Genomic DNA, 57,671 nt, shown 5'->3' with positions numbered 1-57,671 from the left:
GTGGCCGCTCGCTGGGCCGGTGGGGCAACCGGGCATCGACACAGGCGGTGCTGACAGCCACCGACCGCATGTACGCCTCCAGCGACCGCGAGCTGCGAGCCCTGCTCGGCCTGTCCAAGCACGTGCGCAGCAGTTCTCTGCGTCTGGAGAACAGCGACTGGCCGATCCAGCACGCGTTCAGCCCGACGGTGCTGCGGCGCCCTGCGGACTGGCCGGCATCGGCACAGGTGGCCGGATACCTGTGGCCCGCGCGCCCAGTCGGCTGGCGCCCGGATGCGCACCTAGCCGACTTTCTCCAGGCAGGCCCTCCCCCGGTGTTCATCGGGTTCGGCAGCGTCGTAGCCGATCCCGAACCGCTGGCCGACATCGTCATGAGAGCACTGCGGTCTGTGGGCATGCGCGGCGTCGTCCAGGCCGGGTGGAGCAAACTACGTGTGCACGGGGACGACATGCTGACCATCGACGAGGTGCCGCACGACTGGCTGTTCCCGCACATGTCCGTGCTCGTCCACGCCGCAGGCGCGGGAACGACCGCAGCCGGGCTGCGGGCCGGGGTGCCGGCTGTCCCGGTGCCGGTCCAGCTCGACCAGCCGTTCTGGGCAAAGCGGCTGACCGCACTGGGCGTCAGCCCCGGCCCGATCCCCTTCCGCCGGCTGACGGCCGAGCGGCTCGCCGCCGCGATCCGCCGCACCACCGAGGACCCCGGCTACCGAGCTCGCGCCCGTCAGCTCGCCCAGCGCATTGCCGAGGAGGACGGAGCCGGCCAGGTAATCGCAGCCATCCAGCGCCTGCACGCCGCAGGCACCGGCAGGATCTCGTGACCGGCTGAACTGCCGGAGTGCGAACTGCTCACTGGGCCTACAACCACCGCCAGCACACGGTGTAGCCGAGTTTCGGGTATTCCGGGGGTTCCCATGCCGTCCAGCCGTCGTTACGGCAGAACGAAGGGCCTTCATAGGTGTTGCTACGCCCGGTGACAACGACGTTCGAAGCATCGCAGGAGCCGACATTGGTGAACGTGTTGCCAGACTTGCGAAGGCATTCCCGGACCTTGGCGTAGCCGCTGTCGTCGGGGTAGTTCATCGACATGCACAGCAGGACGTCCGAACCGGGGTCGCCGGGGCCCGAGACCTCCTTCCATTCGTTGTAGTGCGGCCAGGAGTCACACTTCGAGTGGTCGGTGGAACCCCGGTAGGCCGCCAGGACCTTGAAGTTCCCCGTCTTGCAGGACTGGGTGCTCCAGGGCCCAGTGCCGTTCGGACCGTAGACACAGTCCCCTTGGCGGGCGTGATAGGCGCTGCCCCCGAGGCTCAGATAGCTCAAACACAGCACGAGGTTGTGTTTCGACGACGACACGCTCTCGTCGCTGTCGGTGACGCTGTGGCAGCTGTCAAGGTCAGTGGTGTGTCTGGAGATGCTCACCACCTTGAATGCCCCGGGCGTGCAGTCGGCCGGAGTCAGGTGGGCGTGGCGGCTCCCTCCCGTATCGTGGAAGCAGGAGCCGATTTCGGCCTCCTCCATGACGTCAGGCGACGCCGATGCCGAAGCCGAAGCCGGCTCGTCTTCTTCAGTCGGTGACGGGCGTGCTCTGCTGGAGTGCGTAGCAGGATCCGGCATGCCGTCGTTGAGCGGCAACTGGTGGGAGGAATAGGCAGGTTGCGGACGGGGATCGGACGGGTGGTGGGAGAGAACGAGTATCACCCCGAGAAGTGCCGCACCGATGACGCCGGCGGTACCGGCGGCCAGGCCGGCGGACACCGTCCTGCCCGAGCGGGTTCCTCTCGCTGCAGGCCCGCTCCCAGGCGGGCGCCCTGGACCGGGCCCAGGAGACGTGGGCCGTCGGGTCCTTGGCGTGCTGGGTGCCACTGTGGCCCCGATCGCCGCGAGTTGCTCGGCCCATACGACAGGTCCTGGCCTCCGGACCGGATCCGGGTCGAGACTGATGCGGGCAAGATTGGCGAGTGACGGGTGGATCGCGGCCAGGGCCGTGGGATCGGTGGTGGTCTGATCGCGGGCGAAGAGCCGGACGGCAAGTAACCCGAGCTTGTACACGTCACTGGCCCAGGTCGCCTTTTCCTCACCTGCGGGCACCTGCCAGTCGGGCGTCTCGGCCTGTGGCAGCGCGGTGGCGCCCCGCAGCCGCATGGCATCGCAGTCGATGAGGAAGCACTCGGGCTGCGGTGCGGTGGCGAACAGCAGGTTCTTCGGAGAGAGATCTCCGACCGCGATCCCGATGCGGTGGAGCCGGGCAAGCGTGGCAGCCAGGTCGGTCAGGAGGGCGAGCCGGTCCCGGTCGTTGATGGTCAGACCGATCCCGGCGGTGTAGGCGTCGTCATTGAGCAGAAACTCCAGGTTCGCGAGTCGCAGTGCTCCCGCAGCTGTGCCGTTCAGGTTCTGGAAGGCGAACTGGAAACGGTCCGGCACGGCGCGCATGAGGAACCCGCAGGCCTGGCCATGGCGTTCGACCACAGCCGCGGGCCAGGCGGTCTTCTCGCACAGCCACCGGCCTTCAGCGGCGCTCAGCTCGCCGAGCAGGTCCACGCTCGACGCCAGTGCGGCGGCGTCGAGGTGGGGCAACACGGCGGCGCCGTACTCCTTGTAGACCACATCCCAGCCGCCGCCGTCCGTCTGGTTGATCTTCTTGTTGGTCACCTGGTGGACCGTGCCCTGGCCGCCTTGGCCGAGTTGGCTTCCCAGGGCGAGCGTGCTGTAGTCGACCGCGGGTAGGCGCTTGGGCTTCATTGCGACTCTGCCATGGTGCGTGGCCAGACCACCAGCAGGGACCGGTCGTCGTCGAAGGTCGCCCGGGAGAAGTCCAGCAGGTGCGCAAGCCACAATGGAGGCGGCGGCTTAGCAAGATGGCGGGCGAACAGCGAGCCCACTTGGCCGTCTCCGTCGCCGAGAGGGTCTCCGAAGCCATCGGTGCCGACCAACAGCGCTTGCCGGGAGGCCAGTCTCGCGCTGCTCCGTTCCAGCGGCTCGGGCACGCGAGGCAGCGGCGCAACCTCGTTGGACACCAGCAGGGCATCCGAAGCCGTCTTCGGGGCAAACAGCGGCCGATACGAGCCAGTTGGCAAGTCCAGCAACCAGGCGCCGGAGTCTCCGATACGACAGAGCTCGATGACGGGGCCATCGGAGACAGGGCGAACCACGCCTGCCACGAGCGTCGTCGCATACATACCCGCCACCTCCGACTGCTCGGGCGTCCTCCCGCTCAGACGCCACCGTGCGAGCTCTCGCAGCCGTTCGGCGGCGTGGTGGGCCACATCCCGGAAGTCCAGCGGATTCCGGTCCTGGGACAGCAGGTGAAGCATCCGTTCCAGGGCGGCCCGGCACGCCTCGACGGCGCCAAGCTCGGAGCTGGCGGCGCTGGAGACGCCATCCGCGACGGCGAACGCGATGCTGCCGCTGGACTCATGCACCGCAGCGCGTGAGGCATCCTGGCGCGGCTGCTGGTAGAAGCGGTGCCCGGCACCACGCACCGAGGCAAAGCGCAGCGTCAGGGCGGCAGTTGACCAGCCGTCGCATTCGGTGTCAGGGAAGTCGAAAGCATACTGGCCCGGGGCCCGCGCCTCGAACTCGTGACCAGGTTCATCCACCGTGATCCGGCGCCAGGGCGCAGGATCGACAGGTGGCGGCGTGACCGGCACCCCGGTGGAACCGTCCCCGCTCACCGGATTCACTAACTGACCTCGTCTATCGCCATAGTGAACTGGTTCGGCTTGTTCACCACCAGCTGTGGGCTGGCCGATTGCAGCGCCTGTCCCGAGGCAACCAGGCTCGCGGTGAGGGCACGGAAGAACTCGGAGACTGCCCGGCCGATGTCAGTACCGGCCTTGGCAACGAAGGCGAACTCCGGTTGTGTCGCCACCTCGAGCATCGTGCCGGCTTGGGCGTCACCGATTCCACAGGCGATGATGTTCGGAGCGGCCGACATCCGGGTCTTGTCGGTCAGCTCGGCGTGGGGCCGTCGCCAGCGGCTGGCGTCGGTGGGCTGTCCGTCGCTGAGAAAGAACACCACAGGCCGGTGGACCTTGTACCCCTCGCCGCGCAACCACTGCACATCGGACGGGATCCTGTTCAGGAGATCGTCGAACACCGCCCCGTAATTGGTGGTGCCCCGAATGACCACCTGAGGCAGGCTGGTCTCGGTGCGCATGTCGGCGATCGCGAGACGAACTTCCACATCGTCCGAGAAGCCCAGCACTGCCAGGCGCAGCTTGGCTGCGATCATCGGCTCCGCCCGCAGCCCTTCGCACAACGAGATCAGGCCGTCGGACAGGTCCTCTTGGTAGGGACCCATCGACTGCGACTCGTCGGCCAGCACGTAAGCCGGCAGCAGTACACCCCTTGCCTCCGCCATCCGGACTCATCTCCCCCATTTATCCCGGGTGTTGTACGGGTTGTGCGCGCCGGAGCTCAGTGCCTGGGAGCGCCCCCGCTGGTGCCGTATCTTCCCAAAGAGGGAGGACTCACGGAAGCGAACGGAAGCGACTGGGGGAGTCACTGTGGGGGACCATTACTGGCGGACCAGATCCGACAAGCAGAATCTGCCAACCTGGCAGCAGACGCCCCGAGCCGTGCCACCGCCGCTGGGACAGCCATCGCCGCCGGCGCAAGTGCCGCCCGGAACAACCACACCGACCGGCTCGACGTGGGCGCCCGCCTCTCCCCAATCCGCCGAACGACCGCGGCAGTCCGGCCGGACGGTGGACCCGTGGTTGATGCGAGTACTGTCGCCACGCTATGCACAACGAGCGGACAGGGGCCGCTCGTTGATCGCCACCGGATGGGCGCTTCGGGTGGCGGGGACCGTGATTGGCCTTGGGGGCGCTCTTCTTCTCAGATCCTGCTTCAGGGGCGAGCAGCTACTGGATGGCTTCACACAAGTCTTCTGGTGGGTGCGAATACTGGTAAGCCTGGCGGCCGTACCAATAGGCGTGTACGTCTTCGCACGTGGCCGCCGCCGTGTGGTGCACGGCAAGCAGCACACCGCCGACATCATCGGCTCGTTCGACGAACTCACCGGAACGCGCTATGTACTGTATCTACGGCCGTTCTCCAACGATCCGGACATGGCCTCCCTGCCCACCGAACTCCAAGGCGGCGGAACAACCGACGAGAACATCTTCTTCGTCTCCGGGCTGACACACGAAGAGGCCCTGGTCCGGCGCTTCGGGCAGTTCGGCCGGGTCGTCGCGATCGGCAGGCCTGGGGAACATCTTCCGCTGCCCGGAGCGGCGCGCGCGTATCTGCCGCTCGACAACTGGCAGGACACCGTGAGCGGGCTGATCGGAGGCGCGCACGTGGTGATGCTGGCAGCAGGCCCCGGCCCAGGGACGGTGTGGGAGTTCACCGAGGCGCTGCGCACCCTGCCACTCGAGCGCTTGGTGCTGCTCATCTACTGCGAACCCGCCGTCTATCACCGCTTCCGCGAGGCAGCTGCCGAGGAGCACAAACGACGGTCACGTACCGAGTGGGGAACTCCGGCCACAGGTCTGTGGCCACCGATGCCCGACTTACCGGACTTCCCTCCGCCGGCGCGCCCGCAACGACCACGCTGGGAGGTGCTGCTGAACGGCGGCCGAGAGCGGCTGCGTTGGGACTTCACCCTCAAGGGCATGGTCGCCTTCCGCCCGAACTCGCAGGCGACTTTCATCCGGTTCGATACCACGACGAAACGAGTGCCGAGCCCCATCACCATGCGCCGCCTGGTGAAGCGTGAACTTCAGCCCGTGCTGGACCAGTTGACCGCATTACCTTCACGAAATTAAACCGCCTGTGCGACTGCTGCCGATCCGGGACAGTCCCTCAGTTTCGCAACCTCCCGCCCCGGCATCGATCAATTTCTGTAGGTTCTCCGGACCACAAAGAGAATTACCCCCCTCGGGTGGCGACAGAATCCAATAACTACCTGGCGGTTCGGAGCGATACGGAGCAGGAACTCCCAGATAGCAATTGTCACCGAGGCACATGATCTCTCGTACGTTCCACACCCGAGCAGTGCCAGACGGCACAAGTACATAGAACCAAGAACCGATCGAATCGACGATCACGGAACTGTCGATACCGAAGTCAGCGAATACCCTCTCCAATGTCTCACGACTGCCGGTGCCAACAACCCGGCGAACAACACCGGCTGGTAGACGTACCGCCTCGAAGTGGGACCCCAACCGGAGCATCGCAGGCTCGCCACACCTCCACCTCTGCCGGATTGCCGAGCAGTCCGATTCCTGAGAAAGGAGCCATTGCACCGCACCGTACCAGGGAGTGAGCAAAGGGCTGAACTGGTTCACTTGAACTCCATTCATGAGATTCGAATCAGCAGTGAACATCAGCGCATGCGCCCAAAACAAGCGCCAAGCGCTGTCGCCTGCGTAAGCCTGCCGGTGCCGTCGGGCTCCTCAATCCAGCACCGCCCATCCAGCTCACATCCAGTAGGCGGGCAAAGCAATTGAGAACCGAATGGCTGGACGGTCAATGCGGGAGCGGCAGCCAATTACGCTGCGCAGTCGGGCGGAACGAGCCACCATGCCAACCGCTCGAACGGTGCCGCGAGAACTGGCCCTACCGGCCCAGCGCGCCGAAGCTCATGTATGACATCAATGGAGCGCAATAGATCAGACTCAACAACGGCCCAGCGTGTGCTGGCAACAGCTGCGAGCCGTCCGTTCTGCCAATCCTGACGAACAGACACCGACCGGTGCGAGTGGTGCGCGATCCATTCCGACCCTGCATCGAATGCACTGCTGCGCTGTGCGTACGTCACAAAGGTGCCCCCCTGTCCCGAGCGTCGGTAGCGACCACAGCAGGACTCCAACGGCCCCGTCTGCCATCACCCTCCCAGGCAGGGAAACGGGTGTCGCGGGCAGCGAAGACCAAGATGTACGGACGGGTTCCAAGGGGCGTGGCCTGCTACAACACCAGCACCGACAGCAGAGATTGGACAGGGCGACGGCCGTCTTCCGGGCACTGGGCCGCATCGGGCCTACCAGTCCTCTACCGTGGGAGACGGTCACCAGCAGGGAGCGCTCATGGCCTCACACCCCAAGCCCGGCTCGAAGAGCGAACGGGACCAGATCCGGCACCAGATGACAGCCTGCGGCTGCGGTCTTGCCGAGGTTGCCACAGAAATGCGCACCCGATTTCGGATAAGGCCACGTGAAGCATGGCGTCATGCGCACGGATTCACCTTGCAAGAGGCTGCCGACAAGGTCAACGACCTCAGTGGTCAGCGCCCCGAGGAGGCCGTCGCAGCCGACGCTTCGCTCCTGGGCAAGTGGGAAAAGTGGCCGAGCCCATCAGGCAGACGGCCGACTTTGGGGGTGCTGGCCCTGCTTGCCGGTGTATACGCATGCCGCGTTGAGGACCTGCTTGATTTCGAAGATCGTTGCGCAATGCCGCCTGCCGAACTGCGTTTGCTGCGAACCTTCACCCCCTCCGACGCCTCACCGGATCTGCTTCCTCGTTCCGAGCCCGCGCGACACGAGCCGACGCCAGCCGACAGCGAATTTGTCCGCACTGCGGCAGAGGAGTCTGCAACGTGGGCACAGTGGGCAGAGACATCGAACGTGGGTGACATCGCTCTCGAACAACTACTGGACGACACCAGGACACTTGCTGCTGACTACCTCACCCGTGAGCCCATCACCGTCTTCACCCGCACCTGCCGTCTCCGCGACCGCGTATTCAGCCTGCTCGAGGGCCATCAACTTCCACGGCAGTCCGGTGATCTCTACGTCGTAGCAGGCTTCCTGTGTGGACTACTGGCATGGATGTCCTCTGATCTGGGCCTCCTGCGAGAAGCAGATACCCAGGGCCGTACCGCATGGCTGTGTGCAGAAGTCACTGGGCACACCGAGCTGAAGGCATGGACCCTGTCGACACGATCCAAGGTTGCTTTCTGGGACGGTCGCCTGCGTGATGCCATCGCCCACGCCCATCATGGAACAAGTCAGTCTGCGGCAGGGACCGTCGGCGTACTGCTGGCCTGCCAGGAAGCCGATGCCTGGTCTCAGCTGGGGGCAACCCGCGAGGCGCAGGTGGCATTGGAGAGGTCTCTCCGTGCTCGCGACTCCCTAACCGGTCATGACGACATCGCCGGGCTGTTCTCGTGTCCAGAGTTCCGACGGCTCAACTACGCCATCGATATTCACCTGCGCGCCAACGCGCCTGCTCTGGCCAGGAGCGAAGCCGTCGAGGCACTGGCAGATCCCTCTCCTCATGCATATGGCACCACTGCGCAGGTACACATTTCGCTCGCCACGGCGCACCTGGAGCTGCGCGAACTCGAAGGCGCTGCCCAGGCATTGGCACCCGTTCTCGCCTTGCCACCCGCACGGCGGCTCGCGCCGGTGATCCGGCGCCTTCGCGAATTCGCCAACGCTGTCGCCAAGTCCCCGATGTCGACAAGCACCACGTCTGCCACGCTGCAAGGAGAAATCGAGGCGTGGTGTCTGGACCCCGCATCTCGACATGTCGCGCTCTCACCGGCAATCAGCGCAGGCTGATGGGACAGCCCTATGGCCACGAACCCAAAACACAACGACCGGATGGCAGACCATTGGTGGTGGCGCCCAGGCTGGCGAGAGGGACGCCGCTTCTACACCTTCCACTTCACGTTCGAACGGTCATCAGCACTCCACGAACTCGCAGCGGCCTACCGTAGCGGGCTGGCGCACGTACCCGGCTTGACCCTGGTCCCGGACCAATGGCTGCACTTGACCACTCAAGGCCTGGGATTCGTTGACGAGGTATCACCCGAAGATGCCCGAGCCATTGTCGACGCCGTTGCCTTCCGCCTCGCCCATACGCCCACCTTCGATCTGGAGCTGCACCGCCCCGAAGTGACCCCCGAAGCGATTCGCTGGGAAGCGTCGCCTGGCGAGCCGCCCAACGCCGTACGCCATGCTCTGCGTGCTGCCATTCACGACGTGCGGGGCCACGTCCCGGAAGCCGAGCACGGTTTCACACCGCACGTATCCATCGCCTACAGCAACGCCGCCGGTCCCGCAGCCCCAGCGTACGAAGCACTCTCTGCAGTGGACGCTGGGCCCGCCACCGCCCACGTCACGCACGTGGAGTTGATCAGGCTGCATCGAGACCGCCGGATGTACGAGTGGGAACCACACGCCCGCATTCCGCTCGGCTGAACAACCACAGATATACATCCCGGCCCGCGAGGTGCCCCGCCGCGGCCGCCTCACACCGACGACCGAGCCACGTCCTGCCGTGCGGGGGATTCCCGCACCACCGCGACGGGCCGGCGGTCCCGCAGGTACACCGCGAACCCGATGCCCGTCGCCACCGCAGTGACGGCTCCCGAGATCAGGAACGCCCCGCCCGAACCAAGGCCGGCAATCATCACGCCCGAGAGGGCGGCACCCGCACCTGCCCCGCTGTTGCACGCCACGCCGATGAGAATCGCCGCATGCGTCTTGGCGGCGGCGCCATCGGCCAGGGTGTCCGCCAGCAGGTACGTCGTCATGACGGCGGGGCCCATGGCGATGCCGAACAGGATCAGCACAGGTATCGCGGGCCCCAGCGTGCCCGGGAGGGCCATCAATGCCGTACTGGCCGCCAGCAGAAACCCCAGGGCGACCAACCGCACCGACGCGCTCGTCCGCCAGTCCCGGCGCCCGTAGAACAGCGCCGCGAACGCGCTGCCCAGCGCCAGAGTCGCGAACAGCCCTCCGGAGAGCGATGAATGACCGGTGTCGGACGCGAACGCGGGAATGATGACCTCGATCGCCCCCAGGGTGAAGCCCATACCGACGAACGCCACCATGACCCACCGGATACGCCGCGCGACAGCCAGGATGCCGACGTCGTCGGCCGTCCCTTCCTCGTCGCCCGAGACCAGCCGCCCCTTCTCCGCAGCCGCGGACATCAGCACGCCGCCCAGCAGACAGACCAAACCGCTCAGGACCACCGCGAGACCCGGTCCGGACAGCGCGACGGCCCCCGCCGCGAGCAGTGGGCCGACGACGAGCGTCGTCTCCTCGACCACCGAATCCAGACCGAATGCCCTCGACACCCACCCCTCGGGCAGCTTCCTCGACCAGCCCACCCGCATCAGCGCGCCGAACGGCGGCACGCTGCAGCCGATGACCGCCGTCAGCGCCACGAGCAGCCACGTAGCGCTCCCGCCGCGCCCCGCCGGCACGAGCAACAGCACCGCCGTGCCACTGATCAGCGACAGGAACAGCAGCGACGCGCTATGGCCCCAGCGCACCGAAATCCATGAACGCAGAGGCCCCGACAGGACATTCGCGACGGAGTACGCCCCCATCGTGAGTCCGGCGACCGAGAACGACGAAGTCGCCTGCTGGATGAAGAGCACCACCCCGACCGGCATCATGCCGAACGCAATGCGCCCGATGAGCGAGCCGGCGAACAGCTTCACCACACCGGGCGGCTCGAGCAGTTGCAGATAGGTGGGCCGGTCGCCGGTGGCTACTGCGGACGTCACCTGACCTCCCTTCCAGGGAAGGGCAGCCAGGCCAGTCGCTGTCTCACGCTTGAACGGATCATGGTGTTCACGCCCGGCGACGTTAGCCAGTGATCGCGAGGCACTGCGAGCGGTTTTCCCTGCGTACTGGGGGAAGCGACACCTCGGCGCCCGTCGTGGTCAGGGAAGGTGCGCCAGCAGCAGCTCCGTGAGGCGCTCGGGGGTGCGCAGCGGCAGGTAGTGGTCGGCATCCGGAACGACATGGCCGTAAGCACTGGGTATGTCGGCGATGAGCCGGTTGGCAATCACCTCGATCTCCGGGTGGTCGCGGCCGCCGTGGATGACCAGCGTGGGCGCGGTGATGTGCCCGAGCCGTGACTCGGCATCGCGGTCCGGGGTGTGGGCGAAGTGCCGTTCGCTGGTGATCCGTCGTGCCGCGTTCTGTTCCACCATCGCCTCGATGAGCGCTCCTCCGGGAGCCGAGCGCCCCATGGATGCCCAGATCGACAGTTCCAGCTGAGCCAATGCCGTCGCGTCTCCCAGGCGGCGGGCCTCGGCATAGGCCGTTGTCTCCGTGTCCTGCGGCCAGACGTGGCCGCTGACCGAGGTTCCCACCAGGGCCAGCGCCGCGACGCGCTCGGGGTAGGCGAGGGCGAAGTCCAGCGACGTCTCCCCGCCCATGCTCAGGCCGACCAACGCGGCGCGGTGCAGGCCGAAGTGGTCCAGGACGGCCCGCAGGTCCTCGGTGTCGCTGAACAACTGCTCCGGCTGACTGGACCGTCCCAGGCCGCGCGCGTCGAAGCGGATGACGTCGTGGTGGCCGCTCAGCGCCGGAACGATGGCGTCCCACAAACGCGAGTCCATACCGGCGCCATGCAGCAGAACGACTGGGCTGCCGGTGCCACAGCGCTCTGCCCACAACCGGCCGCCACCGGGAGCGGGGATACGGACTTCGTGTGCGCTGACGGGAGTTGGCTTGTCGACGTTCGGCTTCATGCCGCGATCCAACCATGAGAAATGGGACGGCAGTTCGCGAAGCCTCCGTGCCAGACTCCGGCTATGACGATCCGATTCCCGCAACCCCTGCGTCCCGGTGACCGCGTCGCCGTCACTTCACCCTCGAGCGGAGTCGGCAAGCAGATGCGCGAGCGTCTGAAGGCGGCGATCAGCACCGTGGTCCAGCGGAAGTGAAGACGGCAGCCTGCTCGGTTACGCTCGTGATCATGATGGTCGCGCCTATGCCCCGGACAGCCCGGCACTCAACTGCCCAGCGTGAACGCTCCATTTACCACGAGCTACAGCTGCCGCGACAGCGATCACTGCCACAGTAGCCGCGGCCCATTCCGCGGCCAACGCTTTCCACGACGGGGCATTTCAACAAATCACGAGGGGGGAGTTTCTTGATGAGTACCACACCGACGGAATTACCGTCCGCGGGCCAGGAAACGAGTAAATTATCGGACAGCGGTGCCGATTCGACTCGTCTTGGCACTGGCCTACGGCCGCGGCACATGACCATGCTTGCTCTCGGAGGGGTGATCGGAGGAGGCCTCTTCGTCGGTTCCGGCGCGGGCATCCGCGTCGCCGGGCCAGGCATTCTCCTTTCTTATCTGGCCGCTGCAGGACTAGCCCTTCTCGTCATGCGCATGCTCGGTGAGCTGGCCGCGGCAATGCCCTCCAGCGGCAGCTTTTCGGTATATGCAGAAAAGGCCCTGGGCAACTGGGCGGGATTCACGGTCGGATGGCTCTACTGGGGAACGCTATGCGTAGCGATCGCAGCCGAGGCGACGGCTGCATCGAAAACTTTGAACGCATGGCTGCCAATGGTCCCCCAGTGGGCATTCACCCTGGCCATCATGCTCCTCTTCACCGCCTTGAACCTATTGGCGGTAAGCTCCTTCGGTGAGTTCGAGTTCTGGTTCGCCGGGCTCAAGGTCGCGGCGATAGTCATGTTTCTTGGACTCGGCGTGGCGGCCATCACCGGTGCCATGCCGGGCAGTGCAGCGCCCGGATTCACCAATCTCACAGGACACGGAGGCTTCCTGCCGCACGGCGCTACCGGAGTGATCACCGGAGTTCTGGCAGTGCTGTTCTCCTTCGGTGGTCTGGAAGTGGTGACCATCGCGGCGGCCGAGTCCACCAATCCGTCCGGCTCAGTCGCGCGAGCCGTACGCAGCGCCGTGTTTCGGATCCTGGTTTTCTACGTCGGCAGCATTGGTGTCATCGTCACGTTGCTGCCGTGGGACTCCGCCGTGGTGGGGCGCAGCCCCTTTGTTGCGATGCTCGATCAAATCGGCGTGCCCGCAGCAGCCCACATCATGGATGCCGTCATTCTGGTGGCACTGCTGTCGTCACTGAACGCCAGCATGTACGGTGCGTCGCGCATGATCTTTTCTCTGGCCAGCCGGAGAATCGCTCCGCCCGCGTTGACGAAAACGTCAGCCAGCGGCACGCCGCGACTGGCAGTCGCCGCTTCGGCAGGATTCGGTTTCTTTGCCGTGCTGCTGAATTACTGGTGGCCGGACACCGTATTCCAGTATCTCCTCGAGTCGGCCGGCGGGGCGCTGCTCGTCGTATGGATCGCGGTTGCCGTGTCACAGGTGATATTGCGCAGGCGCCTGGAACGGGAAACACCGGAACTGCTGGTGGTTCGCATGTGGGGCTTCCCGTACCTGTCTTGGTTCGCGATAGCGGCAATGGGTGCGATCTTGTTGCTCATGTGCAGCGACGCCACTGCCCGAACGCAACTTCTGGCAACACTGAGCGCAACAATGACACTCGCGTTGATCGCGTTCGTCCGGACCCGGTTGTCGCGTCGGCGCATTTCTTAGCCGACTTATCACGCCTTGCTCACCGTGTTCCATCAGACCTTGAAGGATGACACATGACCAACTCACTGTCAGGCTCGGCTGCCCAGCAGATACCTGGGCGGTTCGGTCTCATCGGCGGTGTCGGTCCGGATGCCTCTTCCGACCTGTACTTGAGGGTCGTAGCCGAATATCAATCGCGTTTGCACGGCGCTTATCCGGACGTGGTGATGCATAGTGTTCCGCTCCCGGCCAAGCTTGAGCAAGCTTTCGTCAGGGGCCACTTCGACACCGCGGAAGAATCTGAAGTCGACCGCCTGCTGACCCAGTCACTGGACGTGTTGGAAGCTTCTGGTGCCACATGCGTGGGGCTGGCGTGCAACACGCTGCACACCTATCTCAGGCCACTGGTACGGGAGCGTGACATCGACCTTCTCGACATGGTCGAAGCAGCGCTGCGCCGCCTGCGCGATTCCGGGCACCGCCGTGTCCTCCTGCTCGCCACGGCGGCCACCGTCCGGTCCGGCCTGTACAGCGACTGCGCCGCTGAGTTCGGAGTGGAGATCGTCGCTCCCGACGAGGCCGGCCAGAATATTGTGCAGACGGCGATCATGGACCTTATTCGCTTCGCGGACCCCGATGAACCGGCCGCCGTCATGAAGGAGTTCGCAGCCACGCTCCCGGCGGATATAGACGCCGTACTGTATGGGTGCACAGATCTCACGGCGCTGAGAGACCATGACATCTTCTCGGTTCCCGTCGTGGACAGCTTGAGTTGCCTCACCGATGCCTGCGTGGACTTCCTGTCTCGCGTTGGTGTGGCAGCCGCGTCGTAGTCAGCCCTGGCTGTTCAGCAGTATGGGGCGATCTGCTGCCGTGACAGCAGAAAGGCACCCTGACCCGCGTGGATGTGAGCTCCAGTCCGCATCCGCCGCAGAAGTCGGGGTGCCTTTCCGATGGTTGGGTGTACGGGTACTGCAGCCGGAGACCTTGCAGGGAGGCTGTCGTCACCGGGAAGGAACGCCACCCGGGCGTCAGCCGAGTCGGCGACCCGCATCGCCGCCATCCGGGATCACGTGCTGCGTTTAAGGCAACTTGACAGCCGACTGCCGGCATTTCGAGAGTCGGATACACCGTTCACCGCGACCCAACCATGGGAAATGGGAAGGCAGTTCGCAAAGCCTTCGTGCCAGACTCCGGCCATGACGATCCGATTCCCGGAACCCCTGCGTCCCGGTGACCGCGTCGCCGTCACTTCACCCTCGAGCGGAGTCGGCGAGCAGATGCGCGAGCGTCTGAAGGTGGCGATCAGCACCGTGGAGGCACGGGGCTACGAAGTGACCGTCGGCCGCTGCATGGACGGTACGGGACACGTCAGCGCCCCCGCGGCGGAGCGCGCGGCCGAGCTGACGGCGATGCTGACGGAGCCTGGCATCAAGGCCGTTGTGCCGCCGTGGGGCGGGGAGACCGCCATCGACCTGCTCCCCCTTCTCGACTGGGACCGGATACGCGAGGCCGAACCCACCTGGCTGGTCGGGTTCTCCGACATGTCGACCGCCCTCACCCCGCTGACGCTGTCGCCGCCTTCGCCCGCGCTCACGCCCCCGAAGGGCTGCTGGTCTATGTGGAGGCGTCCGACAACGAGGCCTACACGATCTGCCGCAACCTCCACGGCATGCGCCTGGCAGGATTCTTCGACGCCGCGAACGCCGTGCTCGTCGGCCGGACTTCGGCACCCGACCGGGATTCGCTGACCCAGCACGAGGCCGTACTGGACGCGCTCGGGCCGCTCGGCGTTCCCATCATCGCCGATGTCGAGTGCGGCCACATCGCACCGCACGTGCCCCTCGTCAACGGAGCGCACGGCCGCGTCGTACACACCTCGGCCCGCCACGAACTCGTGCAGACACTGGACTGAGGCTGGCGGCGCAGGCGGTCCGTCTCTTCGATGCACCGCCAGTCGCCGTGGAGGACCTCTGAGTAGGCGGTGACCCCGCGTGGGGCCCAGCGGGGGCGCCGCCCCGCGTGTTACCTACGTCTCGCCGAGTCCCCACGAATACCCCCAGCCTCACCACACAGCTACGCTGTGCAGGCCAGTGTCAACGCCAATGTCGTCTACATCGTTCGTAGAACATGGTGTGATCTGCTTCACCAGCTGACACGATGGCTCGGAAACAGTGCAGTGGACCGACCCGGAGCCGCGTCAAGGCCCCGGGCGTCGCTCGGAAGGCAGGAAGAAGAGGCATGCTCTCCGGACGTCTGCACATGACACGGCCCGCCAGGGCCGACGGTCGCACCCCGACGGCATCCCCACGTGCCGGGTCGACAACAGTCCGGTCCGTCGCCCCCCGCGCATGCTGACCAGAACGCCCGGCCATTTACCCCCTGTCGTGGAAATGAGCCCCTTCATGCCGTCCCGGCGAGGACCCGCAGCCTCGATGACTGTCGCGCGCTCGCCTCTCTTTCAACGCTTGGAATTCCATTAGTGAGCCAGATAACACCTGTCGCTCCAAAGCTGTCCAGTGAGCCTTCCATATCCCAGGTGCGCCTGGACTCGCTCACAGGGCTGCGCTGGTTCGCGGCACTGCTTGTCCTCCTCTACCACTTCGGTTACGAGGAGACAGTCTCCGGAACTGCCAAGAATGTCCAGTTGCTGAAGAATGTCGTATATGCCGGACCTTCGGCAGTTTCCTTCTTCTTCATCCTGTCCGGGTTCGTATTGGCCTGGTCGGCACGGTCACGCGACACGGTCACCGGATTCTGGCGGCGGCGCTTCGCCCGCATCTACCCGAGCCACTTTGTGACCTTCTGCGTCGCTGTGGTCATGCTCATCTGGATGGGCAAGGCCCTCGATCCGAACATCGCGCTGGCGAACCTCACCCTGACCCAGTCCTGGATACCGAACCGGAACGACTGGTGGTTCGGGTACAACGGCGTGTCCTGGTCGTTGAGCTGCGAGGCTCTCTTCTACCTCTCGTTCCCCTTCCTGATCAAGGTGATCCGGAAGTTCTCGCCCCGGGGGCTGTGGGCGACCGTGATCGTGGGCAATCTGTGCGTCGTACTCCTTCCGTTCTTCACCAGGACCATCGGGGACACGCTCGGGTGGAACTCGAAGTACGCGCTCTACATCCTGCCTCCCGTGCGGATGATCGAGTTCGTCATCGGTATCGCCGTCGCGCTGCTGGTCAAGAACGGGCACTGGCGTGGGCCGGGGCTGGTTGCCAGCCTTGCGCTGTCCACCATGGTCGTGTTCGGGCCGATCCATCTCCTGCCGTACAACTTCCACTGGGGGGCCGTCACGGTCATCCCGTACACCCTCACCATCGCGGCCGCCGCCCGCTCCGATGTCCGGGGCGAGCCGTCGCCCTTCCGGAACCGGTACATCGTGTACCTGGGTGAAATATCCTTCGCCCTTTACCTCGTGCACGAGATGGTGATTTTCAGCGCCAACTATTTCCTGCGCCAGCACCACTTCACGATTCCCCTGACCCTGCACCTGGGTCTGCTCCTCGCAATTTCCATTGCCGGCGCGATACTGCTCCATGAGTTCGTGGAGAAGCCCGGCGTGAAGCTGCTCACCAAACGGAAGCGAAAGCCGCAACACGCTCCGGTGTGAGCGACGGCAGAACTGCAGCAGGGGGCGCGGGAGTTTCCCGCGCCCCCTGCTGCATCGGCCCGAACTCCCTTGCGTACACTCGGTGGCCGCTTCCGGCCGCACTGGCCGGGCAAGCACCACTGGACAACGGGGGAAACCTTGCGCACCACCAAGAAGGCCGCCTTCGCCGCCGTGGCCGCGTTCGCCGCTCTGGCGCTGACGGCCTGCAACCCGTCGGACGACGGCAAGAAGTCCGGCGCGAAGTCGGACAACCTGAAGTCGGAGAACCTCAAGGCCGGGCAGCCCGCGTCCGAGAAGCAGGAGCGCCAGGCGGACAACAAGAAGGGCGAGTTCACCGTCACCGGGCAGCGCGTAGTGATGGGCAAGCCCGAGAACCTCAAGGGCGACGAGAAAGACGCGAAGAAGTACGCGGGCAAGACCGTCGCGTACGTCTACCTCAGCGCCAAGCTAAGCGGCGGCGACGCTCCCATGCAGCCTCCCATGTTGTCCACCGACATCGGTGCTCTCACCGAGGGCGACCAGCCCGCGACCCACCTCATCGTCATCGGCAGCCTTCCCGGCACCCCGGCCGACTGCAACGACACGGGCAACAAGACCCTCTGGAAGATGGGCGAGGAGCGCACCTTCTGCCAGCCCATCGTCATCCCGGAGGGCAAGAAGGTCACCTACATCACCTTCGGTCGCGGCTTCTACAAGGAGCCGATGAAGTGGGCCCTGGACAACAAGTGACCGACCCGCTGCCTCACTCCTGCTTCTCGCCGGACGCGAAGCGGGAGATGACCAGAGCGGCAATGATGATCGCCCCATTGAGGAACTGATTCCACAGCGGGGGGACACCGGCCAACGTCATGATGTTGACGACCAGTTGAAGGGTGAGCACTCCGGTGAGCGCCCCGAACAGCGTGCCCTTCCCGCCGTTGAGACTCACGCCGCCGATGACCGTGGCGGCGAACACCTGGAAGATCCAGCCGCTTCCCTGGCTCGCGGACACCGCGCCGTAGTGGCCGGTGTAGAGGATGCCGGCGAAGGCCGCGAGCACGCCGGCCAGGACCAGTACGACGCAGATGACGCGGTCGATGCGGATGCCGGCCGTGCGCGCGGCCTCGGGGTTGCCGCCGACGGCGTACAGGGCCCGGCCGTGTCCGAACCAGGCGAGCGCGCATCCGCCGGCCAGGAACAGCAGGCCGGTGATCCAGATCGCGGCGGGCACACCGAGCCAGTCGGCCTGTCCGAGGTAGGTGAACGACTCGGGCAGGCCGACGACGGACTGCCCCTCGGAGATGGCGATCTGCAGGCCGCGCCACATGGTCAGCCCGCCGAGGGTGACGATGAATCCGTTGAGCCGCAGCTTGAGGATCATGAAGGCGTTGAGGCCACCGATCAGCGCGCCGACCAGCAGGCACACCGGGACGGAGTACGACCCCGGCAGCAGGCCCACGGTGCTGAACCGTCCGTCGGCGGGCGGCAGGACCAGCCACATCGCCACGACGGGGGCGAGGCCGATCGTGGACTCCAGGGAGAGATCCATGCGCCCGGCGATGAGGACGAGCGCCTCCGCCAGCACCAGCAGGCCGAGTTCCGTGGAACTCTGCGCGACATTCACCAGGTTGTCGGCGGTCAGGAACGCGGGCGAGACGATGAAACCGGTCACTCCCAGGACCAGCAGCACAGGGACCAGGGAGAAGTCGCGGTAGCGCGCGAGGCCGGAACCTCTCCTCATCCTCCTCATCGTTGTCCCTCTTCGTGCGTGCCGAGCACGCCTTCCATTGCGGCGACCAGTTGTTCGTCACTCCAGCCGCGCCCGAACTCGGCCACGACCCGGCCGTGGAACATGGCCACGACCCGGTCGCACGCCCGCAGGTCGTCCAGTTCGTCGGAGACGATCAGCGCGGCCCTGCCCTCGTCCGCGACCTGCCTGATCCTGCCGAGCAGGAACTCCTTCGACTTGACGTCGACGCCGTTGGCCGGACGGATCGCGACGAGCACATGGGGGTCGGTGGCCAGCGCCCTGGCGACGACGACCTTCTGCTGATTGCCACCGGACAGTGCCGCGACGGGCGTCATGGGGCCCGGCGTCCTGATGTCCAGGTCCTTGATCATGCGCTCGGCGAACGCCCTGGCCCGGGACGGGAGGACCATGCCGAACGGTCCGAGCCGGCCCCTCACGGCGAGCGTGAGCGTGGCGTTCTCCGCCACGCTGCGGTCGACGACCAGGCCCTGCAGATGCCGGTCCTCCGGTACGAGCCCGACTCCCGCCTTCAGCGCCGCCGCCACATCGCCACCGCGCACCGTGCGGCCCGCCACCGCGATCCGCCCGGCCTCGGCGCGGTGCAGCCCCGCGACGGTCTCGCCCGCCCGGGCGTTGCCGCTCGCCGCGTTGCCCGCCAGGCCCACGACCTCCCCGGCCCGCACGGTGAGGGAAAGGCTGTGGAACGCGCCGGGAAGCGTCAGCCCGTCGACCGACAGCAGCTCCCGCCCCGCCGTACGGACAACAGGACCGGAGCCGGCACCAGCGGGGGATTCCGGCTCGCCGGTCATCGCCTCCACCAGTGCCGCGGGCCCGAGTCGGGACACCGGAGCGCTCACGACATGGCGCGCGTCGCGGTAGACCGTGACGCGGCCGCACAGGTCGTAGACCTCCCGCAGGTGATGCGAGATGAACAGGAACGCCACCCCCTGTCCTTGCAGCTCCCGCACCTTGGCGAAGAGAAGCCCGATGCCCCGGGCGTCGAGCTTGGCGGTCGGCTCGTCGAGGATGACGAACGCGGCTCCGCAGGACAGCGCGCGGGCGATCTCCACGAACTGTCGCTGCTCGACGGCGAGTTCACCGGCCCGGCGTCTCGGATCGATGTCCAGGCCGTATGCGCCCAGCAGTTCCCCGGCCCGGCGGTGCAGCTCCCGCCAGCGGATGGGCCGCAGCATCGACGTGCTCTGGCGGCCGAGGAAGAGGTTCTCGGTGACCGTGAGGCCGGGGAGGATGGTGGACCGCTGGTGGACACAGGCCACGCGGGATCGCCAGGCCTTGGTGTCGCCGAAGGCGGGGGCGGGCTCGCCGTTGAAGGTGAGAGTGCCGGTGTCCGGCTTTCGAAGGCCCGTGAGAAGGGCGACCAGCGTGGACTTGCCCGCGCCGTTACGGCCCACCAGAGCGTGTATCTCCCCCGGCATGACGGTGATGTGGGCATCGCGCAGCGCGACGGTGGCACCGAAACGTTTGGAGACACCGGTCGCCTCGGCCACCGGGACGTGGGCGGTCATGCGCCACCGTTGGCCCAGAGCGAGACGTCGTCGACGTTCTCGATGGTCACCAAGGGCGCGGGAAGCTGGTCCTCGAGACCATTGGGGAGTTTGACGATGGTCGAGTCGTGGCCGGTTTTGCCAGGGCTGAATTCCTTGCCCGCGGTTGCCTCCCGGGCGTAGTACAGCGCGTACTTGGCATAGAGGTCGGCAGGCTGGGAGACCGTGGCATCGATCTCCTTCTTGCGGATGGCGTCGAGTTCCTGCGGGATACCGTCGTTGGAGACAATGCTGATGTGTCCCGGCTCGCCCGTCGGCTTGAGCAGGTCCTTCTGCTTGAGGAGCGTGAGGGTGGGGTCGAGGAACACTCCGCCGGCCTGCAGGTAGATGCCGTTGATGTCGGGGTGCTGGGTCAGCAGAGTCTGCAGCTTGTTGGAGGCGACGTCGCCCTTCCAGTCGGTGGGCAGCGGGAAGACGGTGATGCCGGGGAACTCCTTCTTCATGCAATCGGCAAAGGCTTCCGAACGGTCCCTTCCGTTGATGGACTTCAGGTCGCCCTGGAGCTCTGCGACCTTGCCCTTGCCGCCCAGCCGCCTTCCCAGGAACTCGCACGCCTTGGTGCCGTAGGCACGGTTGTCGGCGCGTACGACCATGTAGACCGGTCCCGCTTTCGCGTCGGGCCTGGTATCGACGCTGATGACGGGAATCCTCCTGCCCTCGAGCTTCTTCAGGGTCCCGGAGATGGCGCCGGTGTCCTGCGGTGCCATGACGATGGCCTTTGCGCCGGTGCTCGCGAAGACCAGGGCGTTGGATGCCAACTGGTTTATGTCGTTCTGGGAGTTACTGGTCGGCAGCAGCCTCACCTCGGCGCCGGACTTCGACTTGTCGATGTACTTGGCGTACGAGTTCCAGAAGTCGGAGTCGGAGCGCGGCAGGTCGACGCCGATCGAGGGGCTGTTTTTCCCTTCACTGCCGTTGTCGCTTCCACGGTTGCACGCGGTGGCAAGTCCCACAGCCATGACCGCTGTTGCGGCTACGGCGACCGTACGAACATCGACGAGCTTCATGGCGCGCACGCCCCCTATGATGTTCCGCGAATGGTGGGGAGGTTACGAGAGCACCGACCCGATGACAAGAGTGAGTCTTTACGCACCCGGCCTGTCCGAAAACGGTCCGAGCCCGACCCGCCAGCGCCCCGGAGTCGTACCGAAGGTCCGCTTGAACGCGTGCGAGAACGCGAACGGCGAGCTGTAGCCCACCCGTTGGGCGACCGACTCCACCGATGCCCGCGGCTCGCGCAGCAGGTCGGCCGCGCGGGTCATCCGCCACCACGTCACGTACGCCATCGGCGCCCGCCCCACCAGGGCGGTGAACCGCCGGTTGAGCGTGGCCCGTGACACCCCGGCCTGTGCGGCCAAGGACTCGGCGGTCCACGGCCGGGCGGGGTCGTCGTGAACCGCCCGGAGAGCGGCGGCCACCACGGGGTCGCTCAGAGCGGCGGGCCAGCCGACGCACCCCTCGCTCGCGGCGCAGTCCGCCATCCAGGCCCGCACCGCATAGACGAGCAACAGGTCCAGCAACCCCGGGAGCACGACGCCCGCGCCGGGCCGGGAGCCGTCGACTTCGGTGGCCAGCAAGGCGACAGCCGACCACAACTCCGGGTGACGGCCGGATCCGGCAGGCAGGTGGATGACATCGGGCAGGTCGGTCATCAGCGGATGCGCATGCGTACGGTCGAGCCGGTACTTGCCGCAGAGAAACTCAACTCCGCTGTCCGCCGAGCCGTCGAGCTCAGCGCGCCATTCCTCGAACGGCACGGCGCGCTCGACCGTACGAGGATCCGCAGGCGCATCGGCCATGACGTGCTCGCTGCCATGCGGCAGCAGGACCACGTCCCCCGTCTCAAGGGTGATCGCGGGTCCATCGCCCGACAGCAGCCAGCAACTTCCCTCCAGCACCACATGGAACCCTGCCCCACTGTACGCGGAGAGACGGCTGCACCACGTCCCGCCGGCGCGCACCCGCTCCGACGACGGTTGTCCGACCCGCACGGCCGCTATCGCATCGCTCACCACGTCCACCGGGCGAGAGTACCCACTCTCACTCATGAGCCGTACGCATATGTACATGAGCCGAGCATGCATTGATCGGCTCACAGCGCCCCACCTACGCTCGCCCCATGCGCAGCATCACATTCGGCACCGTCGAGGTCACCCGGGTCCTCGAGGCCCAGGTCCCCTTCGCCCCCGCCCGCACGATCGTCCCGGACAGCAGTCCCGCCACCTGGCAGAGCAACGCGTCCTGGCTCGCGCCCGACCACTGGATACCCGAAGACGACATGTACGTCGGCGCGTTGCAGACGTGGGTGATCCGCAGCGGAGGCAGGACGATCCTCGTCGACACCGGCCTCGGCCGGAACGCGCCGAGCGTGCCCGCGTCCGACGCCCTCCGCACGAACCTGACGGACGGACTGGCCGCGGCCGGCATCGCGCCGGAGGACGTCGACATCGTCGTCAACACCCACCTCCACAACGACCACGTGGGCTGGAACACCACCGAGCAGGCCGACGGCAGCCTCGTGCCGACGTTCCCCAACGCCGAGTACCTTCTCCCGGCGGCCGATGACGCCTACTTCGGCCGAAGCAGCGGTGAAGCCGACCGCCAGGTCTACGACGGCTGCGTCCGTCCCCTCCACGACGCGGGCCGGGCCGTCCTGTGGGAGGGCACCCACCGCATCGACGCGCACCTCGTCCTCGAGGCGGCGCCCGGTCACACGCCCGGGTCGTCCGTGCTGCGGCTGGACTCCGGCGGGGACCGGGCCGTGTTCGTCGGGGACATCCTGCACAGCCCCGTACAGATCCTCGAGCCCGACGACAACAGCTGCTTCTGCGTCGACGCGGGGCAGGCCAGGGCGACCCGCAGGCGCATCCTCGAGCAGGCCGCCGATCGCCGCGAGCTCGTCGTACCCGCGCACTTCGGCGGACACGGCGCGGCGGAAGTGCGACGTGACGGAGCACGATTCGCGATCTCCCGGTGGGCGGCGTTCTCCTGAGAAGGTTGGCAGTGCCACTGATCCGCATATCGAGGAGCACCACATGGACCGGCTTCCCACCTACGACGACGTCCTCGCCGCCGCGGACCGTATCGAGGGCCACGCGCACCGCACTCCGCTCCTGCGCTCGAGAGTGGTCGACGAGCAGACGGGCGCGCAGGTGGTGTTCAAGTGCGAGAACTTCCAGCGTGTGGGGGCCTTCAAGTTCCGCGGGGCGTTCAACGCCCTGTCGCGGTTCTCTCCGGAGCAGCGGCGGGCCGGGGTGGTGGCGGGCTCCTCGGGCAACCATGCCCAGGCCGTCGCCCTCGCGGCCCGGCTGCTGGAGATCCCGGCCACGATCGTCATGCCGCACGACGCGCCGGCCGCGAAGCGGGCGGCAACCGAGGCCTACGGGGGACGGGTCATCGGCTACGACCGCTACACCGAGAGCCGGGAGGAGATCGTGCAGGCACTGGCCACCGAGCATGGACTCACGCTGATCCCGCCCTACGACCACCCCGATGTGATCGCCGGGCAGGGCACCGCGGCGAAGGAGCTCTTCGAGGAGGCCGGTGAACTCGACGCGCTCTTCGTGCCGTTGGGCGGCGGCGGACTGCTCTCCGGGACGCTGCTGTCGGCCCGGGCGCTGTCGCCGCAGTGCCGCGTCTTCGGCGTGGAACCGGAAGCGGGCAACGACGCCCAGCAGTCGCTGCGCGAGGGACGCATCGTCCACATCGACACCCCGAAGACGATTGCCGACGGGGCACAGACCGAGCACATCGGCGTCATCCCTTTCGGCATCCTCCTGCGCGAGGCGCCGACCGTGCTCACCGCGACCGATGACGAACTGGTCGAGGCGATGCGGATCTTCGCGTCGATCATGAAGATCGTGGTCGAGCCGACGGGGTGCCTGGGATTCGCCGCCCTGCGCGGCATGGCGGACCAGTTGCGCGGGCAGCGCGTCGGCGTGATCATCAGCGGCGGCAACATCGACCTCGCGCGCTACGCGTCCCTTCTGACTCCCCTGACTTCCTGAACTCCACCGTGCTGCGGCCCGCCAGGGACTACCGTTTCCCAACGGGCCCGCATGACGCGTTGGAGGTCTGATGGGGCAGCCGAGCGACAACGGGCTTCCGGAGGAGGTCGCCTGCCCCGAGTGCGAGGGGACGGGCGACCTGGAGTGGGAGACGCCGGGTGGGCACAGGACCCGGACCTCGTGCAGCCATTGCATGGGGACGGGCACGGTGATCGCGTGACCCTGCTCCCTGAGCGCTACCCGGCCCGTCTGATGCCGGAACAGGTGCCCCTGGGCACGGCGCTGTGCCCGAAGTGCCTGCACTGGCCGATCAAACTGGCGGGGCAGGAGATGTGGCTGTGCATCCCGTGCTACGCGCTGGAGCAGCAGCAGACGGCCCGGATGGCCGGGCAGTCGAAGAGCTTCGTGGGGGCGAACTTCGTCACCGCTGAGTGCCTGGCCTGCGGCAGCGGGGATGTCGACGCCGACGGGCGGCTGTGGTGGTGCCGGTCGTGCTGGATGTCCACGCGGGTGCGCAACGAAGGCCAGTGACGTCGAGGGCCAGTAGCACTCGGGCCACTCAGGCCATGGCCGCTCCCACGGCGACGAACGCACAGATCAGGGCGGCCAGGATCACCAACAGCGGCCAGATGAACCGCAGATAGCGGTCGTAGCCGACCTTCGCCAGGGACACCCCGCCCACCACCACCGCGGTGGTCGGCACCCACAGGTTCATCCAGCCGCTCGCCGCCTGCCACGCCGTGACCGTCACCGCGCGCGAGGCGCCCGCGAAGTCGGCGAGCGGGGCGAGGATCGGCATGGCGAGGGTGGCGTGGCCGGAGGAGGAGGGGATGAGGAACGCCAGCGGCAGGTTGATGAGGAAGACCATGATGCCGAAGAGGGCGGCCGACGTTCCCGACACGGCGCTCTCCACGGAGTGCAGCACGGTGTCCGTGATGCGGGCGTTGTTCATGATGACGGTCACGCCCCGGGCGAGGACGATCGTCAGCGCGGGTGCGATGAAGTCGCCCGCGCCCTGCACGACGAGGGCGCTCAGCCGTTGCTCCCCCAGCCGGGCCACGATCCCGATGAGCAGCGCGGCGACCAGGAACAGGGCCGCCAACTGCGCGAAGGACCAGTCGAGTTCCCAGCCGTACGGCGCGGCGTCGGCGTTGCCGGTGAGGGCTCCCGCCCAGGGGATCACCGAGAAGACCATGAAGACGAAGACGAGGCCGACCATGCCGAGCACGGTCACCTGCAGGCGCGTCAGTGAGGGCGGATGCTCCGCCGCCGCCTCGAGTTCATGGTCGCCGGGCAGGAAGCCGACCAGGGAACGGGCGGGATCCGCACGGACCTTGGCGGCGTACCACAGGACGTAGGCGACGGTGACGCCCGTGAGCACCAGCCACATCGTGAAGCGCAGCCCGATGCCGTCGCCGAGGGAGATCCCGGCGGCCGAGGAGGCGACGCCGGTGGCGAAGGGGTTGACGGTGGAGGCGAGCACGCCGACGCCCGCGCTGAGGATGATCGCGCCGGTGGCGACCATGCGGTCGTAGCCGAGCGCGAGCATCAGGGGGACGAGCAGGCCGTAGAAGCCGAGGGTTTCCTCGGCGAAGCCCTCGACCGTGCCGAGCAGTGAGAAGACGGTCATGATCCCGGCGATCAGGAGGGCGCCGCGGGCGCGCAGCCGGTGGGCGAGGCGTTCGACTCCGCGGTCGAGGGCTCCGGTGGCGAAGACGACGGTGATGAAGACGCCGATGGCGAGGACGAAGAGGAAGACGCCGGCACTGCCGTAGAGCGTGCCGGCGGCGTCGGGGGTGACCTGGCCGGTGGTGACGTCGCGTACGCCGTAGAGGCCGTTGACGGGGGCGAGGAAGAGTTCGCCGAGGCGGTGCGTGAAGTCGCCGGGGGCGGCGGCCCGGTGGTAGGTGCCGTGGATCGGCTTGCCCGCCGGGGTGCGGTCGTAGAGGCCGGAGGGGATGACGAAGGCCAGGGCCCAGACGACGATCGTCACCGCCGTCAGCACGGTCAGAGCGCTGGGAAAGACGAAGCGGTGCTTCTTTTCCGGGCTTTCCGGGCTTTCCGGGCTCTCTTCGCCCATGGTGGAGACCCTCTCGGCGCATTGGGTGTGTTTTGCGCCGATTGTTTCTCAACCGTGCGTTTCGCCCCAGTCGCCACGCGCGGTGGCCACCGGTGGCTCCCCGGCCGGGTCCGGTTCCGGTGCCCGGGTGCGGCGGCGGAGGTGGTTGAAGGCGAGGTTGAGGACGACCGCGGTCAGACACCCGGCACTGACTCCGGAGTTGAGGACGGTCTTCAGCGTCTCGGGGACACCCGCGCCGGCGTAGAAGGTCCGGGACACCACGGGGATCATGCCCAGGCCCAGCGAGACGGCGGCGACCAGCAGATTGTCACCCTGGTCGAGGCCCGCCTTGAGCAGGACGTTCACCCCGCTGACCGCGACCGTGCCGAACAGCACGATGCCCGCGCCGCCGAGCACCGGCTGCGGCACCAGGGCGATGAGCGAGGCGAAGGCGGGGCTGAGGCCCAGGACGACGAACATCACCCCGCACGCCGCGACCGTGAACCGGCTGCGCACCTTGGTGAGGGCGACGAGACCGATGTTCTGGGCGAAGGCGCTGTTGGCGAAGCCGTTGAAGAGCGGGCTCAGGGCGGTGCCGAGTGTGTCGGCGCGCAGGCCGCCCGCGATGACCTTCTCATCGGCCCTGCGGCCGACGATCTCGCCGAGCGCGAGCATGTCGGCAGTGCTCTCCGTCATGCACACCAGCATCAGGATGCACATCGACACGCTCGCGGAGACCGTGAACACCGGATGCCCGAAGTGGAAGGGCTCCGGGAAGCCGACCAGGGCCGCGTGCCGGGTGGCCGTGGTGTCCACCGCCCCGGCCGGGATGGCGAGCAGCGTGCCGGCGGCCATGCCCAGCAGGATGGAGATCTGCTGGAGGAAGCCGGTCAGCAGCCGTCGCAGGACGAGCACGATCACCAGAGTCCCGCCGGCCAGGCCGAGGTTGGTGAGGGAGGCGGGACGGTCGGGATGGCTGCCCTGGATCCAGCCGAAGGAGACCGGCAGCAGGGTGAGCCCGATGAGGGTGATGACGGTGCCGCTGACGACGGGCGGGAAGAAGCGGACGAGCCGGCAGAAGTACGGGGCCAGCAGGAAGCCGAGGACGCCCGCGACGATGACGCCGCCGTAGATGACGGGCAAGGCGTTGCGCGCATCGGACTGCTCGTCGGCGATGGCGAGCATCGGCGCGACGCCCGCGAAGGAGACGCCGTTGACGAACGGCATCCTGGCCCCGACCTTCCAGAACCCGATGGTCTGCAGCAGCGTGGCGATGCCCGCCGTGAACAGGCTCGCGCCGACGAGGAAGGTGATCTGCACCGACGGGAGCCCGAGGGCGGCACCGATCACGAGCGGGGGTGCGACGACCCCGGCGTAGCTGGCGGCGACGTGCTGCAGGCCGGTGCTGATCAGCCGTACGGGGGCGGGCAGTTGGTCCACGGGGTGGACATCCACGGCCATGGCGGTCCCTCCTTTCCCAACGATGCGGTGGTCGGAACAAGGACCCGGACAAGGACCCGGACAAGGACCCGAACCAGGGCCCGGACCAGGACCCGGACCCGGCCGGGGTCCGTCCCCCTCGGCCGGGTCCGGGCGGATCAGCCCGCGGCGGCGAGCCGCGCCAGGCGCCGCGCCTCGGTGCGCGCGGCGCGGGCGACCGCGTCCTCGTCGGCGGTGGTCAGCCGCCCGTCCTCGACGACCGTCCGGCCGTTGACCAGGGACAGGGTGACCGGCGCCGGGGGGCCGAGGACGAGGGCGGCGACCGTGTCGGCGATGGTGGAGTGGCCGAGCCCGTCGAGCTTCCACAGCACCAGGTCGGCCAGCTTGCCGGGCTCGAGCGAGCCGATCCCGTCGGCGCGGCCGAGGACGCACGCGCCGCCGTACGTGCCCAGGCGCAGCGCCCGGCGAGCCGTCAGTGCGTGGCCGCTGCCTCCGGCGAGGCGGTTGAGCAGCAGGGCGTTGCGCAGCTCGGTGTGCAGCTCGCCGGACTCGTTGGAGGCGGTGCCGTCGACGCCGAGGCCGACGGGTATGCCCGCCGCGAGCATGGCGGGGACGCGGGCCGTGCCGGCGGCGAGCCGGGCGTTGGAGGAGGGGCAGTGCGCCACACCGGTGCCGGTGCGGGCGAAGGCGGCGATGTCGGAGTCGTTCATGTGGATGCAGTGGGCCATCCACACGTCGTCGCCGAGCCAGCCGGCGGATTCGAGGTAGTCGGTCGGGCCGCGCCCGAACCGCTCCTTGCAGAACTGTTCCTCCTCGACGGTCTCCGAGCCGTGCGTGTGCAGGCGCACACCCTTGCGGCGTGCCAACTCGGCTGCTTCTCGGAGCAGTTCGGTGGAGACGGAGAAGGGCGAGCAGGGGGCGACGCCGATGCGCAGCATCGAGTCGAAGGACGGGTCGTGGTGGGTGTCGATGGCCTGCTCGGTGGCGGTGAGCGCGTCCTCGGTGGTCTCGACGGCGAAGTCCGGCGGCAGCCCGCCCGCGGAGCGGCCGAGGTCCATCGACCCGCGGGTGGGGCTGAAACGTACGCCCAGTTCACGGGCCGCGCGGATCTCGGCGCCGAGGAGGTCCCCGGTGCCGCGCGGGAAGACGTAGTGGTGGTCCATGGCTGTGGTGACGCCGCCGCGCATCATCATCGCGAGGGAGGCCCGCGCGGCCTCGTACACCATCGGTTCGTCGATGCGCGCCCAGACGGGGTAGAGGGCGACGAGCCAGTCGAACAAGCCTGCTTCCTGGGCGAGTCCGCGGGTGAGCCACTGGTAGAAGTGGTGATGGGTGTTGACGAGGCCGGGGGTGGCCAGGTGACCGGTGGCGTCGATGCGGCGTACGACACCGGTGAGGTCGCGGGGCGCGGCGCCGGGCCCGAGGGACTCGATCCGGTTGTCCGCGACGACGAGATGGCCGGAGGCGTACTCGGTGTCGTGGGCGTCGACGGTCGCGATCGCGCAGTTCTCGATGACGGTGCGCGTGGGGGGTGCAGCCATGGTGAAGTCCTCGGGGCTAGAGGTTCGTCAGGTCCACCGGGATGCCGGGCTCGGCTCCCTCGCGCAGGACGGTCGCCTCGATCAGGCCGTACGGGCGGTCGGCGGCGTAGTAGACCTCATTGTCGTTCGTGAGCCCGAACGGCTCCAGGTCGACGAGGAAGTGGTGCTTGTTGGGGAGGGAGAGGCGGATCTCGTCGATGCCGGGCAGGCGGTCGATGACGCGGGCGCCCATCGCGTAGAGGGTCTGCTGGAGGGAGAGGGAGTACGTCCCGGCGAAGGCGTGCAGCAGTTCCGCGCGCACCTGCTCGTAGGAGAGGTCCCAGTCGCCGGGCGCGGGCTGCGCGTCGTCCGTCCAGGCGTGCCGCCAGCGGGCGTTGACCTCGGTGGCGAGGATGCGGTCGCGGGTTTCCCGGAGAGTGGTGTAGCGGTCCCTGGCGTAGCCGTGGAACTCCGAGTCGGTGGAGTTCATCACGACGAGGTCCTTGAGCCCCGAGACGATCTGCCACCGTGAGCCGTCGTAGGCGACCTGCGCGGTGCGGGTCTCCCGGCCGCTGCGGACGAACGAGTGCCCGGAGTCCGGGGTGCCGATGCGGTCCCAGGCGTACTCCTCGATCCGGATGCGCGCGGCGTGGATCGGCTCCTGGGTGGTGACGAAGTGGCGGGCGAGGTGGATGCCGAACTGCTCGGCGGACGCGATGCCGTGCTCCTTGGCGAAGGCGAACACGGTGTTCTTGGTCGCGTCCGTGGTGAGGACGTTGGCGTTGGAGCCCTGGAGGTGGACGTCCGTCATCTCCCCGGAGAGGGAGACCGAGACGGCAAGGTCCTTGATGTGGTGGGTGGTTCCGTCGCGGACGATCCGGACGACGCGGTTCTCAGCCTTGCCGTACTGGTTCTGGCCGAGCACCGCGGAGGTGGCGGAAGAGGTGGAAGTGATCGTGTCGGTCACGCCTAGCTCCCTCGGTATACGGAGTAGCCGAACGGGCTGAGCAGCAGCGGTACGTGGTAGTGCTCGCCCGGTACGACGGCGAAGGCGACCGCCACCTCCGGGAAAAACGTTCCGGTCTCGAACACCAGCCGTGCGTGGGTGGCGGTGTCCGGCAGCACGGGAAGGTCCGTGCAGCGCCCGTCGTCGTCGGTCACCGAGGTGCCGAGCGGCATCCACGCGGCGTCGGCGCCGCGGGCGGACAGTCCGACCGCAACTCCCGTGGCGGGACGGCCTGCTGTGGTGTCGAGGATGTGCGTGGACACCGTGGCTCCCTTCCCCGTGGGCTGCGTGACGAGCCGGGCCAGCCGGAGGCGGTTGATCCGGCCCAGCTCCTCCCGAACGATCTCCCGCTCGTGTTCCGGCGGATTGTCGATCCGGTTACGAACGGCGTCACGCAGTTGTTCGGCGGTGAGCCCGGTGGCACAGATCAGGAAGACGTGCCCGAACTTCTCCTGGTAGGCCAGGTTCAGTTCGAGCATCTCGGCCCTGAGGGCGGGCGGGGCACCCGCCATCCCCCGCTGCTCGCGGGCGGAGGCGGCGTCACCCGGCTTGGGCCGGCCGATGGGCGGGTGTCCGGCCATCGCCTCGGCCAGGTCCGCCGGGCGCATCGCCGCAACAGCGGTGTCGGAGGCGGCGAGCAGCGCCTCGGGGTGCGGATAGGGGCGCCGCGCGAGCATCGCCTCGGCCCACGCGGCGCTGGTACAGATCTCGTGCAGGGTGGTACGGGCCGCGTCGTCGTCGGCCGCGTTGAACCGGGAGAGCCCCGGCGTCGCGCTCGAAGTCACGGGAGCCTCCGTGGGGCTTCTCGTCGTGGGGCTTCTCGTCGCACTCGGGTGAGCTGCGCACAGCAAACCTCCTCGACACCCGTGCGTCAACAGTTTGTTGAAGAGTGGACGCCGACTGCCGCCCTAATCCGCCCTGTTGAGGTAGTTGTAAATGGTGAAGCGGCTGACCCCGAGCGCCGACGCCACCGTCTCGACGCCATGCCGCAACCGGAAGGCACCGCGGGCCTCGAGGTTCCGTACGACGGACTGCTTGGCCCTGCGGTCCAGCCGCGCCAGTGGCATGCCGTGGCGGCGCTCGAGGTCGGCCAGGATGTGCTCCAGCGAATCGGAGAAGTGCGGCAGCCGCACGGCCACCACGGCGCGCCCCTCCCAGGACAGCACCACGTCGTCGTGCCCGGCCTCCTCGGGCTCCAGCATCCGGCCGCCCATGGCATCGACGAGAGGCTGGACCGCCTCGCGGAGCGGGTGCTCCTCCGGCGCGGTCACGAACCGTCCCCCTCAACCACGTTCACCTGCAACGACACCCGCGTCGCCCCGGCGTCTATCGCTTCGCGCAACACCCGCTCCACCGCGCCCAATACGGCATCCGCGGGCCCTTCGGCGGTGTTGCCGAAGGGCCCGACGTCCACGGAATCCAGGTCCGCGCTCTGCACGATCTCGCGGGCCACGACGGCGTGCGGCGGTGGCCGGTCGAGATCGAAGGGCTCCGTGGTGAACTCAACTCGCAAACGCAGCATGCGGCCACCGTAGCGGCACGCCAAACGTTGCTACTTCGGCGCCTGGAAGCCGCCGATCTCCTGCTCGAGCAGTTCGGCCAGCCGCAGCGGGGTGCGGTCCTCGTACATCGGGCCGATGAGCTGCACTCCCACCGGCAGACCCTCGGGGGACCGGCCCGCCGGTATGGCCGTGGCGGGCAGGCCGGGCATGGTGGCCAGACCGGCCCAGGCAAGCTGGTCGAAGTACGGGTACTCGACGCCGTCGATGTCGATCCGGCGCTCCCTCGGATCGGGGTTGTGGTCGTGCGGGAACGCGGGAGTCGGCGTGATGGGACACACCACGGCGTCGAACTCGGCGAAGAACTGCCGCCAGCCGTGGCGGTGGAGCTCGCGGCGGCTGTTCGCCTCGATCCAGTCGCGGTGGCTGAACACCATGGCGCGCAACCGCGTCGCATCGAGACTCTGGTCGTCCGCGCTCAGCGCGGCGGCCTGGGTCTGCAGCTGCTCGTACGATTCGATGGGAAAACGTGCGACGGAGCCCGAGATCAGCAACTGCATGTAGAGCACCGCGGCTTCGGTCAGATCGGGCAGCAGCGGGCTGTGCCGTTCGACGCGGGCGCCGCCGTCGGCAAGCGCGTCGGCCACCCGGTTCACACCCGCCCGCACAGCGGACCCGGTCGGAATGAGCGGATGGTCGTCGAGGACCAGGACCCGGAAGTCGCGGAGCCGCTCGTGGCGCGCGGGCGGCAGCGTCAACTCGTGCGCCACACCGAGCGTCAGCGGGTCCGGTCCGGCCATGACGTCGAGCAGGAGCGTGAGGTCGCGGGCACTGCGGGCCATCGGACCGACGACGGCGAGGTCGAGGTCGACCGGCAACGCCGGTGCGTCCGGCGGGACCATACCGCGGGGCGCCACCAGCCCGAGTGTCGGCTTGTGCGCGTAGACACCGCAGAAATGTGCGGGGGTGCGCAGCGAACCGGCGAGGTCGGAGCCGATGGACAGCGCGCCGAACCCGGACGCCAGGGCCGCCGCCGATCCGCCGGAGGATCCACCCGACGTGCGGGCGTGATCCCACGGGTTGTTGGTGGTGCCGTAAATCCCGTTGAAGCTCTGAATGTCCTGCAGCCCCACGGGCACATTGGTCTTGCCGAGCACCACCGCGCCCGCGGCCTTGAGCCGCGACACCTGCACTGCGTCCTCGGCCGGCGTGTAGTCCCGGTGCGGCGTCATGCCCCACGTCGTGGGGAGCCCGGCGACGTTGTAGGACTCCTTGACCGTCACCGGGACGCCGAGCAGCGGCCGGTCCTCACCACGGGCGCGCGCCTGGTCGGCACCGCGCGCGGCGGCCCGCGCGCGGTCGAAGTCCGGCACACAGATCGCGTTGACCGTCTTGTCGGCCCGCTCGATACGGGCGATCGCCTCGTCGGTCAGTTCCACCGAGGTCACTTCACCGGCACGCAAAGCAGCCACGATTTTTTCGGCCGTCTGAAAAATCCACTCCATGAAGCGGACCGTACCCACCCCTCGGACAAGCCATAAAACGCCGCTTCGCGCAATGCCCGTCAGCCCCGGGACATCCTCGCCTCCGCCACCGCGAGCCCCGCAACGGCAGTCAGCAGGAGCAGTGTTCCCGCCACGGTAGGCGCGGTGAGCCGCTCACCGAGCAACGTGACCGCGAGGATCGCGGCGCTCACCGGCTCGAGCAGCATCACCACGGCCGCCGTCGCCGCCCGTACGACGGCGACTCCGGCGAAGTACAGCGGGTACGCCAGCGCGGTGGTGACGGCGGCGACGTAGCCCAGCACCAGCAACACCCGCACCGGATGGGCGGTGTGCGGCACCAGCCCCTCCGACCACGCGAACGGCAGCAGCAGAACCGCACCGATGGCGAACGACCACAGCGTCAGGCTGTACGGGTCCTCCCCCTCGCCGTGCCGCCCGGTCCAGCGGCCCAGCAGCGTGGCTGCCGCGTACCCAGCGGCGGACAGCAACGCCAGCCCCACGCCCAGCGGGCGGACCGTGCCCGTGCTGTTGCCCAGCACCAGCACCGCGAGACCGGCCAGCGCCCCGCACACCGCGAGGACACCGCCGCGCCCGATGCGCTCGTCGAGGAGGAACCGCCCGCCCACGGCGGTGAACACGGGTCCTGCCCCGAGCGTGACGATCGTGCCGACGGCCACCCCGGTCGCCTGCACGGCACCGAAGAAGGCGGCCTGGAAGACGGCGAGCGCCAGGGCCGTCCCCACCAGCAGGAACGCCCGCCGGCCCACCGGCATACGGGCCGAAGTGCGCGCAGGGCGCAGGGCCTTCGCGGCGCACAGCAACGCCACGCTGATCACGTAGCGCCAGAAGGAGAGGGACACCGGACCGATGTCGCTGGACCGGTAGAGGACGTCGGCGGCGGCTCCGGTCGTCCCCCAGCTGACCCCGACGAGGGCGAGGGCGCCGAGGCCGCGCCGTACGGACCGGGTGCCCCGGGCATCCCGGGTCGCGGGCAGGGTGGATCGTTCAACGGAAGTGTTGGACATGCTGCGTTCTCCGCAGGTGAGAGGTGGTCATGGCTCCCGCGTGCGGGTGAAACCACTCCGCCCGCCGACACCTTGGGGGTGCCGGCGCGCCATGCCGGTGGCAGCCCGCGCTAGACGGCGGGAGGCGGAAGAACGCTCAGATGCATGGCAGGCACCTTACGCCGTTGGAGTGACCGAAGACGAGCCTTGACATCCGCCCGCCATCGGGGCAAGCATCGTGAGCACGACACGAAAACAGAAAACAATTTCCGTATGACGGAAGGCGGTTCGGGCCGTATGCGCTTCGACGTCAACCTCTCGATCCTCTTCACCGACCTCCCGCCGCTCGAGCGCCCCGCGGCCGCCGCGGCGGCCGGTTTCGACGCCGTCGAACTGTGGTGGCCCTGGCCCGGCTCCCCCGTCCCCGAGCAGGCCGAACTCGACGCCCTGCGCGGCGCGTTGGAGCGGGCCGGCACCGAGCTCGTGGCCCTGAACCTCTACGCGGGCGAACTGCCCGGCCCCGACCGGGGCGCCCTGTCCCTGCCCGGCGCGGAGTCCGAGCGCTTCCGTGCCAACGCCGGCGTCGCCGCCCGCTTCGCCCGCTCGCTGGGCTGCACCGCGCTCAACGCGCTCTACGGCAACCGCGTCCCCGGCACCGACCCGCGCGTCCAGGACGCGCTCGCCCTGGAGAACCTCGCCCTGGCCGCCCGCGCCGCCGCCGAGGCGGACGCCGTCCTGCTGGTCGAGGCCCTCAACGCGGCCGAGTCACCGCACTATCCGCTCGCCTCCGCCGACGCCGCCGTCGAGGTCGTCGACCGGGTCAACGCCGCCACCGGGCTCGGCAACGCCCGGTTCCTGATGGACCTGTACCACCTGTCGATGAACGGCGAGGACCTGCACCGGGCCATCGACCGGTACACCGCCGTCACCGGGCACGTCCAGATCGCCGACAACCCGGGCCGCGGCGCGCCCGGTTCGGGCCGCCTCGACTTCCCGGACCTGTTCGGGCGGCTGCACACCGCCGGGTACGAGGGCCGGATCGGGCTCGAGTACCGGGACGACGGCCCAGACCCCTTCAACTGGCTGACCGACCGCACCGAGAGGACCGGCACCCCATGACCACCGCGCTCCCCCGCGTCGCCTGGATCGGCCTCGGCATCATGGGCTCCCCCATGTCCGAGAACCTCCTCAAGGCCGGCTATCCCGTCACCGGGCACACCCTCGAGCGGCACAAGCTCGACCGGCTCGCGGCACACGGCGGCACACCCGCCGCCTCCGTCGCGGAGGCCGTCCGCGAGGCCGACGTGATCGTCACCATGCTCCCGGCCGACCCCCAGGTCGAGGCCGTCGCCCACGGCGAGGACGGCATCCTCGCGCACGCCCGGCCCGGCGCGCTGCTCATCGACATGTCCACCATCGCCCCGCAGACCTCCGTACGGCTCGCACAGGAGGCCGCCCGCACGGGACTTCGCGTGCTCGACGCCCCCGTCTCGGGCGGCGAGCCGGGTGCCGTCGAGGGCGTGCTCTCCATCATGGCGGGCGGCGACGAGGCCGACTTCGACGAGGCACGGCCCCTGTTCGAGGCGCTCGGCACCACGGTCGTGCACTGCGGCCCGCACGGTGCGGGGCAGACCGTCAAGGCGGCCAACCAGCTGATCGTCGCGGTGAACATCCAGGCCTGCGCCGAGGCCGTCGTCTTCCTGGAGAAGTCCGGCGTGGACCTCGCCCGCGCCCTGGAGGTGCTGGGCGGCGGCCTCGCCGCCTCGGCCGTCCTGGAGCGCAAGAAGCACAACTTCCTCACCGGCAGCCACACTCCGGGCTTCCGGATCGACCTGCACCACAAGGACATGGGCATCGTCACCCGTGCCGCCCGCGAGGTCGGTGCGGCGCTGCCCGTGGGCGGCGTCGTCGCGGGCCTGGTGGCCGCGGTGCGCGCCCAGGGCGACGGCGGGCTCGACCACTCCGCGCTGCTGCGCGGCGTCGAGCGGCTGTCCGGCCCCGCGGCGGGGCGGTGAGCGCCGTGCGGACCGCGAGGATGCCCGCCATGCGGGCGGCCGTGCACATCATGAAGGACGAGGGCGTCGACATCGCCTTCGGCTGCCCCGGCGCCGCGGTCCTCCCGCTGTACCGGGCGCTGCTGGACGTCGGCGGGATCGAGCACCTCATCGTCCGCCACGAGGAGGCCGCGGCCCACATGGCCGACGGCTGGGCGCGCACCAACGGCCGTACGGGCGTGGCGATCGCCACCTCGGGGCCGGGCGCGACCAACCTCGTCACCGGCCTGTACACCGCGTACGCCGATTCCGTGCCCATGGTCTGCGTCACGGGCCAGGCCGTCTCGGGCAAGCTGCACCAGGAGGCCTTCCAGGCGGTCGACATCGTCTCGGTCGCGCGGCCGGTCACCAAGTGGGCCGTCCAGATCAAGGAGGCCGCGCAGATTCCCTGGACGTTCCGCGAGGCATTCCGCGTCGCCCGCCAGGGCCGGCCGGGGCCGGTGCTGATCGACATCCCGGTCGACATCGCGCGGCGCGAGATCGCGTACGACCCGGCGCTCGACACCCGGCTGCCGGTGGCCGTCGCCGAACCCCACCCGCCGCGCGTGGAGGCCGCCCTGGACCTGCTGCTGGCGGCCCGGCGCCCGCTGATCCTGGCGGGCGGCGGGGTGATCCTCGCCGACGCGTCCGCCGAACTGCGGGCCGTGGCCGAGGAGTTGCGGGTGCCGTTCCAGGTCACCCTGATGGGCAAGGGGGCCGTCGAGGACGATCACGAGCTCCACATGGGCACCACCGGCATCCAGACCTCGCAGCGGTACGCCAACGCCTCGTTCCTGGAGGCCGACTTCGTGCTCGCGGTCGGTGCCCGCTTCGGCGACCGGCACACGGGCGCGGACCTCTCCGTCTACCGGGGCGAGCGGACCTTCGTCCAGGTCGACGTCGAACCCACCCAGCTGGGCCGGGTCGTCGAACCGGATCTGGGCATCGTCTCCGACGCCCGGCTCTTCCTCGCCGCCCTGCTCGCCGCAGCCCGGGCCCGCGGCGCGCGCGCCGACATCGGTCCCTGGCGGGCCCGCTGCCGCGAGCTCAAACGCACCCTCGCCCGCCGCGACGACTTCGACACGGTCCCCGTCAAGGCCCCTCGCGTGTACCGGGAGATCAACGAGATCTTCGGCGCGGACACCTACATCGTCACCGCCATCGGCCTCTACCAGATCTGGGGCGGCCAGCACCAGAAGGCGCATCTGCCCCGCCACTACCAGGTCTGCGGCCAGGCGGGCCCGCTCGGCTGGGAGATACCGGCGGCCATCGGCGTCCGCAAGGCGCTGGAGGGCATGGGCCGTACGGACGCCGAAGTCGTCGGCGTCGTCGGGGACTACGGCTTCCACTACCTCGTCGAGGAGCTGGCGGTCGCCGCCCAGTACGACGTGCCCTTCGTACTGATCATGCTCAACAATGAATACCTGGGCCTCATTCGCCAGGCGGAGACCGGCTACGCCATGAACTACCAGGTCGACATCCATTACGACGAGACCGGCACGGACAATGTCAAGGTCATGGAGGCATACGGCTGTTCGGGCCGCCGTGTCACCGAGCCGTCCGGCATCCGCCCCGCCATCGAGTGGGCCCGCAAGGAGGCCGCCGCCACCTCCCGCCCGGTCCTGGTCGAGATCATGATCGACCGCGAGGCCGACACCCCGCACGGACCGGACATCGACACCGTCCGCGAATACGAGCCCGCCCCCTGAGGGGTGGCCCAGAACTCCGGACGGCGGCGCCACCATCATCCTGTCGCGCCGGGCGCCGCCGTCCGGAATCCCCGCCTTCCGCGAATCGCCGAATCGCTCCCACCGACATCCCACATCGTGGACGATGGAGGGCCCGACCCTTATGGACCCGTCCGCTGGAGCGACGATGGCCAAGCGCGTGCTGGTGCACTGCCCGATGTGCCGCCGGGAGCACTCCTTCACCCCGCCCACGTTCCCGTGCGCCTGTGGCGCGCCCCTCACCCTGCCCGTCCAGCCCGGCGCGGATCCGGGCTCGCTGACCTCCCGCACCTGGCGCGACTCATGGGTCACGGTCCGCTGCCCGTCCTGCGGCGGCCAGGGCCAGTGGCCCAGACCGGAGTTCGGCTGCGCGTGCGGGGCGGTCGTACGGCTCCCGGTGCGGCCCGAGGCCGACGAGACCGTCCCCGCCGGCAGGGCGCGCCCCGCCTTCCGGCCCATCGCGATCCGCACCGAGCGCGACGCGGTCATGGCCGCCGAACGCTATCTGCGCTGGCTGGGCTTCACCCAGGTGAGCCGCCCCGGCAGCTGCCCCGCGCACGCCGAGGCGGAGGTCGTCGACATAAGGGCGGCCCACCTGGTGGTCCGCGTCGACCCGACCACGCTGCCCACCACCGTCCGCGACATCGAGTGCCTGTGGCTCCACGGCCTCGCCGACGACTCCGCCGCCGCCTGCTTCTCCATCGCGGGCTACACCAGCGAGGCCCGCTCCCGCGCCGACGCCCTGCACGTACCGCTGTTCCTCCTGAACCTCACCGGCACCCCGCAGCCCCTCAACGACCCGGCGGAGGAACTGACGCGCACACCGCCCTCAGTTCACGGATGAGCTCGCGCACCCCCGCCGTCCGGGCCAGCTCGGGCGTGGTGACACAGCCGACGCTGCGGGTGGGGCGGCGCGGGCCGAGGTCGGTGACGGCGACGGTGGCGGGGACCGAGGCGAGGGACAGGGCGGGCATGATGGCCATGCCCATCCCCTGGGCGACCATGGAGAGGACGACGCTGTCGTCCTCGGCGTTGACCGTCGCCCGCGGGATCCAGTCCTGCCCGGCCCACCAATCGCGCGTGTACGAGCCGCAGTTCTCCTCCCAGTCCACGAGCGGGAGCGTGCGCGGGGCCGGGTGACCCGCGGGGTGGACGAGGGAGTACGGCTCGGTCAGCAGGGGCGCCGAGAGCAGACCGGGCGGCAGGGCACCGGAACCGTCCAGCGTGGCAATGGCCATGTCGGCCCGCCCGTCGGCGACTTCGCCCGCCGTGCCGCGCCCCACCTCCCGCACGGTGCGCACTTCCGGCGCGAGCCCCGGATGACGGGCGGCCGCAGTGAAACCGCCCGTCTCCTCGACAGTGACGAGGAAACGGAGCTCCGGGACGGAAAGATCGTGTCGGGCACCGGGTGAATCTACGGCCATCAACCGGGCTTGTGACTCCGCCCACGACTGAAGTCGCGGGCTTCCTGCGTCGCTGGCTAAGCAGCATCGCAGAGGGCCAGCCCGGCCCTGTGCTCGACGTTCAGTGCGCCCACGATGTCGGCGTTCTCCACGAACCCGCAGTTGACGCACTCGAACTTCGCTTGGGTGACACGGTTCTCCTTGGCGACGTGCCCGCATTCGGGGCAGGTACGAGAGGTGTTGCGGGCATCCACCGGGATCACGCGGCGACCGGCACTCTCAGCCTTGTTCGCCAGGATTCCGAGGAAGATCCCCCAACCCGCGTCGAGGATGCTCTTGTTCAGCCCGGCCTTCGCTGCGGCACCGTTCGGGAGGAACGCGCCAGCCTGCTCGGGGTCGGGCTTGGGCGCGGGCGCTTTGGTCATGCCCGCCGTGTTCAGCGCCTCGTGCCCGATCACGTCGTTGTCGCGGATCAGGTCGAGGGCGGCCTTGTGGTGGTGGTCCAGACGCTGACGCCGGATCTTCGCGTGCAGCTTCGCGACCTTTCGCGCCGCAGCGCGGTGCTTCTTCGTCCGGCGCCGGGTGCGTTTCGGGAACGTCGACAGGTGTCGCTGGGCTTCCGCCAGTTTCTCGGCCGACCGCTCCAGGAAGCGCGGGTTCGGAACGTGCTTGCCTGTGCTGGTGGTGAGGAAGTGTGTGACACCCATGTCGACGCCCACGACGCTGCCGGTCGCGGGAAGCGGCTCGGCGGGCACCTCGTCACAGGCAAGGATGACGTACCAGCGGCGGCCTTCCCGCTTGATGCTGACCGTCTTCACGCGGCCCTTGACGGGACGGTGCTGGTGCACGCGGACATGCCCGACGCCTTGCAGGCGTACGCGGGTCTGCGGATCGTGCGGCGTGCTGTCCCACCGGCAACCGTCCCCGTCCTTGGGGAAGACCACCGTGTCGAAGTGGCCGACACCCTTGAAGCGCGGGTATCCGGGCGTGAGACCGGCCTTCACCCGGCGGAAGAACGCGGCGAACGCCTTATCGAGACGCCGCAGCGTTGCCTGCTGCGAGGAGAACGACCAGCGGCCCTGCCGCTCGGGGTCGAATGTCCGGATCTCTTTGAGCTGTGCGGACTGCTGCCCGTACTTGACACTCGTTTTGGAGATGTGCCGGTAAGCGTCCCGGCGTTCCTGGAGAGCGCCGTTGTAGAGGGAGCAATGATCCCGCAACATCTCGGCGAGAGCCTGCTCCTGCCGGACCGTGGGACGAAGCAGGAACTTGTAGGCACGTATCACACCTGCTCCCCCTTCTCCTTCTTCCAAGGGCGCTCCCACTGGGTGTTGATGTATTTCTCCACCATGGCCGCCGAGACGGCACCCACGGATGCGGCGAAGTACGACGACGGTTCCTCGGCATGCTGCGCGGCGCAACACGAGCAAGATGCTCGTCCGGCCGTGACGAGCGTACCGACCTACCGCGACAGCGCCGCCTCCACGAGCTTCGCCCCCTCCTCCCTCAGCTCCACCTTCCGCACCTTGCCGCTCACCGTCATCGGGAAGGAGTCCATGACCCGCAGATAGCGCGGCACCTTGTAGTGCGCCAGCCGCCCGCGGCAGTAGCGGGCGAGCTCGTCACGGCTCAGCGTGTCCGTCCGGTTCCGCAGGACGACGCAGGCCATGATCTCCTCGCCGTACTGGTCGTCGGGCACCCCGACGACCTGCACATCGGCGATCTTGGGGTGGGCGTGGAGGAACTCCTCGATCTCACGCGGGTAGACGTTCTCCCCGCCCCGGATGATCATGTCCTTGATGCGGCCGACGATGCGTACGTAACCGTCCTCGTCCATCACCGCCAGATCGCCCGTGTGCATCCAGCGGTCGGCGTCGATCGCCTCGGCCGTGCGCTCCGGGTCGTTCCAGTAGCCGAGCATCACCGAGTAGCCGCGGGTGCACAGTTCGCCCGGTTCGCCGCACGGCACCACGGATCCGGTCTTCGGGTCGGCGACCTTCACCTCGAGGTGCGGCAGCACGCGCCCGACCGTGCTCGTACGGCGGTCGAGATCGTCGTCGCGGCGGGTCTGGGTGGAGACGGGCGAGGTCTCGGTCATGCCGTAGCAGATGGCGACCTCCTCCATGCGCATCTCGGCCACGACCCGCTTCATCACCTCCGTCGGGCACGGCGAACCGGCCATGATGCCGGTGCGCAGCGTGGAGAGGTCGTAGGTGGCGAAGTCGGGCAGGTTGAGCTCGGCGATGAACATGGTGGGCACCCCGTAGAGCGAGGTGCAGCGCTCGCGCTCGACGGCGTGCAGGCTGGCGGTCGCGTCGAAGGAGGGGGCGGGGATGACGGCACAGGCGCCGTGGGAGGTGGCGGCGAGGTTGCCCATGACCATGCCGAAGCAGTGGTAGAAGGGGACGGGCAGGGCGACCCGGTCCTCCTCCGTGTAGCCGAGCAACTCCCCCACGTGGAAGCCGTTGTTGAGGATGTTGCGGTGGGAGAGGGTGGCGCCCTTGGCGAAGCCGGTCGTGCCCGAGGTGTACTGGATGTTCACCGGGTCGTCGCAGTGCAGCTGCGCCTCGCGCTCGGCGAGCCGCTCGCGCGCCACACCCGCGCCGAGCCGTACGAGGCCCTCCCACGTCGGGTCGCCGATGTAGACGACGTCACGCAGGGCCGGGCAGGAGGAGCGCACCTGCTCGACCATGCGGCGGTAGTCGCTCGTCCGGTACTCGACGCTGGAGACGAGCACCGAGATCCCCGCCTGGCGCAGCACGTACGCCAACTCGTGCACGCGGTAGGACGGGTTGACGTTGACCATGATGGCGCCGATGCGGGCCGTGGCGTACTGGACCAGGACCCACTCCGGGCAGTTGACCGCCCAGATGCCGACCCGGTCGCCCTTGGCCACCCCTTTGGCGAGCAGCCCCAGCGCCACCTCTTCCACGGCCCGCATGAACTGCGCGTACGTCCAACGTCGCCCGCCCTGGACGTCGACGAGCGCCTCGCGTTCACCGAACTGCGCCGCGATCCTGGCCAGGTTGGCGCCGATGGTTTCCTCGAGCAGGGGGGCGTCTGTGGGGCCTGCCGCGTACGAGGGTGTGCTCACCGGTGGTCTTCCTCTCTGTACTCGGTGCCGCCTCCCTGCGCGGTGTGCTCGCGCAGTTCGATGCGGCGGATCTTGCCGGACACGGTCTTGGGGAGCTCGGCGAACTCCAGGCGGCGGAGGCGCTTGTAGGGGGCGAGGGTGGCTCGCGAGTGGGCGAAGAGCTCCTTCGCGGTCCGCGGGCCCGGCTCCCAGCCGGCGGCGAGGACGACGTACGCCTTGGGCACGGCGAGCCGCACCGGGTCGGGGGCGGGGACGACGGCGGCCTCAACGACGGCCTCGTGCTCGAGGAGCGCGCTCTCCAGCTCGAAGGGCGAGATCTTGTAGTCGCTGGACTTGAAGACATCATCGCTTCTGCCCACATAGGTGATATATCCGTCGGCGTCGCGCCTGCCGATGTCGCCGGTGCGGTAGTAGCCGCCGGCCATGGCCTCCGCCGTGCGCTCGGGGTCGCCCGCGTAGCCCGTCATCAGGCCGACCGGCCGGCGGGACAGGTCCAGGCAGATCTCGCCCTCGTCGGCGGGCTCGCCGCTGACGGGGTCGAGGAGGACGACGGAGAAGCCGGGGCTCGGGCGGCCCATGGAGCCCGTCTTGAGCGGCTGGCCGGGCGGGTTGGCGATCTGGACGGAGGTCTCCGTCTGGCCGAAGCCGTCGCGGATGGTGACGCCCCAGGCCCGCCGGACGGTCTCGATGACCTCGGGGTTGAGGGGCTCGCCCGCGGCCAGGGCCTCGCGCGGCGGGGTGCGCAGCGCGGTGAGGTCGGCCTGGATGAGCATGCGCCACACGGTGGGCGGGGCGCAGAAGCTGGTGACGCCGCAGCGGTCCATCTCGGCCATGAGGCGGGCCGCGTCGAACCGGCTGTAGTGGTGCACGAAGATCGTGGCCTCGGCGTTCCAGGGCGCGAAGAGGCTGGACCAGGCGTGCTTGGCCCAGCCGGGCGAGGAGATGTTGAGGTGCACGTCGCCGGGCCGCAGCCCGATCCAGTACATGGTGGTCAAATGCCCGATGGGGTAGGAGACATGGGTGTGCTCGACGAGCTTGGGCTGGGCGGTGGTGCCCGAGGTGAAGTAGAGCAGCAGGGTGTCGTCGGCCCGGGTGGGCCCGTCGGGCGTGAACTCCTCCGGAGCGCTGTGACTCTCCGCGTAATCGAGCCACGCGGCCTGCGCGCCGCCGACGGCGATACGGGTGTAGTCGCCGGGGACGTCCGCGAACTTGCCGGTGTCCTCGGCCCGGACGATCACATGCCGGGCCCGGCCGCGCGCGATGCGGTCGGCGAGGTCGGCGGGCCCGAGCAGCGGGGTGGCGGGGATGACGACGGCCCGCAGCTTCATCGCGGCGAGCATGGTCTCCCACAGCTCGGCCTGGTTGCCGAGCATGACGACGACGCGGTCGCCGGCCCGCACGCCGTGGCCGCGCAGCCAGTTGGCGAGCCGGGCGGAGCGGCGGCGCAGGTCGTCGAAGGACAGCCGTGTCTCGCGGCCGTCCTCCTCGACGATCCACAGGGCGGTGCGGTCGTTGCCCTCGGCGATCCGGTCGAACCAGTCCAGGGCCCAGTTGAATTCCTCGGGGCGGGGCCACACGAAGCCCTCGCACGCCGCGCGGTAGTCCTCCCGGTGCTCCAGGAGGAAGTCCCGCGCGGCCCGGAATTCCTCTGCCGGACCGGTGTTTCCGACCGGATGCGTTGCCGTCACTTGTCCTCCAGGTGTGCCGGGTGTGTCGTCGGCTGCTGGTGAGCAATCGTGCGACGGTGATCCACGACCCGCCAGTCCCGCGCACACGTGTCCGCGCTTCGCGAACACGGAATGCGGACCGGGTCCTTCAAATTCTTTAACCACCCGGCGCGATGCGGTAGTGGGATACGGCGCGTGGCAGGGGCGCACACCCGGCGCACTGATGCATCAACGGGCCGTCAACGAGCCGTCAAGGGTGCCGGTCGAGGGGTCAACAGGCTGTCAAGGAAACGGTCGTCCACCACGGAACCGGGCATAGCGTGAGCGTCGCACCATCCCTTTCGCTTCGGATCTCCCGAGGAACGTCATGCACGTAAGCCGCACCCCCGCCGAGGCCGCTGCCGTGGCAGCCGTCAACATCCCGCAGGCCGACGGCGGTGAGTCCTCCGAAGAGCCTTCCCATCCCGCCACGCCGCCGGGCATCGCCCCCGGGTCGTACTGCGTTCCGGTACGCCCCTGCCCCGGCGGCTTCTCCCTCCGCGTCTTCCGCACCCCCCTCGGCGAGCGCACGGCGGTCGCCTTCACGAGCAGTGGCCTGCTGGCCGACTGTCTGGGGACGGAGCAGCCCCTCATCCGCCTCTCTCTGCAGGCCGTCCGGGCTCTGGCCGCTCCCCTCGGTGTCACCTGCGTCCGCGTCGACCCGCAGCTGACCGCTCCCCCGGTCCGGACCTCGCCGGAGGGCCCCGCCCCGCTGCTGCCGTCGTTCCCCGGCTGACCTCGCCCCGATTCTTCGAAGGAGGGCATCCGTGTCCTTCCCCCTCGCCCCCATCACCCTGCCTCCGCTGCCGGGGGAACCGTCACCGGCGCCGGTGTGGCCCGCCTCCACGCAGACCCTGCCCTCCGGCGACCTGGCGGTCGGCGGCGTCGCGCTCGCCGAACTCGCCGACCGCTTCGGCACTCCCGCGTACTTCATCGACGAGGACGAGGTCCGGGCGCGGGTGCGCGCCTGGCGCACCGCCCTGCCGGACGCCGAGGTCGCGTACGCCGGCAAGGCGTTCCTGTCCCGCGCGATGATCCGCTGGATCGACGAGGAGGGCCTGAACCTCGACGTCTGCTCGGCCGGCGAGCTGGACCTCGCCGTGCACGCCGGCTTCCCCGCCGAGCGCATCGTCCTGCACGGCAACGCCAAGAGCCCGGACGAGCTGCGTGCCGCGCTGCGGCTCGGGGTGGGCCGCATCGTCATCGACAGCATCGGCGAGATCGCCCGGCTCGCCGCCCTCGTGCCGCCGGGTGCCCGCCAGCGCGTCCTCATCCGCGTCGTGCCGGGCGTCGAGGCCGGTGCGCACGCGGCGATTCGCACCGGGATGGAAGGCCAGAAGTTCGGGCTGCCCGTCCCGGGCGGCGAGGCGGAGGACGCGGTCGCGCGCGTGCTCGGCCAGCCCCGCCTCGAACTCGTTGGCCTGCACTGCCACCTGGGCTCGCAGATCATCTCCGTCGACCCGTACGTCACCGCGGTCCGGCGCATGGTGAACCTGCTCGCCCGCCTGCGCGACGTGCACGGCGTCACCTTCCCCGAGCTCGACCTCGGCGGCGGCTTCGCCATCGCCTACCGCGACGGCGAGGAGGCCTTCGACCCCCGGGACTACGCCGAGCACGTGGCCGGCGAACTCGCCCTGCGCTGCGCGCAGGCCGGGCTGCCGGTGCCCCGGCTGACCGTCGAGCCCGGCCGCTGGATCGCGGGCCCCGCGGGCGTGGCCCTGTACCGGGTGCTCGCCGTCAAGAACACGGCCGCCTGCACCTTCGTCGCCGTCGACGGCGGCATGAGCGACAACCCGCGCCCCGCGCTGTACGGCGCGCGCTACACGGTCCGGCTCGTGGGCCGCGGCTCGCGCGCGGTGCCCCGCGCCATGACGGTGGTGGGACGGCACTGCGAGGCGGGCGACGTCATCGCCGAGGACGTACAGCTGCCGGGCGACATCCGCCCCGGCGACATCCTCGCCGTACCGGCGGCGGGCGCCTACCACGTGTCGATGTCCTCGCCCTACAACCTCGTCGGCCGCCCGCCGGTGGCCGCGGTCTCCGGGGGCCGGGCCCGGCTGCTGATCCGCCGCGAGACGGCGGAGGACCTGCGCAGCCGCGACGTCGGGGAGTAACGTTCCTGCGAGGCCCTCAACGGCCGTGCAGGGCACGGCGGTAGCGGACTTCGAGCCGGCCGGGCCCGTCCCCGGCCGGCCCCACCGCAGGGTCCGTCCGCCAGCCGGACCTCTCGTAGAAGGCGCGGGCGCGCACATTGCGCTCGAAGACCCACAGCACCGCGGCCCCGGTCCCGAGTCCGGCCCACGCGCGGTACGTTGCCGCCATCAGCGCCTGTCCGGCCCCGCTGCCCCACAGGGACGGGCGGACATACAGGGCGTACAGCTCCCCGACGGAGCCGCCGTCCAGCTCCTCGTCCCGCGCCGGGCCGAAACACGAGAACCCGGCGATGCCGTCCACCGATTCGGCGATCAGCAGCATGGTGCCGGACGTCACGATCCGTCTGCACCAGGAGTCCGCCCACGTGCCGGCGTCCAGGGCGTCGAGCTCGTCGGCGGGCAGGATGTGGGCGTAGGCCTCCTGCCAGCCCGCCACCTGGATCCAGGCGATTTCGCCCGCGTCCTCGGGACGGGCTGTGCGTATGGCCCATGCACATGTCTCGTCGTTGCTCATAGCCGCCATCTTGGCTCCTCCCCCTCCTGAAAAGGAGGGGGATTCTCACGGCTCATGCTGTGAGGTTTCTGCTCCGTCGCCGACTGCCCGCCCGGAGTCCTCCATTGAGGTCTTACACCAGCTCCACAGACTGCCCTGGACGCTCTCGCCGAGCAGTTGATCAAACAGCTTCAGGAGGCTGTGAGCCCATGCGTGACAGAGCCAGCGCGGTTGCCACGAGTCGGCGGGCGTAGGAGGCGTCGAGCCCGTCCGGGCGGAAGAGGATGCGGTACATCAAGGGGGCGACGACGTGGTCGATGACCGTTTCGGTGTCGGGTGTGTTCTCGCCGCGTTCGGTTGCGCGGGCGAGGACGACGTCGATCTGCTCGGCGGCATAGGCGGAGCACCGGCCGGCGTTGCTGCCGTCCGGGTCGCCGAGCAGGGCGTCGCGGATGTAGGCGCGGCCTGCGGGGGAGGCCATCTCGTCGAAGAACTGCTCGGCCCAGGCGGTCAGGTCGGACGCCAGGTCACCGATGTCCTTGGGCGCCGTGTCGGGGCGCAGGTGCTCGACCGCCACGTCCGACATCAGTTCCTGCAGGTCTCCCCAGCGGCGGTAGACGGTCGAGGGTGTTACGCCCGCGCGCTGGGCGATCATCGGTACGGTCAGGGCGTCCCGGCCCACCTCCGAGGCGAGTTCGCGGACGGCGGCGTGCACCGATGCCTGGACTCGGGCACTGCGCCCGCCGGGGCGCACCATCTGGCGACTCATGACACCAGCTTAAAGCAAAATTATTGCGTCTAGAGGTGTGGATGTGTGCCCGGGCGGATCGCTCCGAACGGGCCCACGCTCCCGCTCAGGCCGCCGGCGCGAGTTCGCGGGCCGGCTGGGTCTGCTCGTAGGCGTGACCGACCCGCAGCAGCACGCTTTCCCCGAGGGGGTGGCCGAGCAGTTGCATCCCTACCGGCAGGCCCGCCCCGTCGAGGCCGACCGGGACGGTCAGAGACGGCACGCCGGTGATGTTGGCCGGGGCCGACAGGCGTACGTAGGCGTCCGAGGCGCTCTCGACCGTGCCGTCGGCCCAGGTGATCGTCTCCTCGCCGGCTGCCACCGCGGTGGCCGGGACCGTGGGGGCGGCGATGACGTCGACCTCGTCCAGCAGGCGGGACCAGGCCTGCCGCATGAGGGCGCGGGAACGCTGGGCGTTCAAGTAGTCCCCGGCGGGGATGAGTTGACCGGCCTCGAGGAGGGTGCGGACGTCCGCCTGGTACAGCTCGGGAACCGTGCGCAGGGTCCGCTCGTGGTAGGCGGTGGCCTCCGGCACCATCAGGCCCCACTGGGTGGCCTGGATGTAGCGCGTCATCGGGATCTCCACCTCGACGAGCCGCGCGCCGAGAGCTTGAAGCTGGTCGATGGCGTGCCGCACAGCGGCCTCCACCTCCGCGTCGACGTGGTCGAAGTAGTAGTTGCGCGGCACACCGACGCGCAGCCCGGTCAGGTCCGCGCCCGCCCCCGGTCGGTAGTCCGCCTGGGGCGCGACCAGCGAGGCGGGATCGCGGGGGTCGTGACCGGCGAGGACGGACAGGACCAGGGCCGCGTCCTCCACGGTCCGGGTGATCGGGCCGACGTGGTCCAGCGACCAGGACAGTGACGTGACGCCCGTGCGGGGGACGAGGCCGTAGGTCGGCTTGAGGCCGACGACCCCGTTGAGCGCGGCGGGCACCCGGATGGAGCCGCCGGTGTCGGTGCCCAGGCCGAAGGTCGCGGCGCCCGCCGCGACGGCGACGGCGGACCCGCCGCTGGAGCCACCCGCGATCCGGTCGCGGTTCCAGGCGTTGGCGGTCTGCGGGGTGGTCAAACCGTAGGCGAACTCATGGGTGTGGGTCTTGCCCAACAGGACCGCCCCGGCTGCCGACAGGCGCGCGGCGACGGTGCTGTCGGCCTCCGCACGGTGGCCCGCGCGAACCCTGGAGCTGGCCGACGTCGCCGCACCGGTGACGTCGATCAAGTCCTTCAGCCCCATGGGAATGCCGTGCAGCGGACCGCGGAGGCGGCCGGCCGCGGCATCGTTCGCGGCCTCGCGGGCTTCCCGGCGGGCCTGCTCGGCCGTCACGGTGACGTAGGCCTGAAGGTGCGGTTCCACCTTCTCGATGCGGTCGAGGACGGAGTCCACCAGCTCGACGGGGGACAGCTGCCGTGCCCGGATCGCGTCGGCGGCTGAGGTCAGAGACAGTTCGAACGGCTGCATGGCGCTTCTTCCTCTCACGCGCGGTAGGCGAAGGCGGGCGGGGTGTCCCCGAAGTCGAGTTCCCGCAGGACGGCGACGACGGAATGGATGTGGTCGGCGGTGGCCGCGACCACGTCGTGGCGGTCGGCCGGCAGCGGGAGCCCGGCACGGGCGGCCCAGCGGGCCGCCTCGGGGGGACTGAGTTCATCGGCGGACATGGATCTGTCTCCTGTCGGCTGGGAAGTGACGGAAGCCCTCAGCAACAAAAGCTAAGTGTTTGCTTTAGGTGACCGTAGGGCCTACGCTCACCTAAAGCAAATGAATCGCTTTAAGCGAGAAGGAGTCCGCACCCGTGAAGACCCCGCCCTCCACCGCCACTCCCTCCTGGGCCGTGGGCGACATCACCGTCCACCGCATCGACGAGGTCCCGCTGCCGCCCGCGACCGGACCCTGGCTGCTGCCCGGCGCCACCACGGACGTGGTCTCCCAACACGATTGGCTGCGCCCCGACTTCGCCGACCACGACGGCATCCTGCGCCTCGACAGCCACAGCTTCGCGTTCGTCGTGGGCGGGCTGCGCGTCCTCGTCGACACCGGCATCGGCAACGGCAAGGAGCGGGCCAACCCTGCCTGGCACAACCTGCGGACGGACTTCCTCGAACGCCTTGCCGCCGCCGGTTGGTCCCCGGACTCCGTCGACCTGGTGATCCTCACCCACCTGCACGCCGACCACGTGGGCTGGAACACCCGGGAGACGAACGGCGAGTGGGTCCCCACCTTCCCCAACGCCCGTTACCTCACCTCCCGCGTCGAGCGGGAGTTCTGGGCCACGTACGACATGGAGGAGCCGCGCGAGCAGATGTTCCGCGACTCCGTGATCCCGGTCGAGGAGGCGGGGCTGCTCGACCTCGTCGACGTTCCGGAAGGGGGCGTCGAGATCGCCCCGGGCCTACGCCTGATCCCCACGCCCGGCCACACCCCCGGCCATATCGCCGTCGAGCTGACCAGCCGGGGCGAGACGGCACTGATCACCGGCGACTGCATCCACCACCCGGTCCAGCTCGCCCAGCCCGCGATCGGCGCCTGCGTCGACATCGACCCGGCGCGGTCGGAAGCCTCGCGCCGTAAGCTGCTCGGCTCCCTGGCCGGCACGGACACCCTCCTGCTCGGTACCCACTTCGCACCGCCCACCGCCGGCCGCGTGATCACGCAAGGGGACGCCTACCGCCTTTCGCCCGTCCCCGCCGAATCGCACTGACCCCACGCCGGACCCGTGACCGGTCCGGTGAGCGGACCGGCACGGGTGGCCGCCCTGCGGCGTGGGTACAGTCCCCTGTGCCGTGTTCCGTTCCGGTATCAGGGGGAATGCCCAATGCGTACGCTTCCATTGCGTTCGGCCGTCGTCGCGGCCGGGCTGCTCGCTCTGGTCATGGGCGCCGCGCCCACCGCGAGCGCCGGGCCCGCCGCGGATCTTCCGCCGGGGGCGATCGGCCCGTTCCAGCTCAGAAACCAGGAGTACGGCCGCTGCCTGGACTGGCCGTACCAGACCGACCGGGTCCGGGTCTGGGACTGCTACGGACGCTACGAGACCCACCAGCACTGGTATCTGGTGCCCGACCACCGGGGCAACTACCAGCTGGCCAACGGCGAGGACGGCCGGTGCCTCACCGGATGGTGGAACGGCCCCGCCGGCTGGGCGGTATGGAAAGGCAAGTGCGACAGCACGTTCACCAACGCCGACCAGCTCTGGAACGTCTACCCCGCCGACCACTCCGGACCGGGCCCGGTCATGAACCTGAAGGGCCGTGTTCTCGAAGCCCGTTGGCCCGGAGACAACAACACCCCGGTCACCACCGAGGACAACAGGGGCGCGGCGAACCAGCAGTGGAGCCTCGTCTACGTGCGATGAGGCCCCACTGCCGACACCGATACGGTCAGATCCGGTCGGCTGCGATCAGCAGGTAGTGGAAGCTGCCCTCCCGGTACGCGGTGAGGAAGGGCTCCTCGATCCCCGTCGCCACCGAGGACTTGGCGCGCAGCTCCCAGTAGGGGATCGTCGCGGCCGTGAGGTCCACGACGCTGATGGGGACGAGGCCGTTGGCGGCCATGGCCTTGAAGTACTCGCTGCGCGGATGGATGTTGCACGTGTAGTGCTCGTCGATCCGGCTGACGGCCTTGGAGCGGAGGCCGGTGACGTCGTTGGAGCAGCCGGTGATGCACACGTACCGGCCGCCGTACTCGAGAAGGCGGGCGAACTCGTCGTACAGCTCGAAGAGATCGACGTACATCGTGGTCTCGTTGGTCCAGATGCCGCGCCGGGAGCCGGTGGAGAAACCGGTGTCGAGCATGTTGCGGAAGTGGAAGCGGACCTGGTCGGCGACGCCCCGTTCGTCGGCCTGGCCGTTGGCGAAGCCGACCTGGCACTCGGAGATGGACACGCCGTCCACCTCGCAGCCGAAGCGCTGGTTGGCCATGAAGCTGGTGCCGCCGCGGCCGGATCCGGCGTCCAGCAGCCGGTCCGCGGCGGAGACGGCGCCGAGGTGGTCGAGGAGGACGTCGGCCTGCGCCGTCTCCAGCCGGTGCAGCTCCTCGATGATGCGCGCGTCGCGGGTCTCCTCGGGGCCCTCCAGCACGGAGGGGTCGAAGTCGCCGATCCCGTAGTGGTGGTGGTAGAGCCCGTCGACGTCGCCCAGGCGCAGGTTGACCGGGTCCTTCTCGTTGTTCCAGTACGCGGCGACCGACTGCTGGTAGGGGGTGCGCAGGACCTTGGCGGAGGGAGAAACGGTGGTGGCCATGTGCGGTAACTCCTTGGTTCGGTGGCTGCCCGAAGGCCCGAAGGGCCAGTCCCTCAGTTGCTCAGTTGCTCGGCCGCTCAGTCGCGGGGGCGGGAGACCTCGACGTTCTCGAGGACACCGAGCGCGTCGGGCACGAGGACGGCGGCCGAGAAATAGGTGCTGACGAGATAGGAGATGACGGCCTTCTCATTGATCCCCATGAAGCGGACGTTCAGCCCCGGTTCGACCTCGTCGGGGATGCCGGTCTGGTGCAGTCCGACCACGCCCTGGATGTCCTCGCCGGTGCGCAGGGCGAGGATGGAGGAGATGTTGTGGCCTCCGCCATTGATCGGGATCTTGCCGCAGGGGAAGATCGGCACACCGCGCCAGGCGGGCACCTGGTGGCCCTCCACCAGGACGCTGTCGGGGTAGATCCCGCGCTTGCTGCACTCCCGGCCGAAGGCGGCGATCGCACGCGGGTGCGCGAACATCATCTTGGTGCTGCGGCGCATGGTCAGCAGGTCGTCGAGGTCGTCGGGGGTGGGCGGCCCGGAGTGGGTCGAGATGCGCTGGTCGTATTCCGCGTTGTGCAGCAGCCCGAACTCGCGGTTGTTGATGAGCTCGTGCTCCTGGCGCTCGCGCAACGCCTCGACGGTGAGGCGGAGTTGCTGCTGGACCTGGTTCATCGGGTCGTTGTAGAGGTCGGCCACCCTGCTGTGCACGCGCAGCACGGTCTGGGCGACGCTCAGCTCGTACTCGCGCGGGCTGACCTCGTAGTCGACGAACGTGCCGGGGAGGTCCGGCTCGCCCACGTGGCCGGAGGCGAGTTCGACGTCGGCCTCGCCCTTTTTGTTGACCGACTGCTGGGAAGCGGCGAGATACTCCCCGATCTGGTCGCGCAACGCGTCGGAGCGGTCGAGGAGTTCCTGGAAGGCGGCCCAGGGCAGGGTCATGACGGTGCAGTCGGTATTGGCCTTGACGGTGTGTTCCCAGACCGGTTCGGGCTGCCGCAGCGCCTCGTCGCCGAGGTGGTCGCCGTCGGCGATGACGCCGAGCACCGCCGGCTCGCCGTACTTGCCCTTCCCGATGCGGCTGAGTTTGCCGTGCGCGATGAGGTAGACCTGCTCGATCGGCTGGCCGGCCTCGACGAGGAGTTCGCCCTGCTCGAGCTCGCGCTGGGTGAAGCGCGCGGCGAGTTCGGTCAGCAGCGCCACGTCCTCGAAGCCGCGCAGCGCCGGCACCTCGGCCAGGGAGGGCGGCACGACGCGGACGTCCGCGCCGGTCTTCACGAAGCTCACCCGGCCGCGGCCGGTCGCATAGGCCAGACGCCGGTTGACCCGGTACGTACCGGCCGTCACCTGGGTCCACGGCAGCATGCGGAGCACCCAGCGCGAGCTGATGCCCTGCATCTGCGGTTCGGATTTGGTGGTCGTGGCGAGATTGCGGGCTGCCGCGGTGCTCAGACTGAGCTGAGTTTGTGTTGCCGTCTGCTGTTCTTCGGGTGCTGTCGACATGGAATCTCCCCTTCCGGGCTTCCGGTGGGCGCGACGGACTGCGCGAGCCGTCCGGGGAGAAAACCGATCGCCTCGCCACACAGGCGGCCTCGCAATCGGTATGAAAACCTAATTAGGGAAGGCTACTCAATGGGCCCTCGATTCGCAGATCCATTCGGCGAGTGAATGGCGGAACGTCCTTGCGGATGCGCGTTCCGGCTCACCGGAAGTACGTTCCCGGCGAGCGTGACGGACCGCGAGGGCCCGTCACGCAGCGCGGCTATGCGCTCTTGCCGGTCCGTTCGATCTGGCGGAGCGCCTGGGCGATCCGCTGGATCGCCGCCCTCACCTCAGTGGTCTCGGCGGCGGTGTAGCAGACCCGGAAGTAGCCGGACACCGGGCAGAACAGGGTCCTCCCCGGCAGCAGTTGCACATTCGCGTGGTTGGCGATGTACCAGCGCAGCCACTCCTCCCTGGGTTCGATGTCCGGGAACAGAATGGGCACGGTGACTGTCCCGGGCTTTCCGCTCTCCACGGCGAACTGCGCCGGAATCCTTTCCGGCGAGGGGAAGTGCGGGTCGTACTCGGCGAACTCACTGGCAGATTCCGGAAGATACTTCCGCAGGTCGAGCCAGAAGAACTGGGCGGCGTTCTGCCCTTTCCGGAAGACGTACGGGATCTTGTTGTCCTCGAGCGTCTCCCGGATGTCCTTGAATGCCGCCGTCAGCAGCTTCGGATACTCGGCCATCAGGTCGAGTGCGTAACTCCCGCCGCTCTTCCGGGGTTTCAGCAGCTCCCCGATGACGAAATGCTTGAGGGAGTCGAACGGGCTGAACCAGGAGAAGGTCTCCTTGCCGATGCCCTGCATCGCGGTGCGCACCACGGGCGACTCGGAGATCACCACCGCGGCCTTGAACCCCGACAGCCCGAAGTCCTTGGCGAACCCCCACACGAGGTGGACCCGGTCCTTCGCCTGCGGGTGGTTCTTGTACGCGTCCAGCTCCAGCGCACTGACGAACGCCGGGGAGGCGCCCTGAATCTGGGAGTGCACATACATCTCGTCGGAGATGATGTGCATCCCCGTCTCGTTGAGCGCCCAGTCGTAGACGCTCTCGAGCAGTTCCTTGCTGTAGTTCACGCCCAGCGGGTTCTGGGGGTTGGTGAGCACGAGCAGCTTGGGCCGCTCCGGTGCCGTGAGATAGGCGCTCTTGAGGTCGTCCAGCGTGAGCGTGAAGTTCTTGAGCCCCTCCTTGCGCAGCGGCGCCGGCACACACACCAACCCGGGCCGCTGCTCGAAGCACCACTTGAACCCCTGCCAGGACGGCGCCGGGAACAGCACCCGGTCACCGCTCTTGAGGATCCCCCCGTCCTTGAGCGCGAACGCCAGACACTCCAGCGCGGCCGACACCCCGGACGTACCGTAGATGTTCTCCGCCCGGACCCCGGCGCCGAACACCGGGCGGAGCAACGTCGCGATGCCCTCGCGCAGTTGATCGGTGCCGTACGCGGTCGCGTACCGCACGTCCTTGGGCCCGATGACGCCGAGCCCCTTGAACACATGCTCCTTCAGCCACGGGTAGACAAGCGCGTTCTCCGCCGTGGCGAGGTTGAGGACGTCCGGGTAGAGCTCCTGGTGCGCCGCCAGCCGGCGCTCCGGGTCGACGAACCGGGCGAGGAGCGCCGCGACCTCCTCCGGAGGCCGGCTGCCGAGCTTCTTCGCGGATGCGGCCATCGCGAGTCCCTCCCTGTGGTTGGCGAACCTCCATCCTTCGGGAGCGCCGCACAGCCGGAGAAGAACGCGAACCGGCCACCCCTTACGGCCTACCGGCCGCCGAACAGATTCCGCACCCGGCGGCGCGCCTGCTCCGCCGCCTGATAGTCCTCCCCCGCCTCGTCCTCCTCCGGCTCGCGCAGCACGGTCCAGCTGACGGCCGAGACCGCGGGCTCGAGGGACAGTCTGCTGACGGCTTCCTCCAGGAGGCTGTCGTCACGCTTCTCGGTGGACAGTTCGGCCGACACCATCACCTTGCCCGCCGTCTCCGCGTCCTGGCTGTGCACGGACCGCAGCCGGAAGCCGGGCCGGGTGACGGCCTGGACGACGAGCGTCCGCACGTGTGCCTCCTCGGGCTCGGAACACACCACCTCGAAGTGGTAGTCGGTGGCCACCTCGGAGCCGCCGCGCGACTCCCGGTCCAGCCGCCGGGCCAGCGGCCGCAGCAGCGTGTTCGCCCCGACCACCCCGGCCGTGCCGAGCACCGCCACCACGTACAGCCCCGTCCCGGCGAGCGCGCCGACGGCCGCCGAACACCACAGCGTCGCCGCGGTGTTGAGGCCGCGCACGCTGAGCCCGTCACGCATGATGACACCCGCGCCGAGGAAACCGATGCCGGAGACGATCTGCGCGGCGACCCGCGAGCCGTCGTAGCCCGTGCTGCTCGTCGCCGACACGAAGCCGTACTGCGAGAGCAGGACGAAGAGGGCGGATCCCGCGGCCACGAGCGCATTCGTCCGCAGCCCCGCCATCTTGGCCTGCCACTGACGCTCCAGGCCGATCACCGCACCCAGCCCCAGACCGGCCCCGATGTTGGCCGCCATCTGCCACTCGTTGATGGCCATGGTCCGCCCCTCCTCTATTCCTCAGTGTCGCTCTGCTCTTGGATCTCTATCGGCTGATCACAGCCAGCTGTTGAACCTGCGGATGTACCAGGTCTTAACACCCTGGGTCAGCAGGCAGTACGCCACCAGCGTGCCGACGAGCCACGGGAAGTAGCTCATGGGCAGCGCCTGCATCCCGAGCGCCGTCGCCAGCGGCGAGAACGGCAGCACGACACCGACCGCCATCACCAGCGCGGTCATCACCAGCACCGGCAGCGTGGCCCGGGACTGCAGGAACGGCACCTTGCGGGTGCGCAGCATGTGCACGACCAGCGTCTGCGTCAGCAGGCCCTCCACGAACCAGCCGGACTGGAACAACGCCTGGTGCGCCTCGCTGTTCGCCCCGAAGACGTGCCACATCAGCAGGAAGGTGGTGATGTCGAACACCGAGCTGGTCGGGCCGAGGATCAGCATGAACCGGCCGATGCCCTTGGCGTCCCAGGTCCGCGGCTTGCGCAGGTACTCCTTGTCCATCCGGTCCCAGGGCGTGGCCAGCTGCGAGATGTCGTACGCGAGGTTCTGCACGAGCAGCTGCATGGCCAGCATCGGCTGGAACGGGATGAAGGCGGAGGCCACCAGCACCGAGAAGACGTTCCCGAAGTTCGAGGAGGCCGTCATCTTGATGTACTTGATGGTGTTGCCGAAGGTCTGGCGCCCCTGGAGCACGCCCTGCTCCAGCACCATCAGGTCCTTCTCCAGCAGGATGATGTCCGCGGACTCCTTGGCGATGTCGACCGCCGTGTCGACGGAGATGCCGACGTCGGCGTCGCGCAGCGCGGCGGCGTCGTTGATGCCGTCGCCGAGGAAGCCCACGGTGTGCCCCTCGGCCTGGAGGGCGCGCACGATCCGGGCCTTCTGCACGGGGTTGGTCTTGGCGAACACCGTGGTCGCGCGGACCAGTTCGCGCAGTCCCTCGTCGTCCAGCTCGTCGACGACCGTACCGGTGGCGACGATGCCCACGTCGATCCCGACGTCCGCGCAGACCCGGGCCGCGACGAGCTCGTTGTCGCCGGTGACGACCTTGACGGTCACCCCGCTGTCGGCGAGGGCCCGCAGGGCCTCGGCGGCGTCCTGCTTCGGCGGGTCGAGGAAGGCGAGGAAGCCGATGAGGGTCAGCTCGGCCTCGTCCTCGACGGTGTAGGCATCCCGCTCGGCGGGCAGCGCCCGGGTCGCGACCGCGAGGACGCGCAGGCCCTGCCGGTTGTGGTCCTCGGCGGTACGGGTCACCGTGCGGCGCAGTTCCGCGGTGAGCTCGACGCGCTCACCGCCGTCGGTCATGTGCGTGCACAGTGCGAGGACTTCCTCGACGGCACCCTTGGTGATGACGACGTGCTCGGCGGCGGGACCGCTCAGGTCGTTGCGGCTCAGCACCACGGACATGCGCCGGCGGGCGAAGTCGAAGGGGATCTCGTCGACCATCGTGAAACGCGCGTCGACGACAACCTCCTCGGCCTCGAGCACCCGGTCGATGACCGCCTGGTCCATGAGGTTGCGCAGCCCGGTCTGGAAGTGGCTGTTGAGGTACGCGTACTCGAGGACCTCGCTGTCCTCCTGGCCGTGGACGTCGAGGTAGCGGTCGAGGACGATGCGGTCCTCGGTGAGCGTGCCGGTCTTGTCCGTGCACAGCACGTCCATCGCGCCGAGGTTCTGGATCGCGTTGAGCCGCTTGACGACGACCTTGCGCTTGGACATCGCGACCGCGCCGCGG

General features: G+C 68.9%; 50 protein-coding genes and 3 pseudogenes (2 of these 53 running past the window's edge). 21 read left to right on the top strand and 32 right to left on the bottom strand.

Annotated elements, in window-relative coordinates; all coding sequences use genetic code 11:
* Window positions 1-821, top strand: the 3' portion of a protein-coding gene (locus ACV530_RS25090; RefSeq protein ID WP_494334897.1) for a glycosyltransferase. It extends 448 nt beyond the left edge of the window; only the last 821 of its 1,269 coding nucleotides appear in the window; its start codon lies beyond the left edge, outside the window; its stop codon occupies window positions 819-821.
* A gap of 37 nt (window positions 822-858) precedes the next feature.
* Here ACV530_RS25090 and ACV530_RS25085 read toward each other — a convergent pair whose 3' ends face one another.
* From ACV530_RS25085 to ACV530_RS25075, 3 genes are read right to left on the bottom strand one after another with little or no spacing between them, the layout of a single operon-like run.
* A complete protein-coding gene (locus tag ACV530_RS25085; RefSeq protein ID WP_494334896.1) occupies window positions 859-2,742 on the bottom strand; it encodes an LppU/SCO3897 family protein in 1,884 nt (627 codons plus the stop codon).
* Entirely contained in the window at window positions 2,739-3,683 is a 945-nt protein-coding gene (locus tag ACV530_RS25080; RefSeq protein WP_494334895.1) for a protein phosphatase 2C domain-containing protein, read from the bottom strand. Before ACV530_RS25080 ends, ACV530_RS25085 begins: the two co-directional genes overlap by 4 nt.
* Window positions 3,683-4,363 carry a vWA domain-containing protein gene (locus ACV530_RS25075; RefSeq protein WP_494334894.1) on the bottom strand — a complete coding sequence of 227 codons (681 nt, stop codon included), beginning with the start codon at window positions 4,361-4,363 and terminating at the stop codon, window positions 3,683-3,685. The genes ACV530_RS25080 and ACV530_RS25075 overlap by 1 nt, the downstream gene beginning before the upstream one ends.
* A gap of 412 nt (window positions 4,364-4,775) precedes the next feature.
* Between ACV530_RS25075 and ACV530_RS25070 the strand changes: the two genes are divergently transcribed.
* The 3 genes from ACV530_RS25070 (at window position 4,776) to ACV530_RS25060 (ending at window position 9,152) form a co-directional block, all read left to right on the top strand.
* Window positions 4,776-5,774, top strand: coding sequence for a hypothetical protein (locus ACV530_RS25070; RefSeq protein ID WP_494334893.1), 999 nt, complete (start codon window positions 4,776-4,778; stop codon window positions 5,772-5,774).
* A 1,260-nt stretch (window positions 5,775-7,034) separates the two neighbouring features.
* Complete coding sequence (locus tag ACV530_RS25065) at window positions 7,035-8,510, top strand: NsdA family TPR-like regulatory protein (protein ID WP_494334892.1); 1,476 nt, start codon at window positions 7,035-7,037, stop codon at window positions 8,508-8,510.
* Between the two features lie 12 nt (window positions 8,511-8,522).
* Window positions 8,523-9,152, top strand: coding sequence for a 2'-5' RNA ligase family protein (locus tag ACV530_RS25060; RefSeq protein ID WP_494334891.1), 630 nt, complete (start codon window positions 8,523-8,525; stop codon window positions 9,150-9,152).
* Window positions 9,153-9,202: 50 nt separating this feature from the next.
* Here the strand turns inward: ACV530_RS25060 and ACV530_RS25055 are convergent, their stop codons facing one another.
* Both ACV530_RS25055 and ACV530_RS25050 read right to left on the bottom strand, forming a co-directional pair.
* Window positions 9,203-10,471 (bottom strand): MFS transporter, encoded by a 1,269-nt coding sequence (locus ACV530_RS25055; protein WP_494334890.1) that lies wholly within the window; start codon window positions 10,469-10,471, stop codon window positions 9,203-9,205.
* Between the two features lie 159 nt (window positions 10,472-10,630).
* Window positions 10,631-11,446, bottom strand: coding sequence for an alpha/beta fold hydrolase (locus ACV530_RS25050; protein WP_494334889.1), 816 nt, complete (start codon window positions 11,444-11,446; stop codon window positions 10,631-10,633).
* A gap of 63 nt (window positions 11,447-11,509) precedes the next feature.
* On the opposite strand from ACV530_RS25050, the gene ACV530_RS25045 reads away from it, so the two are divergent.
* The 6 genes and pseudogenes from ACV530_RS25045 (at window position 11,510) to ACV530_RS25020 (ending at window position 17,602) form a co-directional block, all read left to right on the top strand.
* Window positions 11,510-11,641 carry a hypothetical protein gene (locus ACV530_RS25045; protein ID WP_494334888.1) on the top strand — a complete coding sequence of 44 codons (132 nt, stop codon included), beginning with the start codon at window positions 11,510-11,512 and terminating at the stop codon, window positions 11,639-11,641.
* Window positions 11,642-11,853: 212 nt separating this feature from the next.
* Window positions 11,854-13,281, top strand: a complete 1,428-nt coding sequence (locus tag ACV530_RS25040; RefSeq protein ID WP_494334887.1) for an amino acid permease — start codon at window positions 11,854-11,856, stop codon at window positions 13,279-13,281.
* A 53-nt stretch (window positions 13,282-13,334) separates the two neighbouring features.
* Entirely contained in the window at window positions 13,335-14,093 is a 759-nt protein-coding gene (locus ACV530_RS25035; RefSeq protein ID WP_494334886.1) for an aspartate/glutamate racemase family protein, read from the top strand.
* 447 nt (window positions 14,094-14,540) lie between these two features.
* Window positions 14,541-15,175: pseudogene (locus ACV530_RS25030) on the top strand (LD-carboxypeptidase).
* A 567-nt stretch (window positions 15,176-15,742) separates the two neighbouring features.
* On the top strand, window positions 15,743-16,873 hold the full coding sequence (locus ACV530_RS25025; RefSeq protein WP_494334885.1) for an acyltransferase family protein: 1,131 nt from the start codon (window positions 15,743-15,745) through the stop codon (window positions 16,871-16,873).
* 138 nt (window positions 16,874-17,011) lie between these two features.
* Entirely contained in the window at window positions 17,012-17,602 is a 591-nt protein-coding gene (locus tag ACV530_RS25020) for a hypothetical protein (protein WP_494334884.1), read from the top strand.
* A 13-nt stretch (window positions 17,603-17,615) separates the two neighbouring features.
* Here ACV530_RS25020 and ACV530_RS25015 read toward each other — a convergent pair whose 3' ends face one another.
* The 4 genes from ACV530_RS25015 to ACV530_RS25000 all read right to left on the bottom strand — a co-directional run bounded on the left by ACV530_RS25015 (window position 17,616) and on the right by ACV530_RS25000 (window position 22,188).
* A complete protein-coding gene (locus ACV530_RS25015; RefSeq protein WP_494334883.1) occupies window positions 17,616-18,602 on the bottom strand; it encodes an ABC transporter permease in 987 nt (328 codons plus the stop codon).
* Entirely contained in the window at window positions 18,599-20,128 is a 1,530-nt protein-coding gene (locus ACV530_RS25010; RefSeq protein WP_494334882.1) for a sugar ABC transporter ATP-binding protein, read from the bottom strand. Before ACV530_RS25010 ends, ACV530_RS25015 begins: the two co-directional genes overlap by 4 nt.
* Window positions 20,125-21,174, bottom strand: a complete 1,050-nt coding sequence (locus ACV530_RS25005; protein WP_494334905.1) for a sugar ABC transporter substrate-binding protein — start codon at window positions 21,172-21,174, stop codon at window positions 20,125-20,127. Before ACV530_RS25005 ends, ACV530_RS25010 begins: the two co-directional genes overlap by 4 nt.
* Window positions 21,175-21,252: 78 nt before the next feature.
* A complete protein-coding gene (locus ACV530_RS25000) occupies window positions 21,253-22,188 on the bottom strand; it encodes an AraC family transcriptional regulator (RefSeq protein WP_494334881.1) in 936 nt (311 codons plus the stop codon).
* Window positions 22,189-22,286: 98 nt separating this feature from the next.
* Between ACV530_RS25000 and ACV530_RS24995 the strand changes: the two genes are divergently transcribed.
* From ACV530_RS24995 to ACV530_RS24985, 3 genes are all read left to right on the top strand, one after another.
* Window positions 22,287-23,159 (top strand): MBL fold metallo-hydrolase, encoded by an 873-nt coding sequence (locus tag ACV530_RS24995; RefSeq protein ID WP_494334880.1) that lies wholly within the window; start codon window positions 22,287-22,289, stop codon window positions 23,157-23,159.
* A gap of 43 nt (window positions 23,160-23,202) precedes the next feature.
* Window positions 23,203-24,174, top strand: coding sequence for a threo-3-hydroxy-L-aspartate ammonia-lyase (locus ACV530_RS24990; RefSeq protein ID WP_494334879.1), 972 nt, complete (start codon window positions 23,203-23,205; stop codon window positions 24,172-24,174).
* A 216-nt stretch (window positions 24,175-24,390) separates the two neighbouring features.
* On the top strand, window positions 24,391-24,705 hold the full coding sequence (locus tag ACV530_RS24985) for a hypothetical protein (protein WP_494334878.1): 315 nt from the start codon (window positions 24,391-24,393) through the stop codon (window positions 24,703-24,705).
* Window positions 24,706-24,733: 28 nt separating this feature from the next.
* Here ACV530_RS24985 and ACV530_RS24980 read toward each other — a convergent pair whose 3' ends face one another.
* From ACV530_RS24980 to ACV530_RS24940, 9 genes are all read right to left on the bottom strand, one after another.
* Window positions 24,734-26,254, bottom strand: coding sequence for a YfcC family protein (locus ACV530_RS24980; RefSeq protein ID WP_494334877.1), 1,521 nt, complete (start codon window positions 26,252-26,254; stop codon window positions 24,734-24,736).
* 48 nt (window positions 26,255-26,302) lie between these two features.
* On the bottom strand, window positions 26,303-27,694 hold the full coding sequence (locus ACV530_RS24975; protein WP_494334876.1) for a nucleobase:cation symporter-2 family protein: 1,392 nt from the start codon (window positions 27,692-27,694) through the stop codon (window positions 26,303-26,305).
* Between the two features lie 137 nt (window positions 27,695-27,831).
* Entirely contained in the window at window positions 27,832-29,214 is a 1,383-nt protein-coding gene (locus tag ACV530_RS24970; protein WP_494334875.1) for an 8-oxoguanine deaminase, read from the bottom strand.
* A gap of 16 nt (window positions 29,215-29,230) precedes the next feature.
* Window positions 29,231-30,160 carry a factor-independent urate hydroxylase gene (gene pucL / locus ACV530_RS24965; RefSeq protein WP_494334874.1) on the bottom strand — a complete coding sequence of 310 codons (930 nt, stop codon included), beginning with the start codon at window positions 30,158-30,160 and terminating at the stop codon, window positions 29,231-29,233.
* Window positions 30,161-30,162: 2 nt separating this feature from the next.
* Window positions 30,163-30,984 carry a 2-oxo-4-hydroxy-4-carboxy-5-ureidoimidazoline decarboxylase gene (gene uraD / locus ACV530_RS24960; RefSeq protein WP_494334873.1) on the bottom strand — a complete coding sequence of 274 codons (822 nt, stop codon included), beginning with the start codon at window positions 30,982-30,984 and terminating at the stop codon, window positions 30,163-30,165.
* 123 nt (window positions 30,985-31,107) lie between these two features.
* Entirely contained in the window at window positions 31,108-31,470 is a 363-nt protein-coding gene (locus ACV530_RS24955; protein ID WP_494334872.1) for a helix-turn-helix domain-containing protein, read from the bottom strand.
* Complete coding sequence (locus ACV530_RS24950) at window positions 31,467-31,718, bottom strand: YkoF family thiamine-binding protein (protein WP_494334904.1); 252 nt, start codon at window positions 31,716-31,718, stop codon at window positions 31,467-31,469. The genes ACV530_RS24955 and ACV530_RS24950 overlap by 4 nt, the downstream gene beginning before the upstream one ends.
* Window positions 31,719-31,751: 33 nt before the next feature.
* The gene (locus ACV530_RS24945; RefSeq protein WP_494334871.1) at window positions 31,752-33,203 is read right to left on the bottom strand and encodes an amidase; all 1,452 of its coding nucleotides are present in this window, start codon (window positions 33,201-33,203) and stop codon (window positions 31,752-31,754) included.
* A gap of 59 nt (window positions 33,204-33,262) precedes the next feature.
* Window positions 33,263-34,228 (bottom strand): DMT family transporter, encoded by a 966-nt coding sequence (locus ACV530_RS24940; protein WP_494334870.1) that lies wholly within the window; start codon window positions 34,226-34,228, stop codon window positions 33,263-33,265.
* A 252-nt stretch (window positions 34,229-34,480) separates the two neighbouring features.
* On the opposite strand from ACV530_RS24940, the gene ACV530_RS24935 reads away from it, so the two are divergent.
* From ACV530_RS24935 to ACV530_RS24920, 4 genes are all read left to right on the top strand, one after another.
* A complete protein-coding gene (locus tag ACV530_RS24935) occupies window positions 34,481-35,326 on the top strand; it encodes a TIM barrel protein (RefSeq protein WP_494334869.1) in 846 nt (281 codons plus the stop codon).
* Window positions 35,323-36,222: a 2-hydroxy-3-oxopropionate reductase gene (locus ACV530_RS24930; RefSeq protein WP_494334868.1), complete on the top strand. Its 900-nt coding sequence runs from the start codon at window positions 35,323-35,325 to the stop codon at window positions 36,220-36,222. The genes ACV530_RS24935 and ACV530_RS24930 overlap by 4 nt, the downstream gene beginning before the upstream one ends.
* 20 nt (window positions 36,223-36,242) lie before the next feature.
* Window positions 36,243-37,949 (top strand): glyoxylate carboligase, encoded by a 1,707-nt coding sequence (gene gcl, locus ACV530_RS24925; protein ID WP_494334903.1) that lies wholly within the window; start codon window positions 36,243-36,245, stop codon window positions 37,947-37,949.
* Between the two features lie 166 nt (window positions 37,950-38,115).
* Window positions 38,116-38,811, top strand: coding sequence for a hypothetical protein (locus tag ACV530_RS24920; RefSeq protein ID WP_494334867.1), 696 nt, complete (start codon window positions 38,116-38,118; stop codon window positions 38,809-38,811).
* Here ACV530_RS24920 and ACV530_RS24915 read toward each other — a convergent pair.
* The 5 genes and pseudogenes from ACV530_RS24915 to ACV530_RS24895 form a co-directional block, all read right to left on the bottom strand.
* Window positions 38,759-39,298, bottom strand: a pseudogene (locus ACV530_RS24915) (substrate-binding domain-containing protein); the annotation flags it as partial. The gene ACV530_RS24920 and the pseudogene ACV530_RS24915 overlap by 53 nt on opposite strands.
* Window positions 39,299-39,447: 149 nt before the next feature.
* A complete protein-coding gene (locus ACV530_RS24910; RefSeq protein WP_494334902.1) occupies window positions 39,448-40,656 on the bottom strand; it encodes an RNA-guided endonuclease InsQ/TnpB family protein in 1,209 nt (402 codons plus the stop codon).
* A pseudogene (locus ACV530_RS24905) lies at window positions 40,653-40,763 on the bottom strand (IS200/IS605 family transposase); the annotation flags it as partial. The pseudogene ACV530_RS24905 and the gene ACV530_RS24910, both read right to left, overlap by 4 nt.
* A gap of 69 nt (window positions 40,764-40,832) precedes the next feature.
* Window positions 40,833-42,464: an AMP-binding protein gene (locus ACV530_RS24900; protein WP_494334866.1), complete on the bottom strand. Its 1,632-nt coding sequence runs from the start codon at window positions 42,462-42,464 to the stop codon at window positions 40,833-40,835.
* On the bottom strand, window positions 42,461-44,152 hold the full coding sequence (locus ACV530_RS24895; protein WP_494334865.1) for an AMP-binding protein: 1,692 nt from the start codon (window positions 44,150-44,152) through the stop codon (window positions 42,461-42,463). The genes ACV530_RS24900 and ACV530_RS24895 overlap by 4 nt, the downstream gene beginning before the upstream one ends.
* A gap of 346 nt (window positions 44,153-44,498) precedes the next feature.
* Between ACV530_RS24895 and ACV530_RS24890 the strand changes: the two genes are divergently transcribed.
* The gene (locus ACV530_RS24890) at window positions 44,499-44,906 is read left to right on the top strand and encodes an SAV_915 family protein (protein WP_494334864.1); all 408 of its coding nucleotides are present in this window, start codon (window positions 44,499-44,501) and stop codon (window positions 44,904-44,906) included.
* A 31-nt stretch (window positions 44,907-44,937) separates the two neighbouring features.
* On the top strand, window positions 44,938-46,284 hold the full coding sequence (gene lysA, locus ACV530_RS24885; protein WP_494334863.1) for a diaminopimelate decarboxylase: 1,347 nt from the start codon (window positions 44,938-44,940) through the stop codon (window positions 46,282-46,284).
* Window positions 46,285-46,300: 16 nt separating this feature from the next.
* Here lysA and ACV530_RS24880 read toward each other — a convergent pair whose 3' ends face one another.
* The 4 genes from ACV530_RS24880 to ACV530_RS24865 form a co-directional block, all read right to left on the bottom strand.
* On the bottom strand, window positions 46,301-46,837 hold the full coding sequence (locus ACV530_RS24880; protein ID WP_494334862.1) for a GNAT family N-acetyltransferase: 537 nt from the start codon (window positions 46,835-46,837) through the stop codon (window positions 46,301-46,303).
* 160 nt (window positions 46,838-46,997) lie between these two features.
* Complete coding sequence (locus ACV530_RS24875) at window positions 46,998-47,585, bottom strand: TetR/AcrR family transcriptional regulator (protein WP_494334861.1); 588 nt, start codon at window positions 47,583-47,585, stop codon at window positions 46,998-47,000.
* Between the two features lie 85 nt (window positions 47,586-47,670).
* Window positions 47,671-49,062, bottom strand: a complete 1,392-nt coding sequence (locus tag ACV530_RS24870; protein ID WP_494334860.1) for an amidase — start codon at window positions 49,060-49,062, stop codon at window positions 47,671-47,673.
* Between the two features lie 14 nt (window positions 49,063-49,076).
* Window positions 49,077-49,259: a hypothetical protein gene (locus tag ACV530_RS24865; protein WP_494334859.1), complete on the bottom strand. Its 183-nt coding sequence runs from the start codon at window positions 49,257-49,259 to the stop codon at window positions 49,077-49,079.
* A gap of 134 nt (window positions 49,260-49,393) precedes the next feature.
* On the opposite strand from ACV530_RS24865, the gene ACV530_RS24860 reads away from it, so the two are divergent.
* Window positions 49,394-50,299 (top strand): MBL fold metallo-hydrolase, encoded by a 906-nt coding sequence (locus ACV530_RS24860; protein ID WP_494334858.1) that lies wholly within the window; start codon window positions 49,394-49,396, stop codon window positions 50,297-50,299.
* 114 nt (window positions 50,300-50,413) lie between these two features.
* Entirely contained in the window at window positions 50,414-50,950 is a 537-nt protein-coding gene (locus ACV530_RS24855) for an RICIN domain-containing protein (protein ID WP_494334857.1), read from the top strand.
* 25 nt (window positions 50,951-50,975) lie between these two features.
* On the opposite strand, the gene ACV530_RS24850 is transcribed toward ACV530_RS24855, so the two are convergent.
* From ACV530_RS24850 to mgtA, 5 genes are all read right to left on the bottom strand, one after another.
* Window positions 50,976-51,836, bottom strand: coding sequence for a geranyl diphosphate 2-C-methyltransferase (locus ACV530_RS24850; protein ID WP_494334856.1), 861 nt, complete (start codon window positions 51,834-51,836; stop codon window positions 50,976-50,978).
* A 77-nt stretch (window positions 51,837-51,913) separates the two neighbouring features.
* On the bottom strand, window positions 51,914-53,329 hold the full coding sequence (locus ACV530_RS24845; protein ID WP_494334855.1) for a family 2B encapsulin nanocompartment shell protein: 1,416 nt from the start codon (window positions 53,327-53,329) through the stop codon (window positions 51,914-51,916).
* 259 nt (window positions 53,330-53,588) lie between these two features.
* Window positions 53,589-55,040 (bottom strand): pyridoxal phosphate-dependent aminotransferase, encoded by a 1,452-nt coding sequence (locus tag ACV530_RS24840; protein ID WP_494334854.1) that lies wholly within the window; start codon window positions 55,038-55,040, stop codon window positions 53,589-53,591.
* An 89-nt stretch (window positions 55,041-55,129) separates the two neighbouring features.
* A complete protein-coding gene (locus ACV530_RS24835) occupies window positions 55,130-55,924 on the bottom strand; it encodes an MgtC/SapB family protein (RefSeq protein WP_494334853.1) in 795 nt (264 codons plus the stop codon).
* Window positions 55,925-55,981: 57 nt separating this feature from the next.
* Window positions 55,982-57,671 carry the 3' portion of a magnesium-translocating P-type ATPase gene (gene mgtA, locus ACV530_RS24830; RefSeq protein WP_494334852.1) on the bottom strand. The gene runs 1,046 nt beyond the window's last position, so 1,690 of the gene's 2,736 nt are visible here — the last part of the coding sequence; its start codon lies off the right edge, out of view — the gene reads right to left on this strand; its stop codon occupies window positions 55,982-55,984.

It is taken from the genome of Streptomyces sp. SX-6 (assembly GCF_059089585.1).
The sequence above is the reverse complement of the archived record's forward strand: the minus strand, read 5'-3'. Positions and strand labels throughout refer to the sequence as shown.

Coding starts and splice junctions, on each gene's coding strand:
- ACV530_RS24855 (WP_494334857.1), top strand. CDS start 50,414: ATGCGTACGCTTCCATTGCGTTCGGCCGTCGTCGCGGCCGGGCTGCTC.
- ACV530_RS25075 (WP_494334894.1), bottom strand. CDS start 4,363: ATGGCGGAGGCAAGGGGTGTACTGCTGCCGGCTTACGTGCTGGCCGAC.
- gcl (WP_494334903.1), top strand. CDS start 36,243: ATGCCCGCCATGCGGGCGGCCGTGCACATCATGAAGGACGAGGGCGTC.
- ACV530_RS25065 (WP_494334892.1), top strand. CDS start 7,035: ATGGCCTCACACCCCAAGCCCGGCTCGAAGAGCGAACGGGACCAGATC.
- ACV530_RS24835 (WP_494334853.1), bottom strand. CDS start 55,924: ATGGCCATCAACGAGTGGCAGATGGCGGCCAACATCGGGGCCGGTCTG.
- ACV530_RS24920 (WP_494334867.1), top strand. CDS start 38,116: ATGGCCAAGCGCGTGCTGGTGCACTGCCCGATGTGCCGCCGGGAGCAC.
- ACV530_RS24865 (WP_494334859.1), bottom strand. CDS start 49,259: ATGTCCGCCGATGAACTCAGTCCCCCCGAGGCGGCCCGCTGGGCCGCC.
- ACV530_RS24890 (WP_494334864.1), top strand. CDS start 44,499: ATGCACGTAAGCCGCACCCCCGCCGAGGCCGCTGCCGTGGCAGCCGTC.
- ACV530_RS24995 (WP_494334880.1), top strand. CDS start 22,287: ATGCGCAGCATCACATTCGGCACCGTCGAGGTCACCCGGGTCCTCGAG.
- ACV530_RS24930 (WP_494334868.1), top strand. CDS start 35,323: ATGACCACCGCGCTCCCCCGCGTCGCCTGGATCGGCCTCGGCATCATG.
- ACV530_RS25010 (WP_494334882.1), bottom strand. CDS start 20,128: ATGACCGCCCACGTCCCGGTGGCCGAGGCGACCGGTGTCTCCAAACGT.
- ACV530_RS24850 (WP_494334856.1), bottom strand. CDS start 51,836: ATGGCCACCACCGTTTCTCCCTCCGCCAAGGTCCTGCGCACCCCCTAC.
- ACV530_RS25035 (WP_494334886.1), top strand. CDS start 13,335: ATGACCAACTCACTGTCAGGCTCGGCTGCCCAGCAGATACCTGGGCGG.
- ACV530_RS25050 (WP_494334889.1), bottom strand. CDS start 11,446: ATGAAGCCGAACGTCGACAAGCCAACTCCCGTCAGCGCACACGAAGTC.
- ACV530_RS25045 (WP_494334888.1), top strand. CDS start 11,510: ATGACGATCCGATTCCCGCAACCCCTGCGTCCCGGTGACCGCGTCGCC.
- ACV530_RS24980 (WP_494334877.1), bottom strand. CDS start 26,254: ATGGGCGAAGAGAGCCCGGAAAGCCCGGAAAGCCCGGAAAAGAAGCAC.
- ACV530_RS25015 (WP_494334883.1), bottom strand. CDS start 18,602: ATGAGGAGGATGAGGAGAGGTTCCGGCCTCGCGCGCTACCGCGACTTC.
- ACV530_RS24940 (WP_494334870.1), bottom strand. CDS start 34,228: ATGTCCAACACTTCCGTTGAACGATCCACCCTGCCCGCGACCCGGGAT.
- ACV530_RS24875 (WP_494334861.1), bottom strand. CDS start 47,585: ATGAGTCGCCAGATGGTGCGCCCCGGCGGGCGCAGTGCCCGAGTCCAG.
- ACV530_RS25085 (WP_494334896.1), bottom strand. CDS start 2,742: ATGAAGCCCAAGCGCCTACCCGCGGTCGACTACAGCACGCTCGCCCTG.
- ACV530_RS24970 (WP_494334875.1), bottom strand. CDS start 29,214: ATGGCTGCACCCCCCACGCGCACCGTCATCGAGAACTGCGCGATCGCG.
- ACV530_RS24975 (WP_494334876.1), bottom strand. CDS start 27,694: ATGGCCGTGGATGTCCACCCCGTGGACCAACTGCCCGCCCCCGTACGG.
- ACV530_RS25040 (WP_494334887.1), top strand. CDS start 11,854: ATGAGTACCACACCGACGGAATTACCGTCCGCGGGCCAGGAAACGAGT.
- ACV530_RS25060 (WP_494334891.1), top strand. CDS start 8,523: ATGGCCACGAACCCAAAACACAACGACCGGATGGCAGACCATTGGTGG.
- ACV530_RS24990 (WP_494334879.1), top strand. CDS start 23,203: ATGGACCGGCTTCCCACCTACGACGACGTCCTCGCCGCCGCGGACCGT.
- ACV530_RS24945 (WP_494334871.1), bottom strand. CDS start 33,203: ATGGAGTGGATTTTTCAGACGGCCGAAAAAATCGTGGCTGCTTTGCGT.
- ACV530_RS25005 (WP_494334905.1), bottom strand. CDS start 21,174: ATGAAGCTCGTCGATGTTCGTACGGTCGCCGTAGCCGCAACAGCGGTC.
- ACV530_RS24840 (WP_494334854.1), bottom strand. CDS start 55,040: ATGGCCGCATCCGCGAAGAAGCTCGGCAGCCGGCCTCCGGAGGAGGTC.
- ACV530_RS24935 (WP_494334869.1), top strand. CDS start 34,481: ATGACGGAAGGCGGTTCGGGCCGTATGCGCTTCGACGTCAACCTCTCG.
- ACV530_RS24880 (WP_494334862.1), bottom strand. CDS start 46,837: ATGAGCAACGACGAGACATGTGCATGGGCCATACGCACAGCCCGTCCC.
- ACV530_RS24870 (WP_494334860.1), bottom strand. CDS start 49,062: ATGCAGCCGTTCGAACTGTCTCTGACCTCAGCCGCCGACGCGATCCGG.
- ACV530_RS24845 (WP_494334855.1), bottom strand. CDS start 53,329: ATGTCGACAGCACCCGAAGAACAGCAGACGGCAACACAAACTCAGCTC.